Genomic DNA, 55,505 nt, shown 5'->3' with positions numbered 1-55,505 from the left:
GTCATAAACGCAGTCAGTAACTCGGATTGGCCCGCCGTCGCCAATGTCGGTGCGCGCCACCTGCTCGATATGTGCGACAATAGACAGCAGCAGTAGTGCCCGGGAGTTCGCTCCGGTGGATGAAATAATCCGCATGTGATCGCTGAATCCCCGAGCCAGCCGGAAGGCCTGCCAATAAGACTTTCATAATTGTTCATCGTTTTCGGTCCTCTATCTGCGCATATGGCGCAAATGAAGTGGCTGTCGCAACATCGTTGCTCCGCCTGGGTTCCAAGGCCACAACGGATGTAGGCGCACATGGAATGACAAAGAGTGCGCTTCCTGTTGTCGGGTTTTGCGTGGTGGGGTGTCAAGGAGAAACAAATACAGTGGCAAATTTCAGCCAGGATGTTGTCGCTAAGGCACGCGAATTTGATCGTGAGTCAGCGGCTCTGAAAACTCGAGTCCACCACCTGGCCAAGAGCTTGGGGTTGACCTCGAAGGAAACCATCGAAGCACTGGGGCACGCGGGGATTGTCGTAAAGTCCGCTGCGTCCACCATTAATCAAAATCAGCTCGACGCGGTGCTGAATTTCATCGGCGAGCATCCAGAGGATGCCTCGCTTAACGACGGATCCGCTGCGACCAAGCCAACCGGCGAAGAGCCGACGGCGAAGGAAAAACAGTCGGCAGATAACCCGAACGCGGCGGATGAGAAGTCGGACGAGCAAACCGCAGCTAAGTCCGAGAAGAAATCAGCTGCTAAGAAGAGCAGCAAGAAGTCGGCTGCGAAGAAGGCCACAAAGAAGGCTGCGCCGAAAGCAGAAAAGAAGGCCGACCAGAAGGCAGCTCAAAGCGAAGCGGAGTCGGACGCAGCGCGTGCTGAGGAAGTGACCGAGAAGAAGGACACCAAGAAGGCCTCGGCTAAAAAATCCTCGGCAAAGCAGAGCGCAGAGAAGCAGGCTGAAGAGAAGCAGAGCGACGAGAAGAAGAGCACGACTAAGAAGCGGGCAACGCGTAAGCGGGCTGTGAAGAAGACCGCTGGAGCTCCGGAAGAAACCGCAGCGAAGGACGAGCAGAAGGACTCGAACTCGGTCGTCGAGGAAGCGGTTGAGGCTGTAGTTCAGTCGTCATCGAAGAAGTCTGCAGATAAGAAGGCTGCCGATAAGAATGCTGCCGACACCGTAGCCGAGACCGCTGAGAAAACTTCCGCTGAGGAAGCGTCCGCCGAAGCACCTGCTGCAAAGAGCGCTGCAGTGACCACACGTCGTGGTCGCCGAGTTCGCCGTGCGGTCCGCACGACCAGCGCTCCATTGGCAGAAGAAACTCGGGAAACTCAGGAAGCGCAAGAACCGCAGGATACACAGGCAACTCAGGACAAAGCCCTGCAGGACATCGAGCCGCCGGTAGTCCCGGAGCCGCCGGTTGCGGAAGAGCAGACCGCGTTTGCGCCTATCTTCCTGGCTCCGCAGGCTGTCCCGGCCACGGCCAAGAATTCGGCCACCGAGGATGCAGCTTCGGCTGACAGCGGTGCCTCCAACCAGGATTCCGATGACAACGCGGGGGAGGGGCAGGACGGCTCGTCGTCAAGCGAAACGGAGCGTCAGCCGCGGCCGCGCCGTCGCCGTCGTGGACGTGGACGTCGCAATGATGATGCTCAGCAGGCGGAGAAGACCACCGAAAAGGCAGAGTGCGAGGAAGAGGAAACCCGCGAGGAGGTCGAAGAGCCGCAGGCGATTAAGGGCTCGACTCGCCTGGAGGCGCAGCGCCGTCGCCGTATCGAGCGTCGTGAGGAATCGCGCAAGCGCCACGTGATCTCGGAGGCTGAGTTCCTGGCTCGCCGTGAGTCGGTGGAGCGCACGATGGTGGTGCGTGAGCGCAAGCGCCATGACCACTCGGGCATTGTTACTGAGGTTGGTGTGCTGGAAGATGACCTGTTGGTCGAGCACTTTGTTACCTCTGACACGCAGACCACGCAGATTGGCAATATCTACCTCGGTCGCGTGCAGAACGTCCTGCCCAGCATGGAAGCGGCGTTCATTGATATCGGAACCGACCGCAACGGTGTCATTTACGTAGGTGACCTGAACTGGAAGCTGCTGGGCACGAAGTCGCGTTCGCGCAAGATTGAACACGCGCTGAAGGCCGGCGACCAGATTCTGGTGCAGGTGTCCAAGGACCCGATTGGTCACAAGGGCGCGCGTCTGACCACCCACATCTCGATGGCTGGTCGATTCCTGGTGTACGTGCCGGGCGGCCGGAGCGCGGGTATTTCCCGCAAGCTGCCGGAGCCAGAGCGCAAGCGCCTGAAGTCGATTCTGAGCGAGGTTACGCCGGAGGGCTCGGGCACGATTATTCGCACCGCGGCCGAGGGCGTGTCCAAGGAGGCCATCGAGGCCGACATTAAGCGCCTGGAATCGCAGTGGCAGGAAATCTGGGAAGCCTCCGAGGCGGCGAAGGCGAAGCGTGGGGCAAAGCCGATTGCGCTGTACGAAGAGCCGGACATGCTGGTCAAGGTCGTTCGCGACGTCTTCAACGAGGACTTCTCGCGTCTTGTGGTGGAGGGCGACCGTCCGTGGAACACAGTGACGGACTACATCGGCGACCTGGCACCGGAGCTGGAGCCGCGTCTGCAGCGCTACTTCGCCAAGGAGCACGGCGGCGCTGATGTCTTCGAGCACTTCCGCATCGATGAGCAGCTGGCCAAGGCACTCGACCGCAAGGTCTGGCTGCCTTCGGGCGGCACGCTGGTCATCGACCGCACCGAGGCCATGACGGTCATCGACGTCAACACCGGGAAGTTCACCGGCGCCGGCGGAAACCTGGAAGAGACGGTCACTCGCAACAACCTGGAGGCCGCTGAGGAAATCGTCCGCCAGATGCGTCTGCGCGATCTGGGCGGCATGATCGTCGTCGACTTCATCGACATGGTGCTGCCGGAAAACCAAGATTTGGTGCTGCGCCGTCTGAAGGAGGCGCTCGGCCGCGACCGCTCGCGTCACGAGGTCTCCGAGGTGACCTCGCTCGGCCTCGTTCAGATGACGCGCAAGCGTCTGGGCACAGGCCTGCTGGAGACCTTCTCCACGCCGTGTAGCTGCTGTAATGGCCGTGGTCTGATTATCCACATCGACCCGGTCGAGCAGGACAATCAGGGCCGTGGTCACAAGAACGGTCGTCGCAACGAAGAGCAGGGTAAGTCCAAGCGCCGCAACAAGTCGCGCGCGGAGCACAATCCGGCCAACCACCCGGCCGCGCTGGCCATGCACCGCAATCAGGGCGACCAGGCAGGCTCTTCCAAGGCAACGCTTGACGACGACTCGGAGACCAACCAGCGCGATAAGGACGCAGCCGACAAGCGTGTCGCAGCTGCTGTCGAAGCGGTCATTGTCTCTTCTGGGAACGATGAGCCGAAGCCACCGCGTCGTCGCCGGGTTCGTAAGAGCCAGGGCCGAAACGATGAGCAGCGACAGGACGGAAATGGCCGTCAGGAGCGCCGCGAGCGTGATGAGCGCAACGAGCGTTCGGAGGGCTCCGATGACCTGGCTGCTCTGGCAGCCGCAGCTGTTGCGGAAGCCCGTGAGAAGGATCCGGAAGAGCCATCGGATGACCGTTACATGCCGCAGGAGGGACAGCGCCGCCGCCGTCGGGCTACGCGTCGCCGGGTAGCGGAGCATGTCACCGTTGATTCGGCTGCACGCGACGCTGATGACCGCGACGAAGAACATGGCGATCGTCGCAAGCGTTCGGAGCGCCCGAGCCGTGCAGAGCGTGCCGAGCGCGCCGATAACGGTGGCGGCCGTGGAGGCCGCGGCGACGCTGAGCGCTCCAGCAGCGCCAGTGCTCGACGTCGCCGTCGTCGCGCTGTTCGCCGTACGGCTGTGGATGAGACCACTGCGCCTCAGGCCGAGTCCCAGGCAGCTTCCACTACAGATGTGCGGAAGCCAGCCGAGGATGACAAGGGCGGCAACGCTAACAAGGCTGGTAAGGCTGCGGCCGCGGAGTCCCAGACCTATGAGGAGGCCAAGGAGGCGTTCGAGCGTTCCCCACGCCGTCGTCGTCCGACTCGCGGTAACTCCCGCTCGGATCGCGCACCGCGTCGCGAGGACTTCGAGTCCACTAAGCCAAAGGCGGACGCTGAAGGCAGCAAGGGCGGAGATCGTGCGAAAGACAACCACGATGACAGCAACCGCAGCGCCGACCGCAGCGGCGGTGGCCGTCGCTCGGGCAAATCGCGGGTTGAAGTGGTAGCGGTCCAGGGCACGGGAGCTCGCCGTAATCGCCGTCGGGCGGTGCGCAGGGTCTCGTCGCAAAGCGATGCCGGAGCGACTGCACCGAAGCAGCGACAGGGCGCTTCAAACCGCGCTACTAAGCCAGAGCAGAAGCAGGCTAATCGCGGTGCTGCGGCGCCGCAGACGAAACCGGCCAATCGTCGCCGCCGAGTGCGTCGTGCGGTGCGCCGAAGCGGCCGGAACTAGGTATTAAACATCTGGAGTAAGGCCAGATAGGAGGCTGTTTTTCGTTCCCCAAAGCAGGGAGTGGAAAATGGCTTCGGAAACTGCCCGAGAAGACCGTGAAAACCAATAGGGGACAGGGTCTTACTCGGGCAGTTTGTAATTTAGGGGGATTTTTCGCTACTCTTGACCAGTCGCTGATTAGTAGGCGTATCTGGTCATGCCCACTGGTGCTTGAGGCGCTGGCGGTAAGGAAACGGCCAGAGCGGGGAAATCTACTCGGATTTGGCTTTCGGGTATGTCCCTGAAGTGTTCTGCACACGCAACTAATCGCAATTCCATTGTCCAGTCAAGGAATTACAAAGATTCCTTGAGTCGAGTTTCTCAGATAAAGGGGTAGCCCTCCTATGTACGCGATCGTCAAGACCGGCGGCAAGCAGTACAAGGTTGCCGAAGGTGACCTCGTCAAGGTCGAGAAGATCGAGGGTGAGCCGGGTTCGTCCGTGGCTCTCACCCCGGTTCTGCTCGTCGATGGCGCAGATGTCATTGCGGATGCCGACAAGCTTGCCAACGTTACCGTTAACGCAGAGATCGTCGAGGCCGCCAAGGGCCCGAAGATCCGCGGCATGCACTACAAGAACAAGACTGGCTACAAGCGCCGCTACGGCCACCGTCAGCCGCTCACTGTTCTGAAGATCACCGGCGTCTCCAAGTAAACCGCCGAAATTCCAATTAGCTTTTCCCTAGGAGAAAATCATGGCTACTAAGAAGGGTGCATCCAGCACCAGCAACGGCCGCGACTCCGAAGCTAAGCGCCTCGGCGTGAAGCGCTTCGGCGGCCAGCAGGTTAAGGCAGGCGAGATTCTCGTTCGTCAGCGCGGTACCTCGTTCCACCCGGGTGAGAACGTTGGCCGTGGCGGCGACGACACTCTCTTCGCTCTGAAGGCAGGCGCAGTCGAGTTCGGTACCCGCCGCAACCGCCGCATTGTCAGCATCGTTGAGAACAACTCCTAAGAACAACCTTCGGTTGTCCGCCTAGGATTACTGCAACGTTGAATTTGAGGCAGGTTTAACTGCCTTGCAGAAGAGCCGATTCCTTTCCCACTGCGAAAGGTAATCGGCTCTTTTGTTGTTTATGTCCTGTTTCGCGCCGTTAGGTTGCGAGGCAGCGTTTTGTTACCGCCTAGACTTCTGCCCGTCGGCTCGCTTAAATTAGGGCATTACTCCAGGCACTAGAAGATGGCTCTCCGCTCGGAAGTGTGTGTGATTTTATGTCTCGTTTTGTAGATCGTGTCGTGCTGCATTTGCAGGCCGGCGACGGCGGTCACGGCTGTAACTCGGTGCTGCGTGAAAAGTTCAAGCCGCTCGGCGGCCCTGACGGCGGTAACGGCGGCCACGGTGGCGACATTGTGCTTGTGGTAGACCCTCAGATCCACACTCTGATGGACTTCCACTTCCACCCCCATATCAAGGCTGCCAACGGTAAGCCGGGCGCGGGCGATCACCGCAACGGTGCTCGTGGTGAGGATCTGGTTCTCGGAGTGCCGGAGGGCACGGTTGTGATGACCGAGGATGGGGAAGTGCTGGCGGACATGACCGGTAAGGGCGCCCGCTTCATTGCCGCTGAGGGCGGTTACGGTGGCCTGGGCAACGCAGCGCTGGCAAACAAGAACCGCCGTGCGCCGGGCTTCGCGCTCCTCGGTGAGCCGGGTGAGGCTAAGGATCTTGTCTTGGAGCTCAAATCCATGGCAGACGTTGGACTGGTGGGCTTCCCGTCGGCCGGAAAGTCCTCGCTGGTCAGCACCTTGAGCGCTGCTAAGCCGAAGATTGGTGACTACCCATTTACTACGCTGCAGCCGAACCTGGGTGTAGTCAACGTTGGCTACGAGTCCTTCACCATCGCAGATGTGCCGGGTCTTATCCCGGGGGCTTCTGAAGGCCGTGGTCTTGGGTTGGATTTCCTGCGTCACATTGAGCGCTGTGCTGTGCTGGTGCATGTGGTGGACGCTGCTGCTCTGGAGGGCGACCGCGATCCGGTCTCTGACATCAAGGCGTTGGAGACGGAACTCGCCAACTACCAGTCGGTGCTGAAGGCCGACGTGGGGCTTGGGGATCTCGCAGAGCGTCCGCGCGTCATCGTGCTAAACAAGATTGACCTGCCCGATGCTCGCGAAATGATTGACATGCAGCGCGAGGAACTGGAGAAGTTCGGCTGGCCAATTTATGAGATCTCCACGGTGACGCACGAGGGGCTCAAGGAGCTGACCTACGGCCTGAAGGATCAGATCGCCGCCTACCGCAAGGCGCATCCGTTGCCAACAGAGCAGGAGCCCCGTGTGGTCATCCGTCCGGAAGGGGTGCGTGGCAAGAAGCGCGAAGGCGCGGACTTCACCATCGAGCGCGATCCGAATACCCCAGACGGGTTCATTGTGCGTGGCCGTAAGCCGGAGCGCTGGATTAACCAGACGGACTTCGAAAACGACGAGGCAGTCGGCTACTTGGCTGACCGCCTGGCCAAGCTTGGTGTAGAAGATGCCCTGGCAAAGGCTGGGGCAACAGTTGGCTGCCCGGTGACTATTTCCTATCTCACCTTCGAGTGGTACCCGCAGCAGGTCGCGGGCACCGATGACTTCGTGCCGAGTGGCCGTGGTACCGACGATCGTCTCTATGTCAACGAACGCACCAGCGCCGAGCAGCGTAAGCGTGCATCGCAGGCCCGCCGTGGTCTGATTGACGAGTACGATTTTGGAGATGGTGAAGAGGCTATTCGCGACCGGTATTCATAGGCGCGGGCGACAGCGTCGTCGGCAAGCGAAGACTTCAAACTTGCATTTTGCCATTGATTGTTTAAACAATTATATGGTCAGAATTAAATGAGACCGTCATGTTTTCCATCAGTGAAATGAGTGAGTCAGTTATCCCTTCCGACACCGTTGCCAACGATGTTGACGTCACCGGAGCAGATGCATTAGATGCCCCGGTAGCTACCGCGCCGAAGTCTGAATCGGACGCGCCGATTTCCCGTGAGGAGGTCGACGAGCTGCTTCACGACAATCCCGAGTCCACCGTCGCTGAGATTGAAAAGGCGACTGAGAATTTATCTCCGGGAACCAAGGGCGGTTTCGATTCCGAAACTCGTGAGGCAATTCGGACCGCGAAGCGTGTCGTGGTGAAGATTGGTTCTTCCTCGTTGACCGGATCTGACGGTCGTACCGATCCCGAGCGCATCGACTTCATCGCCGATGCTTTGGAGAAGCGTATGGGCATTAGCGATGTCATCGTTGTGTCCTCCGGCGCAGTGGCATCCGGAATGGGGCCGCTGGGGCTGACTTCGCGTCCCACTGATTTGGCGACCAAGCAGGCGGCTGCAGCTGTGGGGCAGGTGCGCCTGGCACAGGAGTGGGGACGCTCCTTCCTGCGCTATGGTCGCACTTCTGCACAGGTGCTTTTGACCTCGGACGATGCAGGTGTGCGTTCGCGTGCTCGCAACGCCCAGCGCACTATCGACCGTCTGCGCCAGCTGGGCGCGGTGCCAATTGTCAACGAAAATGACACGGTCGCGACCTCGGAGTTCCGCTTCGGCGACAACGACCGCCTCGCCGCGCTGGTCAGTCACCTGGCGTACTGCGATGCATTGATTCTGCTTTCCGACGTCGACGGCCTCTACGACCGCAACCCGGCCGATCCCGGTGCAACCTTTGTGCCGGAGGTGCGCAGCGGTAACGACTTGCGAGGTGTTATCGCCGGTGACGGCGGTGCGCTGGGCACCGGTGGTATGGCCTCGAAGGTCTCTGCCGCACGCCTGGCTTCGCGTGCCGGGGTGCCGGTGTTGCTGACTTCGGCGTCCAACATTGAGCGAGCACTGGACCAAGCAGATGTGGGAACCGCTTTCGCCGCGAAGGATAACCGCCTGAGCGCCTGGAAGTTCTGGATGCTCTACGCAGCGGACAGCTCGGGACTGCTTCGCCTGGACGCCGGTGCAGTGGATGCCGTGACCCGCATGCGTAAGTCGCTGCTCCCGGTCGGTATTACCTCGGTTGACGGTGAGTTCTCCGCCGGCGACATCGTCGATCTAATCGGTCCTGGTGGCGAAGTCATCGGTCGCGGCGAGGTCAATTATGACTCCGAGGAACTGCTGGGCATGATCGGCTACCACACCGAGGAATTGCCGAATGACATGCAGAAACCTGTCGTCCATGCCGACTACCTGTCGGATTTCGCTTCCCGCGCTTAGGAGGGTGTTGCGCTGAGAGCTGCAGCGCTTAAAGACACACACCTGGGCGCGCCCGGATAGAGGTGCCTCGGCAAAGGCTGGCCGAGTGCGGACTGGCTGGGGGATGAGTGACTGGGGGATGAGTGGCTGAGTGCAGACTGCCTGGATGAGGAGCTTTCGGGCATAATCCTAAGTGTGTTATCGAAAATTATTGGCGTCATCGGCGAGTTGCTCTTGACAGCTGGAGTGCTGGTGGCGCTCTTCGCCTTTTTTCTGCTGTACTGGTCTGGTCTTGAGACCGGGAAAGCTCAGCAGCAGGCTCGTGAGGAGCTGCAGCAGGCATGGTCTGCACCGGTGTCCGCCCCAGTTCCGGCGCCAGAAGGCACGGAACCAGCTGTTGAGGGCTCTTGGATGCCTGGGGCCGCGGTGGCGCTGATTTCGGCTCCTAAGGCCGGTTTTAGCGATTTTGTCGTATTTGAAGGTGTCTCCCAGGAAGTTTTGGGCGGTGGCCCCGGCCATTATCCGGGCACAGCCCTTCCGGGGCAGGTGGGCAACAGCTCTTACGCCGCTCACCGTGACGGCCACGGAGCTCCCTTTGACAACATTGACCGCCTGCAGACGTGCGATGACATCACTGTAGAGACGCGTGATGCTATTTACCGCTACAAGGTATTGCCGGTCGACGGTATGGCTGGCGCAGGGGAAAGCTTCGACTGTGTGCCAGAAGGAACTAACGTCCCCGAGATTCCTGGCCAGCACATCGTTACTCCGGACCGGTCCGATGTCCTCAATCCGGTCGGTGACGCCACTCTACTTACGCTGACTACCTGCCATCCGCAGTGGGACAACACTCATCGTCTCATTATTCACGCGGTTCTCGCCGGTGTTGAGACCAAGGAGGTCAACTAGATGTACGCAGCTTTTTGGCGATCCCTACCGGGGCCGTGGTGGGTGAAAGCGATTATCACCATCGTGATTGCCGTCATCGTGTTCCTGCTGTTGATGAATTACATCTTTCCTTGGGTTGCTGAGCTAATTCCTTCAAATGATGTCTCGCTCTAGTTATGCTGGTAGGCATGACTGCTCAAACGAACGAAACTGCTAACACCAATCAACAGGGTATTGCCGAGGATTCGGCTCTTAGCCCGGAGCGTGCTGCTGAGCGCGCCGAGGTTTTAGATAAGGCACAGCGTGCCAAGGCTGTCGCGGGAGAGCTGTCGCGCTTTACGTCGGCACGCAAGAACGAGCTCCTGCTGGCCGCCGCAGATGCGCTGGTTGCCCGTACTGAAGAGATTCTGGTGGCCAACGCCAAGGATATCGAGGCCGGTAAGGCTCGTGGTTTTAGTGACTCCCTGCTGGATCGCCTGCGTCTTGACGCCGATCGTGTTGAGGGTATTGCCGGTGGGCTTCGTCAGGTTGCGGCACTGCCGGATCCGGTAGGCGAGGTGCTGCGTGGAAGCACTCTTCCCAACGGCATTAAGCTCTCCCAGGTCAGCGTTCCGCTGGGTGTGATGGGCATGGTCTACGAGGCTCGCCCGAACGTTACTGTCGATGCGTTTGGTCTGGCGCTGAAGTCGGGCAACGTGGCCTTGCTGCGCGGCTCCAAGTCCGCTGTCCATTCCAACACGCAGCTGGTCGCGGTTTTGCGTGAGGTGCTGGCCAACCACGATGCGCCGGAGGACCTTGTCCAGCTGCTGCCGTGTGAGACCCACGATTCAGTGCAGGACCTCATCACTGCCCGTGGCCTGGTTGACGTGGTGATTCCGCGCGGCGGTGCCGGTCTGATTGAGGCCGTCGTGACGAAGGCAACGGTGCCGACCATTGAGACCGGTACTGGCAACTGCCACATCTACATCGATGCCTCCGCCGATATCGACGAGGCGATTGCGCTGATGATTAACGGCAAGACCCGCCGTCCGAGCGTCTGTAACGCCACCGAAACGGTTCTCATTGACTCGGCGCTGTCCGCGCAGGACCAGGTCCGCATTTTGGACGCGCTTGCCGACGCGGGGGTTGCGGTCCACGGCGATGTCGATAATCTGGCGGCCTCTGGGTGGACTGGTGAGGTCATTCCTGCGACGGCGGAAGACTGGTCGGATGAGTACCTCTCGCTAGACATTGCCGCGCGCATCGTCGACGGTGTTGTGGCCGCAACTGATCACATCACTGAGTACTCCTCGGGACACACGGAAGCTATCTCTGCACGTGACTGGGGAGTGTGCCAGGAGTTCGTCGACCGTGTTGATGCTGCCGCCGTCAGCGTCAATGCCTCCACTGCGTTCACCGATGGTGAGCAGTATGGTTTCGGCGCAGAGATTGGTATTTCCACTCAGAAGCTGCACGCCCGTGGCCCGATGGGGCTGCCGGAGTTGACCAGCAGCAAGTGGGTTCTGGCTGGTCGTGGACAGACCCGTCCGTAGTGCCCAGGTAAAGTGCCAGTCATGATTAAGCGCAGGAAAAGTGTGCGGTCGCGGGTACACGCCGCGTTGACAGCAAAGTCGGCGGAAGCGCCCCGGCAGCGCATTGGCGTAATGGGTGGCACTTTTGACCCAATCCACAATGGTCACCTGGTTGCCGCCAGCGAGGTGGCAGACCGTTTTGACCTCGACTTTGTGCTTTTCGTGCCCACGGGTGAACCGTGGCAAAAGCGCGGCCGAAAGGTCTCTCACAGCGAAGATCGCTACCTGATGACGGTCATTGCCACCGCGTCAAACCCGCAGTTTTCGGTCTCGCGGGTTGATATTGACCGGCCGGGTGCGACCTATACCGTCGATACGCTGCGGGATTTGAAGGTCATCTATCCCAATGCGGATCTGTTCTTCATTACCGGTGCCGATGCGCTGCAGAAGATTATGACGTGGCGGGACTGGGAGGAGATGTTCGACGCAGCAACGTTCGTCGGCGTCACTCGCCCAGGAGTTCACCTGCGTGCAGAGGACCTGGAGGGAATCGACGCCTCGCGGTTACACCTCATCGAGATTCCCGCGATGGCTATTTCTTCCACCGACTGTCGAAAGCGGGCGGAGGCAGGACGCCCTGTGTGGTACTTGGTGCCGGATGGTGTGGTCCAGTACATCGCTAAGCGGGGTCTGTACCAGTCTGCTGAGGGCACGGTTGGTTCTGTGGGCCCCGCATCGGTGAACTCGACCTCCGAGGATGCGGCGTCGGTGGATGCCGCACCGGTGGATGGGAAGTCCGATACCGACGACTGAAAGTTAGCAAAATCCCGCTGAGGCGGTAAGTTACAAGTACAAACGCTGTTTTTCACGACTTTTTAATCACAAGGAGCTGAAGTCTTTCGTGACTGCACAACCACGCGCCATTGAGCTGGCGACCGCCGCGGCGAAGGCCGCCAATAGCAAAAAGGGTGAGGACGTCGTTGTTCTCGATGTCTCTGGCCCAGTGGTGATTACGGACGCATTCGTCCTGGTCAGTGCTGACAATGAGCGTCTGGTTGCCGCAATCGTCGACGAAATTGAGGACGATCTGCGTGACCTCGGCGCAAAGCCGGTTCGCCGCGAAGGTGTCCGTGAGGGACGTTGGGCGCTGCTGGATTACGGTGACATCGTCGTGCATGTCTTCCGCAGTGAAGAACGCGACTTCTACGGCCTGGATCGACTGTGGCGCGATTGCCCGCGCATCGAGGTCGAAGGCGTCGAGCAGCCGAGCAACGAGGACGGCGAAGATTCCGCCCGCAATGCTCGTTCCATCGACGAGATTCCGCTGGCTGCCGAAAACCCGGACACGGACGAGTTCTAACTGTGGCGGGCTCACGCGAGGCACATGTTGCCGCTCGACGTCGCCTGATTATGCTGCGGCACGGGCAGACGTCGTATAACGCTACCGGCCGCATTCAGGGACAGCTGGACACGCAGCTTTCCGACGTCGGCCGCGAGCAAGCCCGTACTGCGGCGCAGTACCTGGCGGAGGCTGAACCGCGAATCACAAAAATCGTGTCCTCCGACCTGACCCGGGCAGCTGACACCGCCCGCGCGCTAGCTGAGGCCACCGGCGCAGAGTTGAGTTTTGATAAGCGCCTGCGTGAGACCAACCTCGGTGAATGGCAAGAGCGCACCTACGACGAGATTGACTCCGCGTTTCCCGGTATGCGTGACCACTGGCGTCATAACCTCAACTGGGCACCCAAGGGCGGCGAGACCCGCTTTGAGGTCTCCAACCGAGTGCTGGCAGTCATTGCTGAGCTAGCAGCTAACCCCGATTGGGAGTCGGACACCTTTGTGCTCGTGTCCCACGGTGGTGCCATTGCTGCCGCTACCGCAGCCCTGCTGCAGCTGCCGCGCGACTATTTCAGCACGTTTAACGGCCTGGGCAACACTGCGTGGGTTGAAATGGAGCAACGCACGCGCGTCAATGGTGAGACCTCTTGGTACCTGAATGCTTTTAATGCGAAGGTTCGCGTGCGGGAGTCGCAGGTTTCTGCCTCTTCAGGAGGCCGCCATGCCCGGTGACGGTCGCGTTCGCATTGTTGTCGATGACACCGCGTGTCTGATGCCCGAGGTTGCCCGCAAGCTCGATATCACCGTGGTTCCCATCGGCCATGACATCAATGAAGACGCCGTCACCACGTCGGCAGTTAGCCCGCTGAAGCTGTGCGCCGCATATGCGCGTGCGCTGGAACGCTCCAACAAGGATGGCTCTGACGCTGGCGTTGTTGCCCTGCATCTTGGCAAGGGAATGTCCGCGACCTGGTCGAACGCTGTCACGGCTGCCGGTGCGCTGGACCGCGTGACCGTTATCGACACCGACACCGTAGGAGCTGGAGTCGGTGCCGCTGCCATCGCTGCAGCCAAGGCCGCAAGAGCCGGGGCTAGTCGTGATGAGGTTGCTGATGTCGCCCGTGATGTGCTGCAGCGCTATCGACTCTGGTTATTCGTACCAAAGCTTGATTCACTGCGCCGTGGCGGTCGCATCTCCGCGGGCCAAGCGATGCTCTCTACGGCTCTCGCTATCAAACCCATCGTTGGCATCAAAGATGGCTCACTGGCACTGGTCGCCAAGTGCCGTACAGAAGCGAAGGTCAAGCAGCGGATGGTGGATTTTGCCACGAAGATGGTGCGGTCTGCGTCATCGGCGAACCGTCCGCCTGCAGTATTGCTGCATCATTCCGACGCGCTTGACGACGTCCACGAGCTCCAGGCCATGCTTGCCGAAGAGCTACCCGACGATACCCGGTTTAGAATCCTGGATTTGCCGGAGTCGCTTGCTGCTCATGTCGGGCAGGGAGCCTATGCAGTTGGCATGGTTTCCGGTGGCTCGATTGATTCGGGTGCCATGGATTTTGAAGCAGAGATGGGTGTGACAGCGCTGCTCCACAGTGTGGAGGAGAGTGACGCGGCTGCTGTTGGAGCTGAGGTCACCGACGCAGTGGAAGATGATTCCGGGAGCATAGGCAATTCCGGTGACTCTGCTGACACGGATGGTTTGGCTGAAAGCGCTGGCACCACGGACTCAGGTGAGCCGATCACCGATCAGGCTGCGGTGAAGGCAGTTGAAAATCCGGCTGCTAGTCGCAACCGCAATAAGCGTATCCGTCGCACAGTCGTGACTAATGAACAGGGAATTCCGCTTTTCACCACGGCGGTTTCTAAATTGCCGACGTGGAGTGAGAACCGCCAAGCAGCCCTGGATAAAGCTGAGCGTCTGGCGAAGGCTATCTCTGATTTGGCGCTGCGCGATAAGTCCGATCCCGAGGGAGCTGTATTTGGCACCGAAGGGGAGAAATCGCAGGAGTCGTCGTCAAGCGACAAGCGTGATAATGACGGCGATGAGAAGAAGAAATAGCGGCTGAACTGAGCAGATGATGTGACCTGTGGATAACCTCCGCAGGTCATTTTTTATCCACAGATGACGCTTCGACAGGTGCTTTCGCGGGAGTGCGGTGTGGGGCGGGGCGCTAGTGTGCGCATCGTGACGAATTTGCGGAATCGGCTGGCGGACTACCTGGAACCGATTGATCAAGACAAGCGCATGGCGGTGGACTTTTCCGTGCGCCGGGCGGTGGTGACGCCGCGGGTGGCGATGGCCGCGTGCATTGTGATTGCGGTGTTGGCCCTGGGAGCAATTGCGGCGGTGGTATGGCCGTCGTCGCCGCAGGTAGAGATGCCTGCGGTGCAGGACGCGGCTGTCGCGGGGACGACACCGGAGACGACCGAAACCTCAGCGGAGACGCCGGGTGGTCCGGGGAAGGAGACTAACGCTCAGGCACAGGCAGGGCCGTTGATTGTGTCGGTGGTGGGGTTGGTCGTGAATCCAGGCGTGGTGGAGGTGCCAGCGGGCGCGCGAGTGGTGGAGGCAATTGAGCGTGCGGGTGGGCTTTTGCCGGAGGCTAATCCTGCCAGTGTGAACCTGGCGGCGCCGTTGGTTGATGGTCAACAGATTGTGGTCGGGACAGAGGCGTTGCCAGCAGGGACGGCGGAGGGTGGGGCCGATGCTTCTGGCGGTTCTGGAGGTTCTGGCGGTAAATCCGGTGTGCCTGGTTCTGGCGGTACTTCCGGTGCGGGTGGAAAGATCAACCTCAACACCGCCACCGCCACTCAGTTGGAGGAATTGCCCGGAATCGGACCCGCAACGGCGACCAAAATCATCGACTTTCGGGAAAAGAACGGGCCTTTTGCGAGTATCGACGCACTTGAGGAGGTTCCGGGAATCGGCCCGGCGAAGGTAGAGGCTCTGCGCGATGTCGCCACCGTCTGACCTGCGCGCTCGTGCTGGGCTCGATGTGCGGCTAGTGCCAGCAGCGGTGTTGGCGTGGGCGACTGCGGTGGCAGTGATCATGCGCCCAGAATGGGCGATAGTTGTGGCACCGTGCACAATCGTGACTTCGGTGGTGTTGCCGTGGGCGTGGCAGCGTTGGTCGTGGCGATGGGGAAGAGGCGCGGTGACATCCGGCTGGCGAGCGATCGCCACTATCCTGGTGCCAGCTGTGTCGGTGGCCAGCGTTGCGGTAGCCACGCGAATCCGCATAGCGCGAGCCCGAGCCCACGAGCTCCATCACGACATTGGCAGAATGGCGAAAGTGCAGTTGCGCCTGGTCACGGAGCCGAAAGCAACCGAATTCGGGGCCAGTGCGAAGGCACGCATCGAGGGCCTTCCTGGGCAGGTGACGCTTTTTGGCGACGAGTCACTGTTGTCGGTCACGAGAGACACCGTAGTTGAATCCACAGCCGGTATACGTGCGGCCAGCAAACCCTGCATCAGCGGAATCCAGCTGAATCTACGCGGAGATGTTGAGGTCATTGCGCCACCACAGGGGCTTGCCGCTGACGTGAGGCAGCAGCTCTTTGACTCGGCGCAGAATCTCCCCTTTGGCCCCGACCGCCTCATACCCGCCATGGCCATCGGCGATGAGCGTGGTTTCACCCTCGCTGACGGCGACATGATGACTGCTTCCGGGCTTTCACATCTGTCAGCCGTCTCTGGAGCCAACGTTGCACTTGTTGTCGGGGCTGTCGTGGCGGTTTTCTCCTGGGCTGGACCGCGAGTGCGAGTCGCAGTCGCCGCGGTTGCCCTGTATGGGTTTGTAGCAATCGTGGGCACAGAACCCTCAGTGCTACGCGCAGTGGTCACCGGCTGCATTGGGCTGTTGGCTATTCTCGTAGGACGAGCTGGCCAAGCCATCGCGGCGCTATCGGCTGGCATTATTGGATTGATTCTCCTGGCACCAGACCTATCGGTATCAGTGGGCTTCACCCTCTCGGTCGCAGCCACCGCCGGGCTAGTCCTTCTTGCCGAGCCCCTTGCCAGACGTCTGTCCGCCACCACCGTTATGGGGACCTGGCCCGCCCCAGTAGTCCGCGCCATCGCCGTATCGATTGCCGCACACGTGGTCACCATGCCCGTATTGGCGCTTCTCGTCGGCGAAATCAGCCATATCTCACTGCTCGCTAATCTGCTCGCCGCACCCGCCGTCGCACCCGTTACTATCGCCGGTTCGCTCGCTGCCGTTGCCGCCGCATTGCATCTCAATTGGCTGGTCAGCGCTCTGCTCTGGTGTGCTGCGCCATGCGCGTGGTGGATCTATCAGGTCGCACGCCTTACTGCAGGCATCGTCGCGCCCGCCACTGGGACGGTCACGTTAGTCGTCTCCTGCACGCTTACACTTACATGCTTGACGACGCTCTGGGCGTGGCCCCGTCCTGCGCTTCGCGCTGGGGCCTGTGCTGCGGTCTTGGCAGCCGGTAGCCATGCCGTTATTTGGGTGTTCGGCCTCGACATTGCGCGTGCCCCACTAGGGTGGAAGCTTGCCGCCTGTGCTGAGAAGAATCAGATTGTTCTCATTCACGCGGGTGCCGTCGAAGGGCCCGTCAGCCATGGCGCTTCTGTTGACCGCTCTGTGCGAGATCCGGACAGCAGCTCTGCACCAACCCCGCTCAGCCGGCAGTGCCGAATTGCCCTCAGAATCACCGAGGAAATGACATGGCATGCCCAGGGGCTCGATCCAGCCGTTGATAATCCCACGATAGAAACGGTGGTGGTGGAGTCCCCTTCGTATATCGCTGAATCCGTGAGCGGCAGAGTTCCCCAATCACGCAGCTCACCGCAGTGGTTTGTCGCCCGCGAGTGTGGTCCGCGCGTGCGAGAAATCGTAATGACCCCCGAGCACATTCCTGTGGTGTGTCCACAGCGAGATGGGCCACAAGCTCTCTATTCGAATGGTGACGTCTGGCGAGGGAGGTGAAATCCGGGCTGTCCCGTAGGCTAGAAATAACAGTCGCAGGAATCAACGCGGAAAAGAGGTCGGGATTGAGCGCCGTCGCACCCGTGAATTTGATTGTGGGCAAAGAGGAGCTGCTGAAAGACCGCGCCCGCCTCGCCATTGTCGCTGCCGTCCGCGCGCAGGCAGCAACGGAGTCCGATCCGGGTGGACGCTCGGTGCCTGTGACCACCATCCGCGCAGGGGACATGACCACTGTTGACGCAGTGGAGCTTTTCAGCCCCTCGTTGTTTGGGGATGACCGCATTGTGGTTGTCACCGACTGCCAGGATGCGGGTAAGGAACCCGCCAAGCTGTTGTTGGATTCTGTTAAAGATCCCGCGCCGGGCATCACGTTGATTCTCCTGCACAGTGGCGAGGGCCGTCAGAAGAAGATGGTGGCTGACCTGCGTAAGCTAGGCGTCCGCTTTTTCGAAGCACAACCGCTCAAGAGAAATGACTTGCCCGGTTTCGTTGGCGAAGAGTTTGCTGCACACGGGGTTAAGGTGCGTCGCGATGTCATTGATACCGTCCTGGATGCGGTCGGTTCGGACCTCCGCGAGTTGGCCACCGCCATTTCCCAGCTCTGTGCAGATACTGCAGGCAAGGTCACCTCGGAGGCAGTGCGCACCTACTACGGCGCGTCGGCGGAGGTCTCGGGCTTTGAGATCGCTGAGCTAGCACTGCGCGGTCGCGGTGGGGAAGCGTTGGCCAAGATGCGCCGGGCTTTGCAGCTGGGCATGGCACCGGCACTGCTGTCGGCTGCAATCACGGGAATGGTCGGTGATGTAGCTCGGCTTCACGGCGCGCGTGGTGTCAATGCGCGTAGAGATGCCCACCGCTATGGCATGCCGCCGTGGAAGTTGGAGAAAACTCAGCGGTTGGCCTCTGCCTGGTCAACCCCTGCGGTTGCTCGCGCTGTGGTTGTCGCGGCACAACTGGATGCGGACACCAAGGGAGCCTCGTCGACTCCCGAGCTGTCGCTGGAACAGTCGGTGCTTCGTATCGCGGAGCTGGCGCATTTGTCGCATCGACGTTAAGTAGTTCGGGTCCCCGTGGGAGCTTCAGTTCTGTGGAAACTGTGTGAGTTTATGACACTTTCAAGCCATTTTTCAGCCCATTTTTGACATAAACGCAGTCAGTAACTCGGATCGGCCCGCCGTCGCCAAACATAAACGCAATCAGTAACTCGCATCGGCCCGCCATCGCCAAACATAAACGGGGTCACTAACTCGCATTGGGATTAAATAATAAAAACCGCCTCCCGCCACATTCCGAAATGAAAAATCGGAAAATAGCAGGAAGCGGTTATTTTTCACGGTGCAAGCGCGGCAAAAAGCAGCACTAGCACGACGCAAGCGCAGCGCTGAAACAGCACAGCGCCAAAAGGGGATTAGCCCTCCAGCTTGTTGAAAGCCTTAGCCATACCGGACTTCTTGTTAGCCGCAGTGTTGCGGTGGAAGACGCCCTTGGTGACAGCCTTGTCCAGCTTGCGAGAAGCAACGCGCAGCTGAGCCTCAGCAGCAGCCTTGTCGCCAGACTCAACAGCAGCCTGGAACTTGCGGATCTCAGTGCGGACTGCAGAGCGGATAGCCTGGTTGCGCAGGCGAGCCTTCTCGTTGGTCTTGTTACGCTTGATCTGGGACTTAATGTTTGCCATCGTGAATACCTCTTGTATCCGTAGTAGTTGGAATTGTTACCGCCCGCCACCAAGAAAAGTCCTGATCACAGTGCAAAATTCGGCTCGAACCCCTGCGGATCAAACTAATCAACCAGCGAGATCAAACCGCGCACTGCGCTTATGCGGCGATGAAAACGCGAACCCAAGGTCCTGCCCGCGCTCGCCGCAAAGGAACGCAACGGTAAACAACTTGCAGAATTCTAGCAAACAGCGCGGCCTAATTCCAGCCACGTCCCAGTTCCAGCCGCACCTAATTCCAGCCGTAGTCCCCGCGTAGCCGAGAGGCGAGGATTTCGAAGCGTTTGCGGGGCATAACTGCGCCTGCGCGGCGAATGCCAGATTCCGGCACGAGTAGGACGCGGTCCATACGAACCCACGACGGTTTTGGGTTTTCATTCCACGAGCCGCTGCCGATAAACAGCCACTCCGGGTGGTCACTGTGTTCTGCGCGCGTAGAAATCAGGATGCCCAGCAGGTACTGGTCATGCCGGCCCACCACGACGACAGCGCGTTCACGCAAAGCGGCATCCTCGCCTTCGAGCTGCAGCGGAATCCACACCACTTCGCCAGGGTCGGCCTGGCCATCCATATCGGGGCTGTAGACGATTGTGCGGGCCAGCTCCGCGGTCGGACGCGCGATGGTCACCGAATCTCGCAGTCGAAGTAGTGCCTCCTTGGACTCGTCGGAAAGCGAGGTGTCCTGGGCGAGACCTAGCTGCGTGTTGAGCTTAAACAGCGCCTCATCGAGCGTGTCGGGGCCGCGGAACCACTCGGTACCGGCGAAAAGACGCGCGCTGAGGCGATTACGCAGGCGGCGTGGCCAGCTTTCGCGTTCATTTTGATCGGTGGACGAAGTGGAGCTCATAAAAACCAAGTCTAGAGGTTTAGTGCGGAGGGAATCGATAGGTAAGATTGTGCGTGATTGTATTTAAGCCCGGCTGGTCGGTTTTCGAGGCCGGCGCATGTGGGTCGGCCAACGCCGCGCCCCACTGCCCATAACGTCTTTATTTTTCGGAGTAGACCCAACGTGACCAAGAATTTTGCGGAGCAGACTTTTACGGACCCCTCACGGATTCGAAATTTCTGCATCATTGCGCACATTGACCACGGTAAGTCCACCCTGGCGGACCGAATCCTGCAGCTCTCGGGTGTTGTGGAGGCGCGCGACATGCGCGATCAGTACCTCGACAATATGGATATTGAGCGCGAACGAGGCATCACCATTAAGGCTCAAAACGTGCGCCTACCGTGGGTTCCGCGCACAGGCAAGCACGCGGGCGAAGAGATTGTCCTGCACCTGATTGATACGCCTGGTCACGTTGACTTCACCTACGAGGTCTCGCGTGCGCTGGAGGCGTGTGAAGGCGCGATTTTGCTTGTCGACGCAGCTCAGGGCATCGAAGCGCAGACGCTGGCCAACCTGTACCTGGCCATGGAAAACGACCTGGAGATTATCCCGGTTCTGAACAAGATTGACCTGCCCGCCGCGGATCCGGATAAGTACGCGGAGGAGATTGCGCACATCATCGGCTGTGAGCCGGAGGATGTCATGCGTGTGTCGGGCAAGACCGGTGAGGGCGTTGAGGAAATGCTCGACCGTGTCTGTGAGCTTGTCCCTGCGCCGGTCGGCGATCCGGAGGCACCTGCTCGTGCGCTGATTTTTGACTCGGTGTACGACACCTACCGTGGTGTGGTCACCTACATTCGTGTTGTTGATGGTCAGCTCAAGCCGCGTGAAGTCATTCAGATGATGTCCACTGGCACCAAGCACGAGTTGTTGGAAATCGGTATTGTTTCACCGCAGCCGAAGAAGTGTAAGGGCCTTGGAGTCGGCGAGGTCGGTTACCTCATCACCGGTGTGAAGGACGTTCGTCAGTCCAAGGTCGGTGATACCGTCACGTTGAACGCCACGCCGGCGGAGGAGCCGCTGGAAGGCTACGAAGAGCCCAAGCCAATGGTCTACTCCGGGCTGTTCCCAATTTCTCAGGCCGACTATCCTGACCTGCGCGATGCGTTGGAAAAGCTCCAGCTTAACGACGCTTCGTTGACATTCGAACCGGAGACCTCGGTGGCTCTCGGGTTTGGTTTCCGCGGTGGCTTTCTGGGTCTGCTGCACATGGAGATTACCCGCGCCCGCCTGGAGCGCGAGTTCGACCTGGACTTGATTTCGACAGCTCCAAACGTTGTCTACCGCGTGGTCACTGAGGATGGCTCTGAGGTCACCGTTCACAACCCGAGTGACTGGCCGGAGGGTAAGCTCCGCGAAATTTACGAGCCGATGGTCAAGTGCACCATCGTTGTGCCGAGTGAATTCGTTGGCCCCACCATGGAGCTGTGCCAGCAGAAGCGCGGCGAAATGGGCGGTATGGACTACCTGTCCGAGGATCGCGTGGAGCTGCGTTACAAGATGCCGCTGGGCGAGATTATCTTCGACTTCTTCGACATGCTGAAGTCCCGTACCAGGGGTTATGCTTCGCTGAATTACGAAGATGCCGGTGAGCAGCTGGCGGACCTGGTCAAAGTGGATATCCTCCTGCAGGGAGAGGCAGTCGATGCGTTCTCCGCTATCGTCCACCGCGACAACGCACAGTGGTACGGCAACAAGATGACCAAGAAGCTGCGCGAACTGATTCCTCGCCAGCAGTTCGAGGTCCCGGTCCAGGCCGCAATCGGTTCGAAGATTATCGCACGCGAGAACATTCGTGCACTGCGCAAGGACGTCCTCGCCAAGTGTTACGGCGGTGACATTTCCCGTAAGCGCAAGTTGCTGGAGAAGCAGAAGGCCGGTAAGAAGCGTATGAAGAACATTGGTTCGGTCTCGGTGCCGCAAGAGGCATTCGTGGCTGCGCTGTCCACCGACGAGGGCGGTAAGTAAAGGGGAAACAGCATGCCACGGAAGCGGAAGAAACTGGTCGAGAACTTCGAAGAGCTGCTCGAAGCCGGTGACATGGATGTGCTGAAAGCGGTCTATAACACCTGCGCGCTCGACGCGGTTTTCGGTTACAGCAAGGACACTGCACTAGCGCTCCGTGGCACTCTGCCAGAGCTCATGCGCTGGCTGATCGACCAGGGCCTCGACATAAACACCGAGAACCGCTTCGGTAAGACAGCCTTGGCTGAGCACGCGTACTGGGGCGATATCGAACGGATGAAGGTCTTGCTCGACTGCGGTGCGGACATCGAAGCCGGCAAGCATTGGCCTCTTTTTCAAGCAGCGATGAATCATCAGCCTGAAGCCATTGCGCTTCTGCTGGAAAATGGCGCTGACCTCCACCGCGAGAACCGGCTCGGTCACGGCCGGACAGCGTTCAAAGAGGCCGTCGCTGCTGCCGATACCGATTCCCTCAATCGAGTCCTAGAGAGTATCGAGGTGCTCCTGGACGCTGGTTCGGAAATCGACGACGAAGTGCGCGAAGAGTTCACCAAATTCGGGCGCCGCTTTAACCGCATGTCAGAGAAGCAGCGCGACAAGTACCAGCCAGTCATGGACCGACTCTATGAGCGTATCGGTGCGGAACGTCCGGACGTGATTACGCCACACGACGGGTACAGCGACATTATTGTCCCCGCAGACAAGTCGATCAACGGTCAGTTCCGATACCTCTGGAACTACCTGGTGCCGAATGGTGGTGCAGCCGCGACAGTGCAGGGCGAAATTATCCGCATCGTTGGTCGGCTCGGTTATGAGGCGCTGGAGATGGGCTACGTCAACTGGGACGAAGATTTCGTCAAGATGACCGACTTCTGGCTGGAGACGGTAGGAGCTGCCGAGGAGGCAATGACCGTCGTAAAGCGGCGTAAAGCTGGGGAGGCAGACATCGATGCGTTGACAGAAGCAGCGGTCGCGTGGGTTGAAAAACACCCGCAGCCGATTGCGTTGGGCGAGGTCCCGTACCGACGCTAGCCCCAGTCGGGTGGCAAAGAACGGTTAATGGCCAACCTCTGCATTTGTCAGTGGTGTCAGTCGTTATCGTTGATGGGTGGAATCCGTATACCTAACAGCAATACTGTTTTCGATTATCGGCGGGCTCGGTGCTTCTTTGCTTCGACTGCCGCCGCTGATTGGTTTTCTCGGAGCGGGCTTCGCCGTTCATGCAATGGGGCTCGAGGAAATCCCTTTCATTGATTCGCTGGCCGAGCTTGGTGTTACTACCTTGCTGTTCACCATCGGTCTGAAGCTGAATCCGAAGGATATCGTGGCACCGCGAGTGGTCTTTTCGGGACTGGGGCATGCGTTTTTCAACACGGTGGTTTTTGCGGCGTTGTTTAGTATCGCCAGTTTCTTGCCGCTGAGTGAACTCACGGGGCTGTCGGTGACCGCGTTGATTTATATCGGCATTGCTACCTCTTTTTCGTCGACGGTGTTTGTGATGAGTCATCTGGAGGAGCAGAACCGAAGTGCTTCGGCAATCGGTCGAATCGCAATCGGTGTGCTCATTCTGCAGGACATTATCGCGGTCGGTGTTCTGGTGGCTTCGTCGGGCAAGACCCCGGAGCTATGGGCGTTGGCGCTGCCGCTGTTGTTCTTCATTCGCCCGCTGGCTGCGCGTCTTCCCAACCGCATGTTTCGCACTGAGCTGCTGGTTCTCACGGGTATTGGTATTGCTGTGGCCGCTTACTCGGCCTTCGAACTGGCAGGGCTGTCCGGCTCGCTGGGGTCCCTGGTGGCCGGTATTCTGCTGTCCTCGCACCCAATTTCGGAGCGTCTCTCGAAAGCTCTGATTAGTATCCGCGAGTTGCTGCTGGTCGCGTTCTTTATCCAAATTGGCCTCGGTGGTCTGCCAAGTGCTGGTGGCTACGTCATCGCTGCGATTGTGGTCCTGTTCCTGGTGTTCAAGGCCATTATTTTCATCTGGATTCTCAAGCGCAATGGACTGTCGCTGCGCACGAGTGCGCTGGCGAGTCTGACGTTGAGTAACTACTCGGAGTTCGGCCTGATTGTGATGGCGGCGGCGACGCAACAGGACATTCTGCCCGATGAGTGGACCTCAATCATGGCGGTTGCCGTGGCGGGTAGCTTTATAGCTAGCTCGCTTTTGGTGCCGTATGAGGACAAGCTGGTCAGCTTCCTGCAGAAGTTCGTCCCGGAAACCCCAGAGGACCGCCTGGTTCCAGAAGAGGCAAAAATCATTATTGATAATGCCGATGCCCTCATCATGGGCATGGGACGCGTCGGTGTTGGTGTCTACGGCAGGCTCGTCAATGAATACGGCATGAATGTGTTCGGCGTTGACTTTGACGAAGACCGCATCGGCTACCTCCGAGCAAAGGGCTATCAGGTCATCCCAGGCGACGTGACAGACCCAGAGCTGTGGCACCACATTGAGTTGGAGAAGAAACCAGCGCTGTACGTGCTGGCGCTATCTGAGCATGCCGAGACGTACAACATGATTGAAAGCATCCGTAAGCAGGACACCGAAGCTGTGGTTGCTACGACTACGAAGGTGCAAAGTTTTAAGAGCCAGCTTCTCGACGTCGGCGCGGATATGGCTGTCTATCTTTACGACGGTGCTGGTGAGGAGCTCGCCGACCGTGCGGTGGAAACACTCAGGGGGCGTTCTTAGGTCATTCCCGTGGCCACCGAGGATGGCGACGGTTGGACTACTTCAGCCGCCATTTTCGAAAAAGCACCGCCAATAGCAAGCCAACAGATTGTTTTGTGGCTAAACTAAGTGCATGCGAGTCACCCAAGACTATATGCCCGCGAGTCATCTTCGAACCAGTCGCAGTGCGACTTTCCGCATGACCGCGGGCTTTGTTGTCGTCATGCTCGGAACGCTCGTTGGCTGCGCTTCTTCGGATACGGGGGATACTGCCGACGCACAAAGCAACAACAACCAGAGTGCGGTGCAACCGCAACCGACGTCGGCAAGCGAGGGTGATAATGCGAAGATGCCGTCGCTGACGCAGGACGCGAGCGACGTCAGCACCGAGGACAGTATCGGATTCGACGAAAGCGCATTACAAAAGATTGATGTCCAACGGTTCAGCATGAATGGAATGAAGGCGTTCTATGTCATGCTGGATGGGGAGAAGAGCGAGTGTTTTTCTTCTGACGGTGGGGTGACGTGCACTGGCAAGGCTGATCCGTCGATTCCGGATGTGGAGATGCCACCGTTTCCTCCACAGTCGCCGGGGGCGATCATGCTGGACACTGCGGGTGCTGCGTACACGCTTATCGAAGGGATGCCATCTGCTGAAGAGGAGCTTGACGACGGTCAGTGGACGGACTTCGGCAATGTTGCGTGTGCGAAGACGGATGCGAACAAGCTGGTGTGCCAGTCGGATGGTGCGGCCTTTGCCATTGAAGGAAAAGACAAAAAGATTCGAACCTCTGGCACGGTGTTTGACTCCGTAGAGGAGCTTGCAGCTCAGGGGACGAGGCCTGCGACGGACTACGACCAGGGTACGGACGCGCTGGTACGAGCACCAATGACCTGCGGTGCCATGGAAGGACATCGACTGGCGGAAGTGGCCAAGGGCGAGATGACCTGTGCTGAGGCCATGGATGTGCTGGACCGATACGACGAAATCAAGCAATCAGAGGGCACCGGCAACACACTTACTGCCGAAGTAGGGGACTGGACGTGTAGCTCGCCGACATTCGCACGGTCAGAAGAGCTGCAGGCTGTAACGGTGTGTGAGGACCCGGAGCGTGGCTTGGAAGTCCGTGACCCCGTGATGGGCTAGCAGAGTTATCGTGGCTAACAGCATTTTCAAATAAGCCTAAGCTGGAACTATGACTAATTTGTATCTCGTGCGGCACGGCGAAACTGAGTGGTCACGCACTGGGCAGCACACCTCGATAACTGACCTTCCTCTAACCGACAATGGTCGGGAGGAAGCCAAGGCTCTGAACGGCTGGCTGGATCCGAAGGACTTTGGTCTGGTGTTGGCATCGCCGCGACAGCGCGCACAGGAGACCGCTCGGTTGGCGGGATTCCACGACTTTGAGGTCGACGAGGATCTTGCGGAATGGTTCTACGGCGACTACGAGGGGATTACCTCGAAGGAAGTGCAAAAGACTGTTCCCGATTGGCAGATTTGGACTCATGGTGTGCCCAATGGCGAAACCGCGGAGGAAGTCCGTGAGCGAGTTGAGCGAGTGGTGAAAAGGGTGCGTGAATCGGGCGAAGACAAGGCGATTGTGTTCGCCCACGGTCACTCGCTGCGTGCGCTCACCACAGCCTGGTTGGAACTGCCCATCGAACTTGGCCAGTCCTTCCCATTGAATACTGCATCCCTGTCCGTGCTCGGTCGCTACCATGATCGACCTGCGGTTCTGCGCTGGAACCTCTCGCGGGGGTTGTAACCGCCGGCAGCGTTCGCCTGTCAGCCTAAGAGCTGCCAGCATATGATGTGAATCTCCCGGCAAGAAACGGAGTCCGCGTTCAATGGCACCCATTCCACCCAGTAATTTCTTTCAAGCGATGAGACCAACCGGCAGTATGCACGGCTTTGCGGTCTTGGACTTTGAGACAACGGGATTTTCCCGGCACGATCGAGTCATTGAAATTGGTGTGGTGCTGCTGGATGCGAACTGTCGTGTCGAGCGGACGTGGCAAACTTTGGTGCAGCCGAACCGGGGCTTCGATAACTCAGATGTCCACGGAATTACCCCTACGAATCTGGTTGATGCGCCCACGTTTGAGCATGTGGCGCGCCGCTTCGCCGAGGTACTCAACGGCCGCGTTATTGTCGCTCACAACGCCAGTTTTGAGTACAACTTCCTGACCAACGAGTTCGGGCGCCTCGGCATCGAGCTTGCCGACGGTAATTGGTTGCTGGACACGATGGTGTTAGCTCGGCAATTTATGCCTGGTCAGCCTGTTTCACTGAAAAATGTTCTCAGCATCATGGGGATTGAAAACAGGGCGGCTCATACTGCACTCGCGGATGCTGAGGCGACCGCGGCAGTGCTTCAGCGGTTTGTACAGGCACGTCCGGACATCGTGGACTATGCCGAGCCGCTCTATTTTGCGCCAGCGCAATTGGCGCAGTTGCACATTTCGGACGTGCCCCTGCTTGAGCGCAATGATGTGCGGGCTGCTGGGGATGTAGCTGCTGCAGGTACCGCTGCAGATTCAACCGCCACAGGTACCGCTGCAGATCAGCAAACTTCCGAGAAACAGTGGCTGCAGGAACTTGCCCAGCATGTGCCACGAACTAGGGATGAGGCTTCAGATAAGTACATTGGCTTCCTGGTGCAAGCAATGGTCGATGGGCGACTGGACATGCGAGAGCTGTCTAAGTTGCACGGCATTGCCGCAGAACATGGGTTGAGTGCAGATGATGTCAATATGCTGCATGAGCAATACCTGCAGCAGCTCATTGTGCAGGCGTGGGCCGACAGTGTAGTAACGGAGCAGGAACGCCGCTGGCTTATCAGCATTGCCGGAGAGCTCAACATTGAACGCAATCGTGTGGAAGATTTGGTCACTTCTGCACGAAAACTGGAGCTTCGCCCTGGTGACCGTGTGACTTTCACCGGTGCTATGGCAACTCCGCGAGAGGTATGGGAAGCACGTGCGCGTGCTGCTGGTCTCGATGTCGGTGGAGTCATCAAGGCCTCCGTGGTTCTCGTTGCCTCGGATGTCAACACGCAGTCGGGTAAAGCGAAGAAGGCGCGTGCACTGGGCATTCCCATTGTTGATGAAGTGACTTTTGCCCATGCGCTGGCCGAGCTGAATGCTGCACAGAAGCGCAGCATCGAACAGGACCCCGCTGACAGCGAAGAATCCACCGGCAGTGACCCCCTGTCCGAGCTGCGGGACCTCACTACAATCTTTCCGTGGCTGGCCGATAGGGACTTCAGCGGAATCGGCGAAGATGTCCTGGGAATTGCGCAGGCGTGGATCAAGGATCACCAGACTTCGGGGCTGACAGGGCTGTCGCCCTATATGAACTTCCTGGCATTCCCAGAGAGCCCGGAATGGCAGCGCGTCTTAGCCAAACTGGGGCTGACTGAACCGGAGGTCAAAGACACCTCGCTGCGCAATCGTCTCATCCGCGAGCTCACAGTCCGAGACCTGCAGGACCTCAAAGGTTATGGCCGTGTGCGCGTCCAGAAACTGGTGGCAGATGCGGTCACGCATGCGTTTGATGAGTTTGAAGCAGGCGATGTCACCGCGGGCCATACCGCCAATCACACCGCAGATGGCACCGCGGACAACTCCTTCGACAACACCAGTGACTTCGGCATTAGCTGGGACGACACAACGACTCCCGAGACATCGGTACTGCTGGATTGGTTGGCAATCACCGGCGCATCAAATCGCATCCTCGACCAAGCAGAGGACAAAGCCTCCGTTCCTGAAGCCGTGCGTGAACAAGTGGATAGCCTCAACGACCGAATCACAGACATCCTCACCGGTGCTGAACGCGAAATTCAGCACATCACCGACCAGGATGAACGATTCCCAGCAATTCTCAACCGTCGCCTCCACGACGGCGCCACTCTGGCGGAGCTTGGTCAGCAATTTGGTGTTTCTCGCGAACGCGTTCGACAGTTGGAGAACGTATTGCTGGCGGCACTCGCCGATGCCGGCCCCAATTGTGAAATCCTCCGCACCGGGCTCTTTCAGCGCTACGCGCCGCTGGCTCTGATTAGCCAGCTCCGCAACGATATGCCAGGCCTGTTCACCGTTCCCCATGGAATGTCCGCACAGCTGCTGAACCTGGTCAGCCTCACCGGCACCGCGGGCGCTGCCGTGCCCCAGGCACAGTGGAGCGTCGAGGGCGAATGGTTCATCGCCCACGGGTTCGAGGACAAATTCACCACCGTAGTCGAGCAGCTCACCGATGACTTCGGCATCGCGCCCTTGTCGGAATTGGCCGCCACGCTGGGCATCCCAGAGGAAATCGTGCGCGAGTGGATTGCCCAGCGCACCATGTACAAGATCTTTGAAGGCCACCTGTTTACCAAGGTCACGTCGGTAAGCGATAGAGCAGTGGCGTTGCTCGCGCACCGTGGCAAGCCGATGCACATCGACGACATCGCCACCGTTATCACGGACCGAAATTCGCGCGGCATTGATGGCCGGCTCGCGCTCGACCCGCGGACGAAGCGGTGCGCGCCGGGCACGTGGGCGCTGGCGCAGTGGGAGCTGGAAGAGTGGACGACGATTGCCGACTACATCTCCCGACGCATTGATGATGCCGTCGCACAGGGGCAAGATGGCGTTTTGCTTGACGACGTCATTGCGGGCGCGACCGCGTTTGGAGTATCGGAAAACTCCGTGCGCACATTCGCCGCAGGCGGTGAGTTCGTGGTGGAAGACGGCTACGTTCGTAAGCGCTCGGACGAAGAAATGGAACCAATCGATGCCACGCCGGAGGAATCCCGCAATCTCTACTTGCGCGATGGGCAGTGGTGCCTGCTGCTGACTATTAATCGCGATCATATGCGTGGCTCGGGAAGCGCTATCCCCGCTGGCATCGCGGGCATGTACGGTCTGGGCTACGGGGAGGAGAAACTGCTGCCATCCAGGTTGGGTGACCAGCGGATTGCTGTGGGGCGCACCAACACTTCGATGTCGACGATTTCTCGCTTCGTCAACGATATGCAGCTGGCCGAGGGCGAGCGCGTGTGGGTTCACTTCGGCGACACCTTCGACATCACGCGTGCGCCTGCGGAAAACCCTGACGCGGAAGGACTGGCGGCGCTGGTCAACGCCTTCGGTCTCGATGAGGAGTTCGCTGCGGCGCACGCTGCTGAGGGGAACGCTGCGCAGCTCGATGTCGATGCTGTGCTCGCGGCTATCAATAGTCAGCTCGGTCTGCCCGCCGATGCACCTCGCCGCAAGACGGTTTCGCGCCTGCGCCATCGTCGCGATGACGAGTTGGCCGACACTATTCAAGCTCTGTAGGAGGCACCCGTGAACCACAATTCCGATGCTTTCGTCCGCGTAGTCGACCGTGCCCGCGGTGTGCTCTATGGCCAGGTCATCGGCGATAATCTCGGGGCGCTGGTGGAGTTTTGTAGTGCCGAGGACATCGCACAGCGCTATCCACACGGCGTCCGCGAACTTACCGATGGCGGCACCCACAATATCGCCGCCGGTCAGCCCACCGATGACTCCGAAATGGCGCTGGCGCTCGCACGCTCATTGGTGCGCTGCGAAGGCTACAATGCCGCCGATGTCCGTGAGTCCTATGTGCGCTGGGCGAATTCCGATGCTTTCGATATCGGGGAAGCCACCACGGCGGCTCTGCTACGGCGCGCACCGAACCCGAACTCCCAGGCTAACGGCGCGCTCATGCGTATCTCACCGCTGGCCATCGCATATTGGCGCAACCCGGCACGCGCCGGCGAACTGGCACGCACGGACGCCGCCATCACGCACCCGCACCCGGTGTGCATCGACTCCAACTCACGTTACGCATCCGCGCTTGCCGACGTCATCAGCGGCGGCCTCCACCAGCCGCGCCGCGGCATTGGTTTAAGTGCGCTGATGGGATGGTTGGCTTCCCAGCGCACGCAGTGGGAGGCCGAGTGGCAGGCCAGCGGTGCCATGGTGGACAGCGGGGAACCGGATTTCTCGGTGCATCAGGGCTGGCTGCGCTTTGCGCTGTGGGCGCTGCATGATGAATTGCGCCGAGTACAAGACAAAACCACGACCTTTGAGGACTCTCTGGTCCGAGTCATTGGCCGTGGTGGCGACACCGACACCAACGCGGCCATCGTTGGTGCTTTTCTCGGTGGCGTTTTTGGTGCCTCCGCCATTCCGCAGCGGTGGCGTGACGTGATTGATTCCTGCTCGCCGAAGCGAAACCGGCCCGCGGAGTATCACCCGAATGATGTGGCGGAGTTGACGGAGCAGCTGGTTTCCGTAGGGAACTAATTAGATAGTGCACTAACTAATGGGTAGACGTGTGTTTTGATGTCTTACCGTTTGACGATTTTTCTCCCTCATCGTGGGTATCAGTCGTCTCAGCCATTTCGTTGGTGTGCTGATACCACTCGGTCAGCTGCTCCATGCCGGTTTCCACACCGGCAACGGAGCCGACACCTTGGCCTTCGTCGGCACGCTCGACAGCGAACTCGAAGTCATTGCCGTACTCTTCCAGGCCGCGGATGACGGCATCGCGGACAGCGGTCTTGGCGAAGGTGGTGCGGATTGCCTGCGGGTCAGTGGTGAGATCCTTCACGAAGGATACGAGCAGCGCAATGATAATCAGCACGAATGGCATTGCCGTCAGAATGGTCAGCGACTGCAGACCAGACAGTGCGTCTTCGCCGCCGGTGAGAAGCATGACCACGGCGATGCCCATCATGAGAACACCGAAGAAAACGACAACGAGCTTGTTTGGTTCCGGATCGCCCTTGGACGCCATCGTGCCCATCACCACGGAGGCCGAGTCGGCAGAAGTAATGAAGAAGATAGCCAGAATTACAATCACCAGAGCAGAGACCACACCGCTAAACGGCAGCTCGCTAATCAGGTTGTAGAGCACCTGCTGGGCAGAGGCCGAGCCGTCAAAGCCGGGGACGTTGTTACGGGCGAAGTCCATAGCGGTGCCACCAAAGACAGCGAAAGCGAGCATCAACACAAACGTCGGCACGATGATGGTGACCAAAATGAACTCACGGATCGTGCGGCCACGGGAAATGCGGGCAATGAACATACCTACAAAGGGAGCCCAAGCAATCCACCAGGCCCAGTAGAATACGGTCCACGCGGCTTGAAAGTCCAGTGTTTCTGGACCCCACGACAGCGAACGCGAAGACATATCCAGGAAGTTGTCCAGGTAGGTCAAAATGCTAGACGGCAGAAGATTGACCAAAAACAGTGTTGGACCTGTGATGAAGACGAAGAAGATAGCCACGAAGGTCAGCATGATGTTGGTATTCGACAAGAGTCGAATACCCTTCGACACGCCAGAGACCGCCGAGATAATAAAGCCAACGCTCAGCACCAAAATAATCAGCAACAGCACGGCCATTGACGGGGTGAAGCCAGAAAGCGTTGAAATGCCCTCGCCAATCTGTAGTGTGGCAATACCCAGTGAGGCGGCGGTACCAAACAGCGTGGCCACAATCGCCAAAATGTCGATGGTGCGACCGATGGGGCCATCAGTGCGTTTCAGGATTGGCGCGAATAGCGAGGAGATCAAGCTGGCGCGACCGCGACGGTAGGTCGAATACGCCAAAGCGCCACCCACCAGCGCATACAGCGCCCACGGTGAAAAACCCCAGTGGAAATCCGCCTGGGCAACTGCTCGGTGCAGCGCTTCTTCGGTGTGGGGCTCAACCGTCAGCGGTGGCGGTGAGTGGTAGAACTCCAGCGGTTCGGACGGGCCGAAGAAAAAGATACCGACGCCGATACCGGCGGCGAACATCATCGCTACCCAGGAAAATCGGGAGTATTCCGGTTCTTCGTCGTCCTTGCCCAGCTTGATATTGCCGTAGCGGGACATGGCCACGCCCAGCATGACGATGATGCAGACAACCAAAATGACGTTGAACAGCCAGCCGAAGTTTTCCAAACCCCACGACAATGCGGTCGAAGAAACGGAGGAAACGGTCTCGGGGCTGGTGACACCCCAAATGACAAAGGCGATAATCAGCACCGCGTTGACGCCGAAAACCAGCTTGTCCAGACCGAATTTGTATTTCAGTTCTTCAACACTGAAACCCGGCACCAGACCTGGGTGCATGTTCGCAGGATAGAGGCCGATGGCGCGCTTGGCGCGCATACCGCGAGCTTTCCCCAGTGTTTCATCAAGAGGGCTTAGATTTTTCTTTTGACGCTGTTTCTTCTCGCCGCCCACGTCGACTCTCCTTTGTTTACTTGTCTCCTTTAGTTAACTCCTTTTCCCGACCATTTGTCGTATGCAAGTAATCAGTGCGACGTTTAGGGGACTCGGTGAGTCCAGCCCTCCGTGCCGTATTTGGTGTCAATAAGATGTTGCGCCGCAGCGAAGTCCTCGTCGGAAAGCGATGCTTCGGTGGCGCCGTAGCGGTTGATGAATGTCTGCTTCATCGTGTCGATGACTTCCGCGCGGCTGGCGCCGGTCTGGCGACGCAGTGGGTCGACGCGCTTCTTCGCGCTGCGCAGGCCTTTATCGGCAATCTTGGCCTTGCCAATGCGCAGGACTTCCATCATTTTGTCAGCGTCGATGTCGTAGCTCATGGTGACGTGGTGGAGCACTGTCGAGCCACGGCGCTTCTGTGCGGCGCCGCCAATCTTGCCTCCGTCGGAAGTGATGTCATTGATAGGGACGTACCACGCATTGACGCCGAGCTGCGCAAGTGCAGCGATAACCCAACGGTCGAGGAATTCGTAGGATTCGACGTAGCTGAGGCCCGCTACCAGCTTCTCTGGGACGTAGAGGGAGTAAGTGACGCAGTTGCCACCCTCCATGAACATCGCGCCACCGCCGGAGAGACGACGCACCACTTGCACATCGTGCTTCTCTACGCCCTCGGGTTCGAGTTCATTGACATAGGACTGGTAGGAACCGATCACGGTGGCGCGATCCTCCCAATCCCAGAAACGCAGAGTCGGGCCGCGCTGTCCGGAATTGACTTGGTCAAGGAGGACCTCGTCGAGGGCAACATTCATCACCGTCGGCAGGACACCCGGCTGCAAAACCTCCCACTCCAAATCCGTGAAATCAACGGCCTGCGTCAGTGCGCGGCGAACGACCTGGGCAATGACGTGGGTATCAAAGCCATGCAGACGAACCTGGCGGCCAGACTGATCCGCAAAATCCTTCAGCGCCGCATCGAGGCGAGCCTGTAGACGCTCCGTATGGTCTCCCGCAGGTGCGCCGAGGAGTGCGTCATTAATAATGTCGTACGCTTCATCGGGTTCGAGGAAAAAGTCGCCCGAAATGCTTATCGACGAAATAGTGTCACCGGTAGTCTCACAATCGGCGACAACTAACTTGCCGCCGGGAACCTTCATTTCTGAGTGGAATTTCTGCGGGTGCGTCATAGGATTCGATGGTACTCGCGTCCCGCGTTACGATGTCCTCCGTGTTTACCTCATCGACTTTGGATCAACGCGCCCGCAAAATTGTTGCGTGGGTAGCAGGCCTGAATCTTCTCGGATTCTTCATTGAGTTAGTTGTTGCCTCAATTATTGGCTCCGCAGCTCTGTTTGCTGACGCTGCGGACTTCCTTGAAGATTTCCTCATCAACCTGCTGGTTCTCACCGCATTGGGTTGGTCGCTAGCGAGCCGTCGTAAAGCAAGTATCGGCCTTGCCGGGCTAATCCTGATTCCGGCAATTGCGGCGTTCGGCACTGCCATCTGGAAGATGATTAGCGGTGAGCCACCAGAGCCGCTAACGCTGTCGGTGACTGCGATTATTGCGATGGTCATCAACCTAGTCTGCGCGATTTTGTTGATGAACCTGCGCAAAGCCGACAGCGCTCTCATGCGCGGCGCGTGGTTGGCGGCGCGTAACGACGTCCTGGCGAACCTGCTCATCCTCGCCGCCGGAGTGCTCACCATTTTTTGGTTCAGCGCATGGCCGGACATCGTTGTTGGGCTTGTCATCGGCGTTATTAACCTCACGGCCGCGAAGGAAGTCTACGAGCAGGCGCGTGCCGAAGACCCCGAGCTGGAAATGGACGACGACTAGTGCCAACTAGTCGTGTGCATGGGCTGGGGAATAGCGAGGTCGGGGAGGGAAGGGAAGGGTGGCTGAGGCCTACTTCCACATATCCTTCTGCCACTGCGGCTTATGAGCATAAGTGAACTCGTAGTATTCCTTGTTCTTCAGCTCACTGGCTGCGGCCTGATCAATGACAACCGTGGCCCGTGGGTGCAATTGCAATACGGACGCGGGCATAGAAACGCTCAGTGGGCCTTCGATGGAGGCGGCAATAGCGTGCGCCTTTGCGGTGCCGGTGGCCAGTAACAGGAGATGGCCCGCACGTGAAATAGTGCCAAGCCCCTGGGTGACCACGTGGTACGGCACGTCGTCCGCGGAGTCGAAGAACCGGGCGTTATCCAGCACGGTCTGCGGGTGCAGCGTCTTAATGCGGGTCAGAGAACTAAAAGAGCTGGCGGGCTCGTTAAACCCGACATGCCCATTGGTGCCGATGCCGAGCAACTGAATGTCGATGCCACCGGCCTCGATAATCTTGCGTTCGTAGTCCTCGCAGGCAGCACCAATGTCGTCTGCGAGACCATCGGGAATATGGACACGCGCCGGGTCGACATCCACGTGATCGGAAAACTCATTGTGAATCACGTGGTAGTAGCTCTGCTCATGCTCGATGGGCAGCCCCACATACTCGTCGAGTGCAAAGAAACTGCAGTCCTTGAAAGTGACATCACCAGCCCGATGGCGACGAATCAGTTCCCGATACGTCGCAAGCGGGGTCGATCCTGTCGCTACACCAAGGTTTGCACCCTTATTTGCGTAGTGAGCGAGGTAGTCCGAAGCGATGTTCGCGACTTCGGCCTCAGAATCGACGATGATGATTTCCATGGTGGAACACTCCAGAAAAAGCTAACGCGCGGCAGAAAATGAAAAACGCTCAGGGCAAGGCCGTAGGTGCCGCTGCCCTGAGTGTTTAGTCGTACTGAGTTACTTCACCCAGAAGTTACCGTTCTCATCCTTGTAGATGATGTCGCCGGCGTAAGCAACCTGGGTCTCGTTAACCTGAAGATCAACCAAATCCAGCGTTTCGACGATTGGCTCAATGTAGACACCACCGTTAAACCAAACCTTGAAAGCATCTGCCGAAGTTGAAGAACCGGAGAAACGGTGTGCCTCATACTTGTGCACCGGAGCAAAGGGGCAGCTGATCGCCTGTGCGATAGCAGGAGAGGCAGCAACAGCGCCAAACACAGTAGCGGCGCCGATGGTGATAGCGGCGAGAGAGCGAGAGAACTTCATAGTTAATTCCTTCCCGAGTCGGGGATATGACGGAGTCATGAGGGAAACAGAACCATAAAAATGGGCATCATAGCTATGACAGTGTGACAGCTAATCTATTTCAATTATCCGTCAATCCCACGGCAAATGTAAATCGGTAACCCATTGGTTCATATATTTCGGGGTTATGAAAGCGCCAGACGCCACCTAGCGCCACCTGCCAGTTACCGCTACACGCCACCTACCGCCACTCGGCAGTAGCTGGGTCAATACCTTCCTTACGAGCCTGAGCTTCGATTAATTCCAGCAGGTAGCCAGCATTGCCACGGTAATACCGGTCAAACCGGGAATCAGCGACGTACATGCGAGCCAGCAGAATCTGCTTTTCTCGACCAGCCTCGTAGAAGCGGGTAATAGAGGCCAAGTGACGGTCAACTAACTTAGCCGCTTCAGTGGAACCTGGCTCCACGTGGCGCTCGGCGGCGTCGGCAAGCGCATCGGCAAAATCCTTAGCCTCCGCCTCAAGAGCAGCCCAGTCGTTATCGTTCATTTTTTCCTGGGCCTGCTGGGACTGCTCCCACTCGGTAGTGTCGCCCCAGCGTTCCTCTGCTTCGGCTTCTAGATTCTGCCAATCGCGGCCCAAGAGCTTTGCCTTCGTCTTTGCTTCCATCGTGTGTCCTTCCTCGATCAGTTTGTCCAGAGAACGCACCATGTGGTGCAGGTCAGCGATCTTCTCGGTGAGAACAGTTCGCTGTGCGAGCAAACGATCTTTCCGACTTTTCGGGGAGGAATCGCCGTGGATGAACTCCTCGATAGTCTTCAACGGCACCCCAGCAGCGCGGTAGACCAGAATCTCCAGCGCGGTGTCGATGTCCTCATCGGTGTAGAGGCGGTAATCGGACCACGTGCGGTACTGCGGGCTGAGCAGCCCGATGGCATCCCAGTGTCGCAGCGTGCGCGTGGTAACGCCCAACAGTTCAGCTGCCTCGCCGATGGTGTACTCGTTGTCGTTGTTGCTCACGGGAATCATCTTTCTGTTTGACGCCGCGTCAAGGTCAATACCTAACGCCGGAATCAGATGAGGAAGTTTGCTGCGGCAGCCGCAGGAATGTCGTTCCCGCGATTGCCACCCTTCGGGCTCCTACCGCAAGAGCCGAAGCCTGTTGATTGCCGCCGCCACCTCCTGGAAACGAGGCTCCGCGAGATGACCAGAATTGGTGAACGCACCCGTCGCGTCGAAGAGCGAATGACAAAAGTTGTCGTACTCGTGCTGGATTAGCTCGGTGAGGTCAGTACGCCCATCGAGCTGCTTTACGACGGCGCCCAGAATCCGGGCAATGGCTTCTGTTTGGGAGGAATCCATCAATTGGCTGACAGCGCGCAAGTCAAGATTGTCCTTGCCCACCTGAATCAGTTCGAGTCCACGAGCACGCGGTGGCTTAGGTGGTTTCGCACCGCGGCCACGACCATCACGCCCGCCGCCACGTCCGCCGCGGTGACCGCCACGTCCGCGGCCACCACGGCTCTCACCGGCAGGGAAGTCTGCCTGCAGTAAACGCTCACCAATTTGCACAAAAGCTGGCGATGGCTCAGCCGGAGTGGCAGATTCGCGAAGTTCACGGGCGCGCTCGGTGACGTCGTAAGGCGTGTATGCATCCATAGCAATCACGGTGTCCGCGACATCGATGAAAGCACCAGAACCACCAGCGACGATGACCGTAGAGATGCCGTGGTCTTCCCAGAGTTCGCGGACCCGTGCGACCAGTGGTGTGATGGGCTCGCGGTCATCGGGGATGAGGCGGCGCATGCGCTCATCGCGAATCATGAAGTTGGTCGCGGAAGTGTCCTCATCGATGAGCAGCACTCGCGCACCGGAACTCAGCGCCTCCATCAGACCCGCAGCTTGGGACGTCGACCCCGACGCGTTCGCCGTGGAAAACCGGGTCGTGTCATCACCGGAGGGAAGACCGTTGATGAACGGTGAGATATCCACACCAGTGATGGCCCGACCGTCCTCGGCACGCAGCGCAACCGCAGTCTCGTCAGCGACTACAAACTCGCGGCCATCGCCAGCGACATGGTTATATACGCCTGTTACCAGGGAGGACAGTAGCGTGGACTTGCCGTGGTAGCCGCCACCGACAATCAACGTCACGCCCCGCGGAATGCCCATGCCGTGCACCGTTTTCCCCGAAGGCAGCTGAAAACTGTGCTGCAACGATTCCGGCGAGGTAAACGCAGTCGCGCCGGGCTTCGGCAACTGGCTATTGCCCGCTTGACGAGGCAACACCGCACCGTCTGCCACAAACCCAATCAGGTCCGCGTCCGCCACTGCACGGCGCAAAAACAGCTGGTCATACTCCAATTCCGCTGCTGCCTCGAGCGCATCGATGGGTGCGTTCACGATGGCGTCGTCAAGCGCGTCCAACAAATCCTCACAGATTAAGCGCGCCGCCTCACGCCCGAGAATGCGTCGGCCGCGGGCGGGCAGTTGGATTTCTAGGCTGATCTGGAGGGCATCGTCATGCTTATCGACATCGTGCGCACCCGCACTGAGCTCAGAGACAGCTGCTCGGCGCAATACCTGTTGACCTGGGGAATCGATGAACAGTCCGCGGCCATACTTCTTAAACGCGCGCACAAGGCGACGATTTAATAAGTCGAGCTCAGCGGTGCTGAACCTGCCGGGGTTTGAGCGCGATGCGCCGCGATAGTCCAGCACTGACAGCGGAATGTGTACACGGGCCCGTGATGCCGGGGCGTAGGGGTCGGATTGGACCTTGTCGATAAAAAGCGTTGCGTCCAGATCAGGCAGTTCTTGGGAGCCACGCAGAGATTTGTATGCACCGTAGCTCTTGCCATCGAGGTTGGAGAGACGTCGATAAAGGTCAGCGGGCATGTTGCTACTTTCATTGAGGGAATTCGGTGTTCTTCCCGCGAGTGTAGCGACTGAGCGCTGGATGGGAATTGCCGTCGTCTGACACAGCGGGTCTGCTGAGTGCGGTAGCACCGGTGCTACAGGCAGGTAGCGTTAGAGATATGACGGATAGTCCCGAAGCTGCCAAACCCGCTGAGTCTAAGTCTGCAAATGCCAAGCGCTACGTCTGGGCAAATGGTTTGCAGAATATCGGCGACCAAATCGTCGCGGCAAAGACGCTGTTGCCATGGCTGCTGCATTCGGCTGGCGCGCCGGGCTTCTTCATCGCCATGCTTGTGCCGGTGCGCGAGTCCGGTTCGATGCTGCCGCAGGCAGCGCTTACACCCTGGGTAAAGTCTCGCCCGCGTCGCACAACCGTCTGGATTGCTGGTGCTTTGGGGCAAGCCATCGCAGCAGCGCTGATTGGTTTGGCGGCGTTGTTCCTAGAAGGCACCGCGCTCGGCGTCGCTGTCATCATTGCGCTTGCAGGCTTTGCGACGGCACGAGCTCTGTGCTCGATGGCCTCGAAGGATGTTCAGGGACGCACGATTCCCAAGGGACAACGCGGACAGATTAGTGGCCGTGCTGCGATGTTGGGCGGCGTTGCCGCAATTATCGTTGGTGCGGTGTTATGGATTATCCGCGACAACGTCACCAAACCAATCGTGGCGGGGCTCATCTTTGTTGCGGCACTGTCGTGGGTGATTGCAGTTTTGATTTTCCGCGGGATTGTCGAGCCCACCAATGAAGGTGGCAAGGAAGAGCCGAATAAAACTTGGTGGCAGGACACCTGGCGGCTCTTTAAAGAGGATAAGAACTTCCGAGACTTTGTGATTGTCCGAAGCCTCTTGCTGGTCACAGCGTTGTCTACGTCGTTCATTGTGACCTTAAGTGCGCAGGTAGGTGCTGATTTGGAAGCCTCTGACAACAGCAGCGGGGGAGTAAGCGCCAACGTCGGTATTTTTATGCTCGCCGCAGGCTTCGCCTCTTTGGTTGGTGGAAAAGTCGCCGGAATCTGGTCGGATAAATCCTCGAAGAAGGTCCTGACCTACTCTTCGCTGGTCGGCTCGATTGTTCTTTTCCTGCTGGTCGCCAGTGCGCACTGGCTTTCCACCAGCGCCAATGCCTGGATTTTCCCACTAGGTTTCTTCGCAATGTCCGTCGTCCACGCAGGTGTTCGTGTGGCTCGTTCGACCTATGTTGTTGACATGGCAGAAGGCGACAAGCGCACCGAGTACGTCGGAGCAGCCAACACCATTATGGGTGTTGTCCTGCTCATCGTCGGTGCGTTGTCAGGTGTTATTGCCAGCTTCGGTCCCGCGGCGGCGTTGATCTTCCTGGCGCTGATGGGACTGGTCGGTGTCGCTATGTCGAGCAGGCTGAAGGAAGTCTCGGCTCCGGGCAAGGCAGCGCTTTAACAGGGCAGTTCTTTAACAAGGCGGTTATTTAGCTAGAAGCGCTAGCTCACACTAACCGCTACAGCTTCATCGTTCTTGCGCCTGACAATGTCAATAACCAGCGCAGTACCAATCACCGCAGCCCGCGTTTCCTCGTTCAAGTTCGGCTCCAAGTGCAGAGCGTACGTGTCCTTGCCGGTAATAGCACCTTTGAGACCACGGTACTTCCGGTCAATCTTCGCAATTGGGCGTCCCTTGCTGGTCAGTGCGTAATTTTTACCGCGGAAGCCGCCGTCAACATCGACGTCGGAAAGCCCTTTGACAGACAAAGTGAGGCGTGATTTTAAGCTGAATCGCTTGGTCTTAGCCGTGGCGATTTGAGCGCCGTTGGGTGTGAGAACCTTGTAGGTGTCGCCGAAAACGTTCGCTGGGTCGGTGATGGTGAGGAGCTTGTCGCCCTCTTTGCCATCCTCGTCCACATCGAAGATGTCGTACTTGACACCGATGCCCAACATGCGGCGGCCCAGTGATCCCGCTTGGGTAATTTGGGCAATTTCGGTTCCGTTGTCATCAAAAATGGAGTATTCACTGCGCATAACGTTGCGCGTTTCTTGAACTACCAGGGTGTCCGTCGTAAGCAGTCGAGGTTTCTGTGTGTTCATGAATTAGCTCCAAGCTAGGAAACAGTTACTTAGTACCCTACGGTCGCCTAGCTGGTACTGCTTCCGTTAAACCGACTTTTCAGCAGTTTCTACCCAGGTTTTTAGTTTCTCAATAAGAACGTCAAGCTCCTCCAGGAAAGGCATGTTGGGCAGTCGTTCGGCGACTACGTTGCGGACACTCGTGTACCACCACAATTGCTGGCTCGGAGTTGACCGAAAGCGTTGCCACGAGGCGTGGCCATCGCGGTCCAAATCCTCCAGAGTCTGGCTGAGATTGTGGAACTTATCCGCAGCGGCCACGATGACGGACTCCGCGCTGCCACGAGAAAGTTGCTCCAGGTAGGCATCGGCGCGTTCCTGCCAGGAGCGTAGGGAAGAGTCCTTGGTGACGCCATCGACGATCTCAACCACGCGAGGTCCGAACTCGTCTTTCATCTCGGCACGTGAGTAGTTTTCCGGCACGTCTTCCAAAATGTCGTGGAAGAGGGCTGCCAACAGCACGTCTTCGTCGTTAGTCACGCTCGCCGCAATCAGCATTACCGCCATTGGATGGCTGATATAGGGAACGCCAGATCCCTTTCGGTAGTGCCCATCGTGCGCGCGGGAAGCAGTTGCGATGCCGCGCATGAGCCTGGCGCTGGGGCGTTCCGAAACAAAGGCGTCAGCGTTTTCCATGGGTATCCCGACCTTTCGTTGATGCTTGAAAAATAGCAGCGTCTAAGCTTGAACATCATGAACGTCGCAGAAGTAGATCCGCTCATCGAGTCGATGTACCGGTGGTCCGATGTCAGTGGTGTCCTGCTCATGGGCATCATCGGTGGCACCATCGCCCGGCAACGAGGCTACGACATCATCGGGTTCTTCTTTATTGCGCTGTTCTCCGCACTGGGTGGCGGCATGATTCGCGATGTTCTGATTAACCAGGGCACCGTCGCCGCAATGAGTCAGCCGGAGTACCTAATCCTGGCATTTACCGGGGCGCTCATCGCGCGATTTTTCTATTTCAAAGGTAAGACCTGGGAATACGTTCAGGTCCACGGCGACGCTGTAGTCTCGGGGCTCTGGGCCGCTACGGGAACGGTCAAAGGTGTCACGTACGGCTTGCCCATTCTGCCGTGCATCATGATGGGCGTCTTCACCGCCACCGGCGGCTCCATGATTCGTGACATTGTGACCGGACGGGTACCCGCTGTCTTCGGCGGCAATCAGCCCACGGTCATCCCGGCCGTAGCTTGCGCCGTCATTGTCATCGGAGGCCATCATTTGGGATTTATGGCCGTGTCTATGGTCATTGGCCCTATCGTCAGTATTCTGCTTTCGCTGCTGGGGTACTGGGGTAATTGGAGAGTGTCGGCACGCTCTGAGTGGGCACCATTGAACGACACCGCGTCGCAGATTGCGGTCCTCGCGCGTCGCGCAGAGGGCAAGAGCCGTGAGGTCGGTCGACGCTTCGAGCCCGCGCGCCTGCGCAGTTGGCGCCACCGCCAGATGGAAAAGGCGCTGCAGCGTCGCATTCAGGCTGAGGTTGATAGGGGAGTATCGCGTTCCGACGCAGAGGCCAACGCGGAGGAATTCCTGGAGGAGTTCAATGCGGACTTCCCAGCGGATCTGGAAGTTCCGTCGGCACAACAGGAGACAGGGCAAGACGAAGGCGATGAATCCAATTTCGGTGTGGACCTATCCGGCGATTCCTATGACGATTACGGGGAAGATACTGCGCTGCGGCAGCGGGAATACCGGGAGATGTTGGATCAAATTCTTGCTGACGATGAGGCGACCGATTTGCTCGTCGCAAAGCTAATGAAGAAATACGACCAGCGGGATTAGAGGAGCGGTAGAGACATGGCATCGACGAGTACTGCAAGCAGGCATTTTGGGCACATTATTAAGGAACACACCCTTGAGGTTCCCTGGGATCCTTTTACCGAAGTTGCGAATGCCGGGACATTTGAGCTCTTCGCAAGGGAGGTCTATGCGCCAGGAAATGAGGATGCGCCGGCAATTGTCTATTTGCAGGGCGGCCCGGGTTTTCCGGCACCGCGTCCGGTGAGTGTAAGCGGGGTAATTGGTGAGGCGCTAAAGGAATTCCGCGTGATTCTATTGGATCAACGTGGCACGGGGCGCTCGCATCGAATTGATGCGGCCAATATTGCGGATATTCCGGCCGCGCGGCTTGCGCAATTGCGCCAGGAATACATTGTCGAAGATGCGGAAGCATTGCGAAAGCATTTGGGCATTGCGAGATGGTCACTGTATGGGCAGTCCTTTGGTGGTTTTTGCATTACTTCATATCTCAGCCGCTATCCGGAATCCGTGGAGCACGCTTACCTCACAGGTGGTTTGCCCGTTCTGGACTGTGGCGCTGATGACCTTTATCGCACGACATATGGGAAGCTGCGCACCCGCCACGAGCGCTTTTATCGCGAGTATCCTTGGGCCGACAACCGCATTCGAGAAATCTGTGCGCACCTGGAGCAATCTGCAGAAACTCTCCCCACAGGTGAGCGTCTGAGTTCTCGCCGATTCCGAACCATCGGAATTGAATTAGGCCGCGGAGATGGATTTCATAATCTGGCGTATTTGTTGGAAGAGCCATTCCACATTCGCGACGGCGAAAAGCAATTGCGCACCGATTTCCTAGCCGATGTCGGATCCCGCGTGAGTTTCGCCGACGGTCCGCTATACGCCGCGATTCACGAATCCATTTATGGCGGTGTCGGGGAGCAGCCCACAACTAATTGGGCAGCGCACCGCATTCGCGAAGAAATTCCAGGTTTCGAAGAAAATGCCAATCCGGAAGGAGACGAGCCGTTTTACCTCACCGGCGAGCACATTTTCCCCTGGCAATTCGACGAAGATCCCACGCTCATTCCTTTCAAGGAAAAGGCGGAAGCATTGGCGCAGCACACCTGGGAAAGCTCACCGTATGATTCCGCGCGCTTGCTTACCGACGCTCCGACCTCGGCAGCCGCGATTTATCTTGACGACATTTTCGTACCGTTCGAGTACTCGATGGCGACAGCCAACTGCTACCGGGATTTGCGGCCACATGTGACCAATGCATTCCAGCATGACGGTATTCGCCACGATGGCGCGGCCATCTTCGGCCGGCTCCGCGAGCTCGTCGAGGACCACTAGACGAGTATCCGAGCGCTGCGGAAGACCTGCGCGGAGAGCTAGACCGAGCCTAGACCTCTGCGCGCGCAAGGCGAGCAAAGGCACCGTCGGCGCTCAAGAGGTTGTCATAAGTGCCGCGTTCGATGAGCTGGCCGTTTTCAATGACCAGGATGTCATCGGCCTCGGTCAGAGTCTGAAGCCGGTGTGCAATAAAGATGCAGGTCGCGCCACATGCGCGGGCATTGTCGACGATACGAGCCTGTGTCAGCGGATCCTGGTGGCTGGTGGCTTCGTCGAAGATGACAATCTTTCCGGCGAGACTTGCACCCGGGGTGTTGGGCACGGAGCCGTCGGCAAGCACCGCTCGTAAGTAGGTACGAGCCAGCGCCAGACGTTGACGCTGACCACCGCTGAGCTGCTGCGCGCGGCGGCCGATGAGCCTATCCAGCGGCATCTCAGCAGGGTTGATGGCAGCGAGTTCGAGTGCCCAGTGCATCAGCGATTCGGGAACCTCGCAGCCATCAGGTGCGCCGAGACACAAGTTCTCGGCGACAGTGGCCTCCATGAGAAAAGGATTCTGATCTGCGACAACAACTGCTCGGCAGACATTGGTTGAGCCGAGGTCACGGGCATTGTGGCCATTGATGATGACCTCTCCCGCATCCGGATCGACATGCCGTTGGATTAGCCGGGAAAGCGTGGACTTGCCCGAACCGGTGGGGCCGACCACACCGATGAACTGACCTGGGACAATGCGTAGATTGATCTTGGTCAGCGCAGGGTTATCGGCGCCAGGGTAGTGGTAGCTGACATCGCTCAGTTCGAGGGCAGGGACAGGGGCGGCGGAGTTGGTCCGGGTGGCTAGCGGGTGTCGCGGTTGCAACTGATTCGGCAACTCCAGCTGCTCCGGCTGCCGCGGTTCTTCCACAGTCGGTGGCTGCGCGGCTAGCTCTCTAATCCGAGTGACTGCATTGAGCCCTGCTGGCAGAGAAGACGCCAGGCGCTCGATCGAATCCATCGATGCAGCTGTTCCCGCCACCAGGGACGTCGCCACCAAAACGGCAGGGAGCATTCGGTAATCGGCGGAAAGAGCCGGGATACCAGCACAAAAGACAGCGATGCTGCCGCCCCAAATCCGAAGCCCAGTCGCACCAGAGCGCAGTCCAGCCCGCTTGCCACCTGCACGCATCTTCTGGGTGAGCTGCTCGTCGAGCTCACGCAGTCCCCGCAGCCGCTGCTCGGCTGCGCCGTAGATGAGGATTTCCTCCCGAAGTCGCAACGTATCAGCGATGTACTGCGCAACGTCCGTGCGTGTGGAGTTCGTTGCGGAGGCCTCCGCCGTCGCCTTCTTAGCGCCTGCGAACGCAATCACAAAGCCAACCGCAAAGGTCAGTGCCAGAGCAATCGCAGGCAGTGCTCCGGCCGTCAATGCCGCTGTCACGACCGCCAGCAGAGGAATTAATACGGCCGTCACCGCGGGCGCAATTGTGTGCGCAAAGAAGACTTCCACACGGTCAACATCACGAATCGCAATCGTGTGGATCCTGGCAGTACCCAGCCCATCGGTTACCGCGGGCGCCTGCGGGATAAGACGCTCAACAATCCACAACCGCAGCTCGCCGAGCAGCCGAAATGCCGCCAAATGTCCGAGGTACTGCTCGACATACCGCAGAATCGCTTTCAGCAGCGCCAGCCCCGCAACCACGCCAATGACCGCCCAGGTCCATGTCATGCCCTTGCTTTGCGACGAGTCGGTTGCGTCCCACTTCGACAGCGCAATTGTGGCAATTGCCCAGGCAGGCACGGCCAGCATTAATGCACCCAGTATGTGCCCAACCACGCGTGCGAGGATAGATGCGCTGAGCGCCCCGCGAGCCTGTGCGGAAAAGCGCAGCAACCAGATGATGTTGTTCATGTCAGCTCTCCTCGGTCAGCGCCCGTGCGTAATATTCATTGCTTGTGCTCAATTCGTCGGGTTTGCCCGCAGCCACAATCCGGCCTTCAGCGATGACAATGACCAGGTCAACGTCCGATAGTGCTTCCATTCGGTGAGCGACCATGATGCTCGTGCGACCTTCAGCGAGGCGGGTCAAGGACTCCTTGATGAGACCTTCCGTCCGACGATCGATGTTCGCTGTCGGCTCGTCGAGAAGCACAATCGGAGCAGTACCGAGCAGACCACGCGCAATGGCCAGGCGGCGTCGTTGCCCGCCTGAAAGCCAATTGCCCTGATCGCCGACCTCCGAATCGAGACCACCAGGGCGCTGTTCGATTTCAGTGAGTAAGTGCACGTCGCGAAGTGTTTTTCGCATATCGACGGCCTTTGCGTCCGGGCATGCGATGCGAAGATTGTCCGCGACGGTGGTGCCGAAAATGGCTGGTTGCTGGGAGATGAGTAGCGAGTTGGCGAGCAACTCCGGGGTTGAAAGCGCGTGGCCGTCGAGGGAGACTTCCCCGGAATGCGGCTGCAGTCCTGCGAGTACACGCAGGAGTGTGCTTTTTCCGGAACCGCTGGGGCCAACGATGCCGACTCTGCTGCCGGCTGGAATTGTCAGGTTGATATCGGAGAGAATGCGCTTTTCGCCGATGTCAACGCTCACATCGCGGAGGGAAATCTCCGGTGCGTGCTGTACGTGCGGTGCCTGCGGCGCGGAGGCATCGGTGGAATGCGCTGTTGCGGCTGTGGACGCTTCAGCTGGAGGTTCACCGAACATCTCCACAATTCCATTTCGATGGGTGCGTCCACCGAGTCCGATGTAGAAGGTCCGGCCGACACGATTAACGGGCTCGTAGAGCAGAACGGATAGAAAAACACCTGCGAGAGCAGTGCCTACGCTGATTGCGCCGGCCTGTAAACGCAGCAGGACAAGGCCGATTGCTGTAGTCGACATTGCAATTCCAAAAACCGCATCGTTGACAATAATCATCAGCTGATTGCGGGCGAGCAGGGCAGTGAGCTCAGCCATCGCAGTGCGAGTTTGGCTGGCAAAACGTGCCATGACCCGGTCAATTGCTCCAAGAACTTTGAATGTGCCCAGCCCTTCGAGCATTTCCAAATACGCATGTGTGGCCTTCGCTTGCTTTCGGCGATACGTCGCATTGGATTTCCGCAGGATTTTTCCAGCACCAATAATGATCAACGGCGTGGAAATGAAAAATAGTGCCAGCCACAAGGCGGTTTTCGTATCCACCCACAAAGCCCAGACCACCAAAATGATCAGTGGAGCACTAAACGAGGCCAACGTGGGAGCGAGAAATGTCGCTCGGTAATTCGCGGTCTGTTCGACGCTTGTGGTCGCTGCATCGAAGAGTAGGCCCTCGCCAGTGTTGGAGACGTTTCGGTCTGCGTGACCAGTTTTCCCACCATCGTGCCGTTTTCCATGCGAGCGTTTCGGGGCCTGTTCAGGAGCAGAAAACTCCGGTTTCAGCACACTGCCAACCACATGCGAGCGCCACAGCTTTTCCTGCTCACCAGCTAGCCGTGGTGGCAGGGCCTCGGTGACATAAGCACAGAGGCTTCCCAGAATGACCGCCACGATTGCAGCGGCCAGAGATTCATGAAGCCCCCAATCCCCAAACCAATTGCCGCCACTGGTGTCTGTGACACCGCCGTGCAAACTGCTGAGAGCATCGAGCGCGTGTCCAAGAGACACGGCACTGAGAGCGAAGAAAAAGCTACGCCCCCAGCTGGATAACAAAACCCAGTGCATTCCGCGGGGAGGCGAAGTCAGTGCTTCATGAATCCACATAGCGACGTGAAAACCTATTTTCTATTTAGCCAGCGCGTCAGCGATCTCACGCAGTCCATCGGGCATGTGCATACCGGCGGTGCCAGAGGTCGTCTTCGCATCGATCAGTTGCACTCGATCATTCTTGACCGCAGCGACGTCGGCAAGCGCCGGATTATCCAGCAACTCCTGGAATGGAGCCTTGCCCTGTCCGTGGAAATCCTGAATCAAAATGACATCCGGATTGAGCTGCACAATTGTCTCCGGATCAGCGGGAACGGCACCCGGGCGCTTGCCCTTTGGCGAAATCGGCTCGCCACCGGCCAGCTCAACGAGATTCGTCGTCGCCGACTGCATTCCCATAATCATCTTCTGACCACCGCGGGCAAACAAGACCAGCGTCTTTGGCTTAGTTGTGGAATCAATTCCCGAGAGAATCTCTTCGGTTTCCGACTCAATCTTGGCAACCATTTCGGCCGCCTTGTCCTCGGCTCCCAGCAACTTGCCGAGCGTGGTCACCGATTCTGCCAGCGCCTTCGGCGAAGCGAAATCACTGCTGGAAAACGCAGCGGTCGGAACATCGCTGGCGCCCAGCAGCTTGCTTGCCGACTGCTCCTGATCATGGCGGCTAGTCATCACCACCATGTCCGGCTCATAGGACAGAATCTGCTCCGGATCCGGCTTCGTGGAGTTGGCAATTGCATTAGGCACCTGACGCGCCAGCTCAACCTGATTACCAGAGGTCTCATCGAGCGCGTTCTTCGTCACCGCGACGACACGATCTGGCCCAACCAGTTCCAGCGCCAGATCTGCAACCTCGGTCGACAGTGCAACGATGCGTTTCGGCTGACTTTGCACCGTAACGTCATGGTCGCCGACGGTCACAGTCCGCGGCCACTGCGCCTGCTTGTTCGTCGCAGTTTCGCTTGACGACGGCTGCTGCGACGCCTCCTCCGAAGAAGAACAGGCGACCACCGCAGCGAGTGGGAGCGCTGCAATCAATGGCAGAGTGAAGGCCTTTTTAGAGTTTCGCTTCAAGGCAGAGATAGGAGAAGTTGGTGAAAACACGAAAGTACTTCCTTGAGTGTTGAGTTTTGATTGTTGGGAAAGTTTTCAGTTGCGTTAGCCCTAGCTGGAATCAGTCAGTCTGAATCAGTCAGTCTGAATCCGTTAGCCGCAATCAGTCAGCCGGGCGAGCCCGAGCCAACGCCGTCACTCGCACCGAACCGGTATGTGGATCGGTATCGACAGCGCTGGAGATGCGATAAATCGCATCTATTCGGGGAGGTGTTAGCACCGCTTCGGCGGAACCAGTGACTTCCAATCCGCCGTTGTGAATCACACTGAGCCGGTGGCAGCTGCGGGCCGCGAGGTTGAGGTCATGAAGGACGACTCCGATACCGTGGCCTTCGTCGGCAAGCTCGCCGAGGAGCTCGAGGATTTCCAGCTGAAACCCGATGTCCAAGGCCGCAGTGGGTTCGTCGAAAAGCATGACCTTGGCCTGTTGTGCCAATAGCTTTGCGATGAACACCAATTGCCGCTGCCCGCCGGACAGAGCCGTGATAGGGCGGTCGGCGAGTGCGGTGACACCAACGCGGTCGAGAGCGTAGGCGACGATGTCGTGGTCCGTGGAGTTTAGTGAGCTGCGGAAACGGTCACGCCGACGGTGGTGCGCGTACCTGCCGAGTGCCACGACAGTTCGAACGTCAATAGCAGCATCGGCCGGTGTGTGTTGCGGCAGGTACGCCAATCGAGTGGCGCGTTCGTGGGTACGAAGCTTCGTCAGCGGTGCGCCGAGGAGCTCAACCTGCCCCGAACTCGGTGTCACAATGCCAGCCATAGCACGGAGCAAGGAGGATTTTCCGGTGCCGTTGGAGCCGATGATGCCGTGGACTTCGCCAGGTCGAATAGCAAGGTTCACGCCACTTACGACGGTCCGATTGCGGTAACCGACACTGAGATCGGTAGCCCGCAGTAGCGCGGTGCTGTCGGTGTCTGGCTTAGTGACGTAGTCGGTGAGATTTTGCGTCTGCTGACTCATGACCGGCGACCACCTTGCCGAAGAATCAACGCGAGTAGCGCAGGTGCGCCAAGGAACGCGGTGACTGTGCCAGTTTGCAGAGCAACTGGGGAAAAGAGACTGCGGGCGACGAGGTCGGCGAGAATGAGAAATACTGCGCCGAGGCACATAGATATGGGCAGCAGGCTGCGGTGATCGGGGCCGATGGCAAGGCGAATCAGGTGCGGGACGACCAATCCGACAAAGGAAATAACGCCAGTGACAGCGACGCCCGCTGCCGTGACTAAAGCAGCCAGGGCGAGTAGCAGTTGCCGGATCCAGACTGTGCGCATACCAGTGGCAGCGGCCTGTTCTTCGCCGAGGAGGAGCAGGTTGAGTTCGGGAATGAGCATCAGCAGGATAACCGTGCCGACGGTAATGGGGCCGACTGCCAGCGCAATGTCTTGCCAATTGGCAGCAGTTAAATCGCCGTTGAGCCAGAACATGGCCTGTTGAGCGTCATCACTGTGTGGCGCGTTCGCGATGGTGGCGGAGATGACTGCGCCGAGGAACGCGTTGAGCGCAATACCGACGAGCAACAGGGTGGCTCCGCTGCCGCCATTGAGACCGGCGACGATCTGGACAAATATGACAGCCAGCAACGCGCCTATGAATGCGCCTGCCGAGAGGACCCACGGCGCTTTCGCGGCCACGCCAGTGACGATGAGAATAACGGCTACCACTGCTGCACCTGAGGAGACACCGGTAACACCGGGTTCGGCCAGTGGATTGCGAAAGACTGCCTGCATGGTTGCGCCTGCGACAGCGAGCGAGGCACCGACCAGCCCCGCCAACAGGACACGGGGCAGCCGAATGCTCCAGACAAGTGATTGCGTAGCAGGGGATATCTCTGGCAGAAGGTGGTTGAGAGCTGGGAGGTCGTCGGAAAGCGTATTGATGAGCGGGGTGAGCAGTGCGACGATGCCGTTGCTGAAACCTGTTCCCGCGGGGCCGATGGAGATCGCCAGGAGGATTGTGGTGGGGACGGCCAGGAAAAATAGAAAGCCGAAGAGCCGGGCTCGAAGTTTTTGTTTTCGAGTACGCGGAAGAGAAGCTCTATCGACAATAGTTTTCATTTGGTTAATGATGGACAATTTGAAAACTATTGTCAATAAAGGAGTGTCGGTGGGGCTGCGCGCTCTCCTAAGTACAGCAAAACCCCGCACCAGCTCCCCTGTGAAAGTGGGGTGCTAATGCGGGGTGAAGAGCGCTGTAGCTTACTTCTCGTCGCCCAGGCGCTCGTCTGCCAAGTCGCGAGCCTTCTTGACCTGGTCGGCCTTGTCCTCGCCGAGCTTGTCCTTGCCCAGCTGCTCAGCCTTGTCCAGAACCTTGTCGGTGTTCTCTTCGTTGTTCAGTGCGTCCTTGGCCTTGTCCATAAGTCCCATGGTGAAGACTCCTTCCATTCGTAATGTCTACTCGCGATTTTTCGTTTGTGACATAGAGTGTACCGATGAATTGGCGACCTTGCGACCGTACTGTCGTCACGGATCCAATCGGCGTCCTCATGGGTCCAATCGGCAGTCCGATTAGCAACACCGCGACTGTGGATTCGCCTCCGCATCAGCGTGTCGACGTCGCCAGAATTCGCGCTCACTGGGGATGGGCTGATCTGGGTGATGAATGCGCAGGTGATCGCAGTATTTCTGGTAGTCATGGTCGCCCATGAGCTCGCCGAAATACCAAGCAATGGCCTTAAATGGCTTCAGTGCTTGCGCAATCATCAGCGTCCCCCAACATGAGCGTGTGAGTGGGCGGTCTCCTGGAAGCGCCTAGGGTCGTCGTCGGGGATCTCGGTCCACGCGGACTCAATTTCCTTCTCAGTATCCGTGCGCACAAAACCAATCGGAGCGAAGTAACGGGAAGCAACGTAGGGCTCAGCACTTGTTCCGACGTCTTTGCCAGAAGCAGCACCATTTTGCAGGGCCTTCACAATTGTTGCGACGCCCGCAAATACAACCATCAGCGTCACGGCCGCGAACACTACAGAGAGCGTTCCCTGTACGGCGGTGTTGCGGACAACGGCATCGATGTCCTCAGCTGTCTTGGCCGTCTTGAACTCAGTCAGTCCCTGCGCCCTCGCATCCTTGAAAGCATTGTGTAGTGCCCAGTAGCCAATCGCAGGGTCATCGTGGAAGATTTTCTGCCACGACGCGGTCATGGTGATAATGAGATCCCATGCCAACGGCAGGCCCGGAATCCATGCCCACTTGATCAAGCCATGCTTTACGACGACCACCGTGATCAGCGTCAATGCCATCGCCGCCAGTAGCTGGTTTGCAATACCGAACAGTGGGAACAGCATGTTGATGCCGCCCAGCGGGTCGGTGACGCCCATGACCAGGATAGAACCCCAGCCGAGGCAGACGACAGCCGAGGTAATCAGGTTGCCGGTGGTCCACGACGCATCGCGGAACTTGGTCAAGCCGGGGATGTTACCGATGGCGTCGCCAAGCATGAAGCGGGCGACACGAGTGCCAGCGTCGATGGTGGTGAGAATGAAAAGGGCCTCAAACATGATGGCGAAGTGGTACCAGAAGGCCTTGAGGGCATCGCCGCCGAAGAGCTCGGCCAGAATCTCCGACATGCCGAATGCAAGCGTCGGGGCACCGCCGGTGCGGGAGACGATGGAGTTCTCCCCGACGGACTGTGCTGCGGCGGTGAGCGCTGTGGCGTCAATATCCGGAGAGTTCAGGCCCAGGCTGTTGACGTAGGTTGCTGCAGTGTCAGCGGCACCACCGGTCAGGGCGGCAGAGGCATTCATGGCGAAGTAGAGGTGCTGGTCGATAATGACCGCCGCGCACATTGCCATCACGGCCACGAAGGACTCCATGATCATGCCGCCGTAGCCGATCATGCGCATCTGGGATTCCTTTTCCACTAGCTTCGGAGTGGTACCCGAGGAGACCAGTGAATGGAAACCGGACAAGGCGCCGCAGGCGATGGTGATGAACAGGAACGGGAACAGTTCGCCGGCAAACGCCGGGCCGGTGCCGTCCAGTGCGAATTTGGTGACTGCTGGCATCTGAATGCTCGGGCTGACCAGCACAATGCTGACGGCCAGCAGGCCAATGACACCGATTTTCATGAACGTCGACAGGTAGTCGCGTGGGGCCAGCAGCAGCCATACCGGCAGGACAGAGGCGACGAATCCGTAGCCAATCAGTGCCCAGGCCAGGGTGGTCTTGTCCCACAGGAAGATGTCATGCCAGGTCGGATCGGCGTTGACCCAACCACCGGCGATGATGGCCAGCATTAGAAGAGCGACGCCGATGATGGAGACCTCAGAGACCCGCCCGGGACGAATGTAGCGCAGGTAGAGCCCCATGAAGATGGCGATTGGGATGGTCATCGTGATGGAGAACACGCCCCACGGAGACTCAGCAAGTGCGTTGATAATGACGACGCCGAGCACCGCAATCAGGATGGTCATAATGACCAAAATGCCGACAATCGCGAAAATGCCACCGACTTTACCCATCTCGTCGTTAATCATCTGACCGAGCGACCGACCCTTGCGGCGCGTGGAAATAGCCAGCACCATGTAGTCCTGCACGGCTCCCGCAAACACCGCACCGAACACAATCCAGATTGTGCCCGGCAGGTAGCCCATCTGAGCTGCCATGATTGGTCCGACTAGTGGGCCGGCGCCGGCAATGGCGGCGAAGTGGTGGCCGAAGAGTACGCGGCGGTCGGTCGGCATGAAGTTTTGGCCGTCGTTATAGCGTTCAGCGGGAGTGGCGCGGTCATCGCGTGGGCGAATGACCTTGTACTCAATGAGGCGTCCGTAGAAGCGGTAGCCGATGATGTAGGTTCCCACTGCGGCTAGCACGAGCCAGGTCGCGTTAACGGTCTCGCCGCGATTGAGGGCAATCATTGCCCAGCCGATGGTCGCGACAATTGCGATGGCGGCAAAAATCAGCCGCTTCGACCAGGGCATTGGACGCCGGTCGACATATCCGACCGGCGGTAGGTCTTTTGCTGGCGCGAGCAATTCGACGCCCGGGCGCTCTGCGATGGTGGTTGCAGAGGCATTGAGTTCTTGCGCTGGCATGGCACCCCTTAGCTAAAAGCATGTAAAAATGCGGTCGGTTCCGACGCTGAGTGTCGAAAAACGCGAGGGGTGGGGCTGTTTGCCGACGGTCCGAGCGGGGAATCAACCAAAAACGAAATAATGCGTGTGTTTGCGCCAAAGGGTGGTGAAACGCAAATGCACCGCGCTGATCAGGTTGAACTCAGTGGGTGGGCAGCAATTATTAGAGAAATTTAACTTTGGTTTAGTGGTAAGTATAGAACCCCCGAAGGGGGCGACTAACACTGACTACAAAATTTCTTCAATTGCCTCGGTAGGACGCGCCATGCGGACACCCTTGTCAGTGACAACAAACGGGCGCTCAATCAGGCGTGGGTGCGCGACCATTGCGTCCAGGAGTTCATCGTCACTGGAATCCCTGGAAAGCCCGAGTTCCTTGAACTCCGCTTCCTTCGTGCGCACAGCATCGACGACATTCAGGCCGGCCGCCTTAATTAGCGAGCGCAGCTCGGCCTTAGTTGGGGGAGTGTCCAGGTACTTGATGATTTCCGGTTCGATTCCGGCTTCGCGCAGTACTGCGAGAGCCTGGCGGGACTTTGAGCAGCGGGGGTTGTGATAAATCTTCGCTTCCATGCCTCCATCATGGCTGATGTTGTGGTGTGAAGGTTAGCGCTGCGGTGAAACCGCCTGCGGTTAGATCCTGTTCACTGTTTATCTTTAAAAAATGTAATGCCAAAAACACTTAAGTTCAATGGGTTGAAAATCTATGTCGTTAGGTTTACTCTCACACGTGAAAGATGAACGGCGAAGTGCGTCCCAACCGCCCCTAAGGTGACCAGCTTTACTGAAGCGGCCGGTCAGCGTAGCCGTCGTAAAGCAGTAACAAACAATCAAGAGCGGACACCAACATGACAATTTCCGGAAAGCTTTCGCGATCAGCTAAGTCCATGTGTGCGGGCCTTTCGATCTTGCTAGCGGGCGCTGGCCTTGCAGCGTGTGGCGATGGCAGTGAGGGAGCCAGCGGCGAGAACCCAATCAACGTCGTGGCTTCCACGACGCAGATTTGTGATTACGTGAAGCAGCTGGACATCGATGAAGTGGATCTGACCTGCCTGTTGGCACCGAATGCAACAGCACATGAGCTGGAAATGACCCATGAGCAGCTGACCAAGACCGGTAACGCGGATCTCTTGTTCGTCAACGGTGTTGACCTGGAGCACTTCCTGGACCAGGCGATTGAGTCCTCGGGCTTTTCGGGAACGATGGCAGTAACCAGTGGCGTTCTCACTGCAGGTGACGTAGATGCCATGAAGGCAGCCAAGGACACGGACAAAACCAAGCCGCTGCCACCAGAGAAGGCGAAGAATGGTAACTACACCATTGACCGAGGCGTGGAAAAGATTGATGTCGCCCCATGGCCATTCCCGCCGGAAGAACCCGGTGAGGAGGCGGAATTCCGCTTCGATCCGCATGTATGGACCTCGCCGAAGAATGCCAAGGTACAGGTTGCCAACATCGGATACGCCCTGGAACAGGTCGCTGAGGAACGTGGCGACAATGAGCTGAAGTCCACCATCGCCGACCACGTTGCGGCCTACCAGGAGAAGCTGAATCAGCTGGATGAGTGGGCAAATAAGTCCATCGCCACCGTGCCGGACCCTGTGCTGTTTACCAGCCACGATGCCTTTGGATACTTCTCCCACGAGTTCAATATCAACTTC

General features: G+C 58.5%; 46 protein-coding genes (1 of these 46 only partly in view). 27 read left to right on the top strand and 19 right to left on the bottom strand.

Going from position 1 to position 55,505, the window contains the following annotated elements:
• The first annotated feature begins 368 nt into the window (after positions 1 to 368).
• The 15 genes from HMPREF2708_RS08220 to holA all read left to right on the top strand — a co-directional run bounded on the left by HMPREF2708_RS08220 (position 369) and on the right by holA (position 18,396).
• Positions 369 to 4,454 carry a translation initiation factor IF-2 N-terminal domain-containing protein gene (locus HMPREF2708_RS08220; RefSeq protein ID WP_070833839.1) on the top strand — a complete coding sequence of 1,362 codons (4,086 nt, stop codon included), beginning with the start codon at positions 369 to 371 and terminating at the stop codon, positions 4,452 to 4,454.
• 383 nt (positions 4,455 to 4,837) lie between these two features.
• Positions 4,838 to 5,146, top strand: coding sequence for a 50S ribosomal protein L21 (rplU, locus tag HMPREF2708_RS08215; RefSeq protein ID WP_005511541.1), 309 nt, complete (start codon positions 4,838 to 4,840; stop codon positions 5,144 to 5,146).
• 40 nt (positions 5,147 to 5,186) lie between these two features.
• Complete coding sequence (gene rpmA, locus HMPREF2708_RS08210; protein WP_016422312.1) at positions 5,187 to 5,444, top strand: 50S ribosomal protein L27; 258 nt, start codon at positions 5,187 to 5,189, stop codon at positions 5,442 to 5,444.
• 257 nt (positions 5,445 to 5,701) lie between these two features.
• Complete coding sequence (gene obgE / locus HMPREF2708_RS08205; RefSeq protein ID WP_070833838.1) at positions 5,702 to 7,216, top strand: GTPase ObgE; 1,515 nt, start codon at positions 5,702 to 5,704, stop codon at positions 7,214 to 7,216.
• 98 nt (positions 7,217 to 7,314) lie between these two features.
• Complete coding sequence (gene proB, locus HMPREF2708_RS08200) at positions 7,315 to 8,664, top strand: glutamate 5-kinase (protein WP_048735120.1); 1,350 nt, start codon at positions 7,315 to 7,317, stop codon at positions 8,662 to 8,664.
• A gap of 174 nt (positions 8,665 to 8,838) precedes the next feature.
• Entirely contained in the window at positions 8,839 to 9,552 is a 714-nt protein-coding gene (locus HMPREF2708_RS08195; protein ID WP_070833837.1) for a class E sortase, read from the top strand.
• Positions 9,553 to 9,705 carry a hypothetical protein gene (locus HMPREF2708_RS11110; protein WP_016422316.1) on the top strand — a complete coding sequence of 51 codons (153 nt, stop codon included), beginning with the start codon at positions 9,553 to 9,555 and terminating at the stop codon, positions 9,703 to 9,705.
• Between the two features lie 14 nt (positions 9,706 to 9,719).
• Positions 9,720 to 11,063: a glutamate-5-semialdehyde dehydrogenase gene (locus HMPREF2708_RS08190; RefSeq protein WP_246840391.1), complete on the top strand. Its 1,344-nt coding sequence runs from the start codon at positions 9,720 to 9,722 to the stop codon at positions 11,061 to 11,063.
• 21 nt (positions 11,064 to 11,084) lie between these two features.
• A complete protein-coding gene (gene nadD, locus HMPREF2708_RS08185; protein WP_070833835.1) occupies positions 11,085 to 11,855 on the top strand; it encodes a nicotinate-nucleotide adenylyltransferase in 771 nt (256 codons plus the stop codon).
• Positions 11,856 to 11,943: 88 nt separating this feature from the next.
• Complete coding sequence (rsfS, locus tag HMPREF2708_RS08180; RefSeq protein WP_070833834.1) at positions 11,944 to 12,402, top strand: ribosome silencing factor; 459 nt, start codon at positions 11,944 to 11,946, stop codon at positions 12,400 to 12,402.
• 2 nt (positions 12,403 to 12,404) lie between these two features.
• A complete protein-coding gene (locus tag HMPREF2708_RS08175; RefSeq protein WP_070833833.1) occupies positions 12,405 to 13,112 on the top strand; it encodes a histidine phosphatase family protein in 708 nt (235 codons plus the stop codon).
• Positions 13,102 to 14,445 (top strand): DegV family protein, encoded by a 1,344-nt coding sequence (locus tag HMPREF2708_RS08170; protein ID WP_070833832.1) that lies wholly within the window; start codon positions 13,102 to 13,104, stop codon positions 14,443 to 14,445. Before HMPREF2708_RS08175 ends, HMPREF2708_RS08170 begins: the two co-directional genes overlap by 11 nt.
• Before the next feature lie 126 nt (positions 14,446 to 14,571).
• Positions 14,572 to 15,357 (top strand): ComEA family DNA-binding protein, encoded by a 786-nt coding sequence (locus HMPREF2708_RS08165; RefSeq protein ID WP_246840390.1) that lies wholly within the window; start codon positions 14,572 to 14,574, stop codon positions 15,355 to 15,357.
• On the top strand, positions 15,341 to 17,341 hold the full coding sequence (locus tag HMPREF2708_RS08160) for a ComEC/Rec2 family competence protein (RefSeq protein WP_070833830.1): 2,001 nt from the start codon (positions 15,341 to 15,343) through the stop codon (positions 17,339 to 17,341). The genes HMPREF2708_RS08165 and HMPREF2708_RS08160 overlap by 17 nt, the downstream gene beginning before the upstream one ends.
• Complete coding sequence (gene holA / locus HMPREF2708_RS08155; RefSeq protein WP_083321900.1) at positions 17,338 to 18,396, top strand: DNA polymerase III subunit delta; 1,059 nt, start codon at positions 17,338 to 17,340, stop codon at positions 18,394 to 18,396. The genes HMPREF2708_RS08160 and holA overlap by 4 nt, the downstream gene beginning before the upstream one ends.
• Before the next feature lie 353 nt (positions 18,397 to 18,749).
• Here the strand turns inward: holA and rpsT are convergent, their stop codons facing one another.
• Both rpsT and HMPREF2708_RS08145 read right to left on the bottom strand, forming a co-directional pair.
• A complete protein-coding gene (gene rpsT / locus HMPREF2708_RS08150) occupies positions 18,750 to 19,016 on the bottom strand; it encodes a 30S ribosomal protein S20 (protein WP_070833829.1) in 267 nt (88 codons plus the stop codon).
• A 271-nt stretch (positions 19,017 to 19,287) separates the two neighbouring features.
• The gene (locus HMPREF2708_RS08145) at positions 19,288 to 19,902 is read right to left on the bottom strand and encodes a type II toxin-antitoxin system PemK/MazF family toxin (protein ID WP_070833828.1); all 615 of its coding nucleotides are present in this window, start codon (positions 19,900 to 19,902) and stop codon (positions 19,288 to 19,290) included.
• 162 nt (positions 19,903 to 20,064) lie between these two features.
• Between HMPREF2708_RS08145 and lepA the strand changes: the two genes are divergently transcribed.
• The 7 genes from lepA (at position 20,065) to HMPREF2708_RS08110 (ending at position 30,880) form a co-directional block, all read left to right on the top strand.
• The gene (lepA, locus tag HMPREF2708_RS08140; protein WP_141762935.1) at positions 20,065 to 21,912 is read left to right on the top strand and encodes a translation elongation factor 4; all 1,848 of its coding nucleotides are present in this window, start codon (positions 20,065 to 20,067) and stop codon (positions 21,910 to 21,912) included.
• 12 nt (positions 21,913 to 21,924) lie between these two features.
• Positions 21,925 to 22,941, top strand: a complete 1,017-nt coding sequence (locus HMPREF2708_RS08135) for an ankyrin repeat domain-containing protein (protein WP_070833827.1) — start codon at positions 21,925 to 21,927, stop codon at positions 22,939 to 22,941.
• Between the two features lie 76 nt (positions 22,942 to 23,017).
• The gene (locus HMPREF2708_RS08130) at positions 23,018 to 24,601 is read left to right on the top strand and encodes a cation:proton antiporter domain-containing protein (protein WP_070833826.1); all 1,584 of its coding nucleotides are present in this window, start codon (positions 23,018 to 23,020) and stop codon (positions 24,599 to 24,601) included.
• 178 nt (positions 24,602 to 24,779) lie between these two features.
• Positions 24,780 to 25,727, top strand: coding sequence for a hypothetical protein (locus HMPREF2708_RS08125; protein ID WP_070833825.1), 948 nt, complete (start codon positions 24,780 to 24,782; stop codon positions 25,725 to 25,727).
• Positions 25,728 to 25,776: 49 nt separating this feature from the next.
• Entirely contained in the window at positions 25,777 to 26,349 is a 573-nt protein-coding gene (locus tag HMPREF2708_RS08120; RefSeq protein ID WP_070833824.1) for a histidine phosphatase family protein, read from the top strand.
• Positions 26,350 to 26,467: 118 nt separating this feature from the next.
• On the top strand, positions 26,468 to 29,905 hold the full coding sequence (locus tag HMPREF2708_RS08115; RefSeq protein ID WP_168168109.1) for an exonuclease domain-containing protein: 3,438 nt from the start codon (positions 26,468 to 26,470) through the stop codon (positions 29,903 to 29,905).
• Positions 29,906 to 29,914: 9 nt separating this feature from the next.
• On the top strand, positions 29,915 to 30,880 hold the full coding sequence (locus HMPREF2708_RS08110; RefSeq protein WP_070833822.1) for an ADP-ribosylglycohydrolase family protein: 966 nt from the start codon (positions 29,915 to 29,917) through the stop codon (positions 30,878 to 30,880).
• Positions 30,881 to 30,896: 16 nt separating this feature from the next.
• Here HMPREF2708_RS08110 and HMPREF2708_RS08105 read toward each other — a convergent pair whose 3' ends face one another.
• Positions 30,897 to 32,735: a BCCT family transporter gene (locus tag HMPREF2708_RS08105; RefSeq protein ID WP_246840389.1), complete on the bottom strand. Its 1,839-nt coding sequence runs from the start codon at positions 32,733 to 32,735 to the stop codon at positions 30,897 to 30,899.
• Between the two features lie 158 nt (positions 32,736 to 32,893).
• The gene (locus HMPREF2708_RS08100; RefSeq protein WP_070833820.1) at positions 32,894 to 33,979 is read right to left on the bottom strand and encodes a lipoate--protein ligase family protein; all 1,086 of its coding nucleotides are present in this window, start codon (positions 33,977 to 33,979) and stop codon (positions 32,894 to 32,896) included.
• A 32-nt stretch (positions 33,980 to 34,011) separates the two neighbouring features.
• Between HMPREF2708_RS08100 and HMPREF2708_RS08095 the strand changes: the two genes are divergently transcribed.
• Complete coding sequence (locus HMPREF2708_RS08095) at positions 34,012 to 34,629, top strand: cation efflux transmembrane domain-containing protein (protein WP_070833928.1); 618 nt, start codon at positions 34,012 to 34,014, stop codon at positions 34,627 to 34,629.
• A 69-nt stretch (positions 34,630 to 34,698) separates the two neighbouring features.
• Here the strand turns inward: HMPREF2708_RS08095 and nagB are convergent, their stop codons facing one another.
• The 4 genes from nagB to HMPREF2708_RS08075 all read right to left on the bottom strand — a co-directional run bounded on the left by nagB (position 34,699) and on the right by HMPREF2708_RS08075 (position 38,773).
• The gene (nagB, locus tag HMPREF2708_RS08090; protein ID WP_048761204.1) at positions 34,699 to 35,484 is read right to left on the bottom strand and encodes a glucosamine-6-phosphate deaminase; all 786 of its coding nucleotides are present in this window, start codon (positions 35,482 to 35,484) and stop codon (positions 34,699 to 34,701) included.
• Positions 35,485 to 35,583: 99 nt separating this feature from the next.
• Entirely contained in the window at positions 35,584 to 35,895 is a 312-nt protein-coding gene (locus HMPREF2708_RS08085; protein WP_048761199.1) for a hypothetical protein, read from the bottom strand.
• A gap of 220 nt (positions 35,896 to 36,115) precedes the next feature.
• The gene (locus tag HMPREF2708_RS08080; RefSeq protein WP_070833819.1) at positions 36,116 to 36,904 is read right to left on the bottom strand and encodes a MerR family transcriptional regulator; all 789 of its coding nucleotides are present in this window, start codon (positions 36,902 to 36,904) and stop codon (positions 36,116 to 36,118) included.
• Between the two features lie 111 nt (positions 36,905 to 37,015).
• Positions 37,016 to 38,773, bottom strand: a complete 1,758-nt coding sequence (locus tag HMPREF2708_RS08075; protein ID WP_070833818.1) for an ABC-ATPase domain-containing protein — start codon at positions 38,771 to 38,773, stop codon at positions 37,016 to 37,018.
• 140 nt (positions 38,774 to 38,913) lie between these two features.
• Between HMPREF2708_RS08075 and HMPREF2708_RS08070 the strand changes: the two genes are divergently transcribed.
• Complete coding sequence (locus HMPREF2708_RS08070) at positions 38,914 to 40,209, top strand: MFS transporter (RefSeq protein ID WP_070833817.1); 1,296 nt, start codon at positions 38,914 to 38,916, stop codon at positions 40,207 to 40,209.
• A gap of 41 nt (positions 40,210 to 40,250) precedes the next feature.
• Here the strand turns inward: HMPREF2708_RS08070 and HMPREF2708_RS08065 are convergent, their stop codons facing one another.
• Positions 40,251 to 40,850 (bottom strand): LURP-one-related family protein, encoded by a 600-nt coding sequence (locus HMPREF2708_RS08065; protein ID WP_070833816.1) that lies wholly within the window; start codon positions 40,848 to 40,850, stop codon positions 40,251 to 40,253.
• A 66-nt stretch (positions 40,851 to 40,916) separates the two neighbouring features.
• Positions 40,917 to 41,525, bottom strand: coding sequence for an HD domain-containing protein (locus HMPREF2708_RS08060; protein ID WP_070833815.1), 609 nt, complete (start codon positions 41,523 to 41,525; stop codon positions 40,917 to 40,919).
• A 57-nt stretch (positions 41,526 to 41,582) separates the two neighbouring features.
• Here HMPREF2708_RS08060 and HMPREF2708_RS08055 point away from each other — a divergent pair, with 57 nt between their 5' ends.
• Together HMPREF2708_RS08055 and HMPREF2708_RS08050 are read left to right on the top strand one after the other, a co-directional pair.
• Complete coding sequence (locus HMPREF2708_RS08055) at positions 41,583 to 42,677, top strand: trimeric intracellular cation channel family protein (RefSeq protein WP_070833814.1); 1,095 nt, start codon at positions 41,583 to 41,585, stop codon at positions 42,675 to 42,677.
• Between the two features lie 15 nt (positions 42,678 to 42,692).
• Complete coding sequence (locus HMPREF2708_RS08050; protein WP_070833813.1) at positions 42,693 to 43,988, top strand: alpha/beta fold hydrolase; 1,296 nt, start codon at positions 42,693 to 42,695, stop codon at positions 43,986 to 43,988.
• 49 nt (positions 43,989 to 44,037) lie between these two features.
• On the opposite strand, the gene HMPREF2708_RS08045 is transcribed toward HMPREF2708_RS08050, so the two are convergent.
• The 9 genes from HMPREF2708_RS08045 to arsC all read right to left on the bottom strand — a co-directional run bounded on the left by HMPREF2708_RS08045 (position 44,038) and on the right by arsC (position 54,417).
• Positions 44,038 to 45,882 (bottom strand): amino acid ABC transporter ATP-binding/permease protein, encoded by a 1,845-nt coding sequence (locus HMPREF2708_RS08045; protein WP_070833812.1) that lies wholly within the window; start codon positions 45,880 to 45,882, stop codon positions 44,038 to 44,040.
• 1 nt (position 45,883) lies between these two features.
• A complete protein-coding gene (locus HMPREF2708_RS08040; protein WP_246840388.1) occupies positions 45,884 to 47,620 on the bottom strand; it encodes an ATP-binding cassette domain-containing protein in 1,737 nt (578 codons plus the stop codon).
• Positions 47,621 to 47,737: 117 nt separating this feature from the next.
• On the bottom strand, positions 47,738 to 48,763 hold the full coding sequence (locus HMPREF2708_RS08035) for an ABC transporter substrate-binding protein (RefSeq protein WP_070833810.1): 1,026 nt from the start codon (positions 48,761 to 48,763) through the stop codon (positions 47,738 to 47,740).
• A gap of 112 nt (positions 48,764 to 48,875) precedes the next feature.
• Positions 48,876 to 49,736 (bottom strand): ABC transporter ATP-binding protein, encoded by an 861-nt coding sequence (locus HMPREF2708_RS08030; protein ID WP_070833809.1) that lies wholly within the window; start codon positions 49,734 to 49,736, stop codon positions 48,876 to 48,878.
• Entirely contained in the window at positions 49,733 to 50,830 is a 1,098-nt protein-coding gene (locus tag HMPREF2708_RS08025) for a FecCD family ABC transporter permease (protein ID WP_246840387.1), read from the bottom strand. Before HMPREF2708_RS08025 ends, HMPREF2708_RS08030 begins: the two co-directional genes overlap by 4 nt.
• Before the next feature lie 141 nt (positions 50,831 to 50,971).
• A complete protein-coding gene (locus tag HMPREF2708_RS08020; protein WP_083321911.1) occupies positions 50,972 to 51,139 on the bottom strand; it encodes an antitoxin in 168 nt (55 codons plus the stop codon).
• 141 nt (positions 51,140 to 51,280) lie between these two features.
• Positions 51,281 to 51,460 (bottom strand): YbdD/YjiX family protein, encoded by a 180-nt coding sequence (locus HMPREF2708_RS08015; protein WP_070833927.1) that lies wholly within the window; start codon positions 51,458 to 51,460, stop codon positions 51,281 to 51,283.
• A 14-nt stretch (positions 51,461 to 51,474) separates the two neighbouring features.
• Positions 51,475 to 53,805 carry a carbon starvation CstA family protein gene (locus tag HMPREF2708_RS08010; protein WP_070833806.1) on the bottom strand — a complete coding sequence of 777 codons (2,331 nt, stop codon included), beginning with the start codon at positions 53,803 to 53,805 and terminating at the stop codon, positions 51,475 to 51,477.
• 267 nt (positions 53,806 to 54,072) lie between these two features.
• A complete protein-coding gene (gene arsC, locus HMPREF2708_RS08005; RefSeq protein WP_070833805.1) occupies positions 54,073 to 54,417 on the bottom strand; it encodes an arsenate reductase (glutaredoxin) in 345 nt (114 codons plus the stop codon).
• A 275-nt stretch (positions 54,418 to 54,692) separates the two neighbouring features.
• On the opposite strand from arsC, the gene HMPREF2708_RS08000 reads away from it, so the two are divergent.
• Positions 54,693 to 55,505 carry the 5' portion of a metal ABC transporter substrate-binding protein gene (locus tag HMPREF2708_RS08000; protein WP_070833804.1) on the top strand. Its footprint extends 318 nt past the window's final position, so 813 of the gene's 1,131 nt are visible here — the first part of the coding sequence; it begins with the start codon at positions 54,693 to 54,695; its stop codon lies beyond the right edge, outside the window.

Source organism: Corynebacterium sp. HMSC073H12, from assembly GCF_001837775.1.
Taxonomy (GTDB): Bacteria; Actinomycetota; Actinomycetes; order Mycobacteriales; family Mycobacteriaceae; genus Corynebacterium; species Corynebacterium amycolatum.
This window is presented reverse-complemented; position numbering and strand designations above follow the sequence as displayed.

What these genes read in the sequence shown, in the direction of transcription:
- rplU (WP_005511541.1), top strand. Translation starts at nt 4,838, where the DNA reads ATGTACGCGATCGTCAAGACCGGCGGCAAGCAGTACAAGGTTGCCGAA.
- rpmA (WP_016422312.1), top strand. Translation starts at nt 5,187, where the DNA reads ATGGCTACTAAGAAGGGTGCATCCAGCACCAGCAACGGCCGCGACTCC.
- obgE (WP_070833838.1), top strand. Translation starts at nt 5,702, where the DNA reads ATGTCTCGTTTTGTAGATCGTGTCGTGCTGCATTTGCAGGCCGGCGAC.
- proB (WP_048735120.1), top strand. Translation starts at nt 7,315, where the DNA reads ATGTTTTCCATCAGTGAAATGAGTGAGTCAGTTATCCCTTCCGACACC.
- HMPREF2708_RS11110 (WP_016422316.1), top strand. Translation starts at nt 9,553, where the DNA reads ATGTACGCAGCTTTTTGGCGATCCCTACCGGGGCCGTGGTGGGTGAAA.
- HMPREF2708_RS08190 (WP_246840391.1), top strand. Translation starts at nt 9,720, where the DNA reads ATGACTGCTCAAACGAACGAAACTGCTAACACCAATCAACAGGGTATT.
- nadD (WP_070833835.1), top strand. Translation starts at nt 11,085, where the DNA reads ATGATTAAGCGCAGGAAAAGTGTGCGGTCGCGGGTACACGCCGCGTTG.
- HMPREF2708_RS08170 (WP_070833832.1), top strand. Translation starts at nt 13,102, where the DNA reads ATGCCCGGTGACGGTCGCGTTCGCATTGTTGTCGATGACACCGCGTGT.
- HMPREF2708_RS08160 (WP_070833830.1), top strand. Translation starts at nt 15,341, where the DNA reads ATGTCGCCACCGTCTGACCTGCGCGCTCGTGCTGGGCTCGATGTGCGG.
- rpsT (WP_070833829.1), bottom strand. Translation starts at nt 19,016, where the DNA reads ATGGCAAACATTAAGTCCCAGATCAAGCGTAACAAGACCAACGAGAAG.
- HMPREF2708_RS08145 (WP_070833828.1), bottom strand. Translation starts at nt 19,902, where the DNA reads ATGAGCTCCACTTCGTCCACCGATCAAAATGAACGCGAAAGCTGGCCA.
- HMPREF2708_RS08135 (WP_070833827.1), top strand. Translation starts at nt 21,925, where the DNA reads ATGCCACGGAAGCGGAAGAAACTGGTCGAGAACTTCGAAGAGCTGCTC.
- HMPREF2708_RS08125 (WP_070833825.1), top strand. Translation starts at nt 24,780, where the DNA reads ATGACCGCGGGCTTTGTTGTCGTCATGCTCGGAACGCTCGTTGGCTGC.
- HMPREF2708_RS08120 (WP_070833824.1), top strand. Translation starts at nt 25,777, where the DNA reads ATGACTAATTTGTATCTCGTGCGGCACGGCGAAACTGAGTGGTCACGC.
- HMPREF2708_RS08115 (WP_168168109.1), top strand. Translation starts at nt 26,468, where the DNA reads ATGAGACCAACCGGCAGTATGCACGGCTTTGCGGTCTTGGACTTTGAG.
- HMPREF2708_RS08105 (WP_246840389.1), bottom strand. Translation starts at nt 32,735, where the DNA reads ATGCGCGCCAAGCGCGCCATCGGCCTCTATCCTGCGAACATGCACCCA.
- HMPREF2708_RS08100 (WP_070833820.1), bottom strand. Translation starts at nt 33,979, where the DNA reads ATGACGCACCCGCAGAAATTCCACTCAGAAATGAAGGTTCCCGGCGGC.
- HMPREF2708_RS08095 (WP_070833928.1), top strand. Translation starts at nt 34,012, where the DNA reads ATGTCCTCCGTGTTTACCTCATCGACTTTGGATCAACGCGCCCGCAAA.
- nagB (WP_048761204.1), bottom strand. Translation starts at nt 35,484, where the DNA reads ATGGAAATCATCATCGTCGATTCTGAGGCCGAAGTCGCGAACATCGCT.
- HMPREF2708_RS08085 (WP_048761199.1), bottom strand. Translation starts at nt 35,895, where the DNA reads ATGAAGTTCTCTCGCTCTCTCGCCGCTATCACCATCGGCGCCGCTACT.
- HMPREF2708_RS08080 (WP_070833819.1), bottom strand. Translation starts at nt 36,904, where the DNA reads ATGATTCCCGTGAGCAACAACGACAACGAGTACACCATCGGCGAGGCA.
- HMPREF2708_RS08075 (WP_070833818.1), bottom strand. Translation starts at nt 38,773, where the DNA reads ATGCCCGCTGACCTTTATCGACGTCTCTCCAACCTCGATGGCAAGAGC.
- HMPREF2708_RS08070 (WP_070833817.1), top strand. Translation starts at nt 38,914, where the DNA reads ATGACGGATAGTCCCGAAGCTGCCAAACCCGCTGAGTCTAAGTCTGCA.
- HMPREF2708_RS08065 (WP_070833816.1), bottom strand. Translation starts at nt 40,850, where the DNA reads ATGAACACACAGAAACCTCGACTGCTTACGACGGACACCCTGGTAGTT.
- HMPREF2708_RS08060 (WP_070833815.1), bottom strand. Translation starts at nt 41,525, where the DNA reads ATGGAAAACGCTGACGCCTTTGTTTCGGAACGCCCCAGCGCCAGGCTC.
- HMPREF2708_RS08055 (WP_070833814.1), top strand. Translation starts at nt 41,583, where the DNA reads ATGAACGTCGCAGAAGTAGATCCGCTCATCGAGTCGATGTACCGGTGG.
- HMPREF2708_RS08050 (WP_070833813.1), top strand. Translation starts at nt 42,693, where the DNA reads ATGGCATCGACGAGTACTGCAAGCAGGCATTTTGGGCACATTATTAAG.
- HMPREF2708_RS08045 (WP_070833812.1), bottom strand. Translation starts at nt 45,882, where the DNA reads ATGAACAACATCATCTGGTTGCTGCGCTTTTCCGCACAGGCTCGCGGG.
- HMPREF2708_RS08030 (WP_070833809.1), bottom strand. Translation starts at nt 49,736, where the DNA reads ATGAGTCAGCAGACGCAAAATCTCACCGACTACGTCACTAAGCCAGAC.
- HMPREF2708_RS08025 (WP_246840387.1), bottom strand. Translation starts at nt 50,830, where the DNA reads ATGAAAACTATTGTCGATAGAGCTTCTCTTCCGCGTACTCGAAAACAA.
- HMPREF2708_RS08020 (WP_083321911.1), bottom strand. Translation starts at nt 51,139, where the DNA reads ATGGGACTTATGGACAAGGCCAAGGACGCACTGAACAACGAAGAGAAC.
- HMPREF2708_RS08010 (WP_070833806.1), bottom strand. Translation starts at nt 53,805, where the DNA reads ATGCCAGCGCAAGAACTCAATGCCTCTGCAACCACCATCGCAGAGCGC.
- arsC (WP_070833805.1), bottom strand. Translation starts at nt 54,417, where the DNA reads ATGGAAGCGAAGATTTATCACAACCCCCGCTGCTCAAAGTCCCGCCAG.